Source organism: Chryseobacterium gossypii (genome assembly GCF_041361455.1).
Taxonomy (GTDB): Bacteria; Bacteroidota; Bacteroidia; order Flavobacteriales; family Weeksellaceae; genus Chryseobacterium; species Chryseobacterium gossypii.
The window spans coordinates 1-45,459 of sequence record NZ_JBGCUR010000029.1 but is presented as its reverse complement, the minus strand read 5'-3'; the positions used below and the strand labels follow the sequence as shown (position 1 = coordinate 45,459).

Annotated in this window: 37 protein-coding genes; 24 read left to right on the top strand and 13 right to left on the bottom strand. The window is 39.7% G+C overall.

The annotated features are described in order from the left end of the window. The 22 genes from ABMQ40_RS14085 to polA form a co-directional block, all read left to right on the top strand. The coding region (locus ABMQ40_RS14085; protein ID WP_370900700.1) for a hypothetical protein at nt 1–442 on the top strand (442 nt) is incomplete at its 5' end. Between the two features lie 83 nt (nt 443–525). After that, on the top strand, nt 526–1,074 hold the full coding sequence (locus tag ABMQ40_RS14080) for a hypothetical protein (protein ID WP_370900698.1): 549 nt from the start codon (nt 526–528) through the stop codon (nt 1,072–1,074). 72 nt (nt 1,075–1,146) lie between these two features. After that, complete coding sequence (locus ABMQ40_RS14075) at nt 1,147–2,115, top strand: hypothetical protein (RefSeq protein ID WP_370900696.1); 969 nt, start codon at nt 1,147–1,149, stop codon at nt 2,113–2,115. Nucleotides 2,116–2,306: 191 nt separating this feature from the next. After that, on the top strand, nt 2,307–2,711 hold the full coding sequence (tssD, locus tag ABMQ40_RS14070; RefSeq protein WP_370900695.1) for a type VI secretion system tube protein TssD: 405 nt from the start codon (nt 2,307–2,309) through the stop codon (nt 2,709–2,711). A 259-nt stretch (nt 2,712–2,970) separates the two neighbouring features. Continuing rightward, a complete protein-coding gene (locus ABMQ40_RS14065) occupies nt 2,971–5,466 on the top strand; it encodes an ATP-dependent Clp protease ATP-binding subunit (RefSeq protein WP_370900693.1) in 2,496 nt (831 codons plus the stop codon). 59 nt (nt 5,467–5,525) lie between these two features. After that, on the top strand, nt 5,526–6,389 hold the full coding sequence (locus ABMQ40_RS14060; protein ID WP_370900691.1) for a lytic transglycosylase domain-containing protein: 864 nt from the start codon (nt 5,526–5,528) through the stop codon (nt 6,387–6,389). 32 nt (nt 6,390–6,421) lie between these two features. Then, complete coding sequence (locus ABMQ40_RS14055) at nt 6,422–8,359, top strand: type VI secretion system Vgr family protein (protein ID WP_370900690.1); 1,938 nt, start codon at nt 6,422–6,424, stop codon at nt 8,357–8,359. A gap of 11 nt (nt 8,360–8,370) precedes the next feature. Beyond that, complete coding sequence (locus ABMQ40_RS14050; RefSeq protein WP_370900688.1) at nt 8,371–10,980, top strand: hypothetical protein; 2,610 nt, start codon at nt 8,371–8,373, stop codon at nt 10,978–10,980. Further along, nucleotides 10,959–11,549: a hypothetical protein gene (locus ABMQ40_RS14045; RefSeq protein ID WP_370900686.1), complete on the top strand. Its 591-nt coding sequence runs from the start codon at nt 10,959–10,961 to the stop codon at nt 11,547–11,549. Before ABMQ40_RS14050 ends, ABMQ40_RS14045 begins: the two co-directional genes overlap by 22 nt. 6 nt (nt 11,550–11,555) lie before the next feature. After that, nucleotides 11,556–12,149 carry a hypothetical protein gene (locus tag ABMQ40_RS14040; protein WP_370900684.1) on the top strand — a complete coding sequence of 198 codons (594 nt, stop codon included), beginning with the start codon at nt 11,556–11,558 and terminating at the stop codon, nt 12,147–12,149. 133 nt (nt 12,150–12,282) lie between these two features. Beyond that, the gene (locus ABMQ40_RS14035; protein WP_370900682.1) at nt 12,283–12,723 is read left to right on the top strand and encodes a hypothetical protein; all 441 of its coding nucleotides are present in this window, start codon (nt 12,283–12,285) and stop codon (nt 12,721–12,723) included. Between the two features lie 340 nt (nt 12,724–13,063). After that, nucleotides 13,064–13,474 carry a type VI secretion system tube protein TssD gene (gene tssD, locus ABMQ40_RS14030; RefSeq protein WP_370900680.1) on the top strand — a complete coding sequence of 137 codons (411 nt, stop codon included), beginning with the start codon at nt 13,064–13,066 and terminating at the stop codon, nt 13,472–13,474. 218 nt (nt 13,475–13,692) lie between these two features. Beyond that, nucleotides 13,693–15,816, top strand: a complete 2,124-nt coding sequence (locus ABMQ40_RS14025) for a type VI secretion system Vgr family protein (RefSeq protein ID WP_370900678.1) — start codon at nt 13,693–13,695, stop codon at nt 15,814–15,816. 4 nt (nt 15,817–15,820) lie between these two features. After that, nucleotides 15,821–16,873, top strand: a complete 1,053-nt coding sequence (locus ABMQ40_RS14020) for a LysM peptidoglycan-binding domain-containing protein (RefSeq protein ID WP_370900676.1) — start codon at nt 15,821–15,823, stop codon at nt 16,871–16,873. Nucleotides 16,874–16,954: 81 nt separating this feature from the next. Next, nucleotides 16,955–17,488 carry a hypothetical protein gene (locus tag ABMQ40_RS14015; RefSeq protein WP_370900674.1) on the top strand — a complete coding sequence of 178 codons (534 nt, stop codon included), beginning with the start codon at nt 16,955–16,957 and terminating at the stop codon, nt 17,486–17,488. 10 nt (nt 17,489–17,498) lie between these two features. Beyond that, complete coding sequence (locus ABMQ40_RS14010) at nt 17,499–18,788, top strand: hypothetical protein (RefSeq protein WP_370900672.1); 1,290 nt, start codon at nt 17,499–17,501, stop codon at nt 18,786–18,788. Nucleotides 18,789–18,918: 130 nt separating this feature from the next. Then, nucleotides 18,919–19,380 (top strand): SEL1-like repeat protein, encoded by a 462-nt coding sequence (locus ABMQ40_RS14005; protein WP_370900670.1) that lies wholly within the window; start codon nt 18,919–18,921, stop codon nt 19,378–19,380. 158 nt (nt 19,381–19,538) lie between these two features. Further along, a complete protein-coding gene (locus ABMQ40_RS14000; protein ID WP_370900668.1) occupies nt 19,539–19,841 on the top strand; it encodes a hypothetical protein in 303 nt (100 codons plus the stop codon). Between the two features lie 108 nt (nt 19,842–19,949). Next, the gene (locus ABMQ40_RS13995) at nt 19,950–20,474 is read left to right on the top strand and encodes a hypothetical protein (protein ID WP_370900666.1); all 525 of its coding nucleotides are present in this window, start codon (nt 19,950–19,952) and stop codon (nt 20,472–20,474) included. A 22-nt stretch (nt 20,475–20,496) separates the two neighbouring features. Continuing rightward, the gene (locus ABMQ40_RS13990; RefSeq protein WP_370900665.1) at nt 20,497–21,183 is read left to right on the top strand and encodes a hypothetical protein; all 687 of its coding nucleotides are present in this window, start codon (nt 20,497–20,499) and stop codon (nt 21,181–21,183) included. Between the two features lie 23 nt (nt 21,184–21,206). Further along, nucleotides 21,207–21,770, top strand: coding sequence for a hypothetical protein (locus ABMQ40_RS13985; RefSeq protein WP_370900663.1), 564 nt, complete (start codon nt 21,207–21,209; stop codon nt 21,768–21,770). Nucleotides 21,771–21,864: 94 nt separating this feature from the next. Beyond that, nucleotides 21,865–24,693 carry a DNA polymerase I gene (polA, locus tag ABMQ40_RS13980; RefSeq protein WP_370900661.1) on the top strand — a complete coding sequence of 943 codons (2,829 nt, stop codon included), beginning with the start codon at nt 21,865–21,867 and terminating at the stop codon, nt 24,691–24,693. Nucleotides 24,694–24,793: 100 nt separating this feature from the next. On the opposite strand, the gene ABMQ40_RS13975 is transcribed toward polA, so the two are convergent. From ABMQ40_RS13975 to ABMQ40_RS13925, 11 genes are all read right to left on the bottom strand, one after another. Continuing rightward, the gene (locus tag ABMQ40_RS13975) at nt 24,794–26,227 is read right to left on the bottom strand and encodes an amidohydrolase family protein (RefSeq protein ID WP_370900659.1); all 1,434 of its coding nucleotides are present in this window, start codon (nt 26,225–26,227) and stop codon (nt 24,794–24,796) included. A 29-nt stretch (nt 26,228–26,256) separates the two neighbouring features. Next, nucleotides 26,257–26,817, bottom strand: a complete 561-nt coding sequence (locus ABMQ40_RS13970) for a YdeI/OmpD-associated family protein (protein ID WP_370900657.1) — start codon at nt 26,815–26,817, stop codon at nt 26,257–26,259. 3 nt (nt 26,818–26,820) lie between these two features. After that, nucleotides 26,821–27,669 carry a hypothetical protein gene (locus ABMQ40_RS13965; protein WP_370900655.1) on the bottom strand — a complete coding sequence of 283 codons (849 nt, stop codon included), beginning with the start codon at nt 27,667–27,669 and terminating at the stop codon, nt 26,821–26,823. Nucleotides 27,670–27,769: 100 nt separating this feature from the next. Further along, nucleotides 27,770–28,087: a potassium transporter KefB gene (locus ABMQ40_RS13960; RefSeq protein WP_370900653.1), complete on the bottom strand. Its 318-nt coding sequence runs from the start codon at nt 28,085–28,087 to the stop codon at nt 27,770–27,772. 284 nt (nt 28,088–28,371) lie between these two features. After that, on the bottom strand, nt 28,372–30,099 hold the full coding sequence (locus ABMQ40_RS13955; RefSeq protein ID WP_370900651.1) for a sensor histidine kinase: 1,728 nt from the start codon (nt 30,097–30,099) through the stop codon (nt 28,372–28,374). A 5-nt stretch (nt 30,100–30,104) separates the two neighbouring features. Continuing rightward, a complete protein-coding gene (locus ABMQ40_RS13950; RefSeq protein WP_370900649.1) occupies nt 30,105–31,214 on the bottom strand; it encodes a sensor protein KdpD in 1,110 nt (369 codons plus the stop codon). A 74-nt stretch (nt 31,215–31,288) separates the two neighbouring features. Further along, the gene (locus tag ABMQ40_RS13945) at nt 31,289–32,374 is read right to left on the bottom strand and encodes a porin (RefSeq protein ID WP_370900647.1); all 1,086 of its coding nucleotides are present in this window, start codon (nt 32,372–32,374) and stop codon (nt 31,289–31,291) included. Nucleotides 32,375–32,440: 66 nt separating this feature from the next. Beyond that, on the bottom strand, nt 32,441–32,989 hold the full coding sequence (gene kdpC / locus ABMQ40_RS13940; protein WP_370900645.1) for a potassium-transporting ATPase subunit KdpC: 549 nt from the start codon (nt 32,987–32,989) through the stop codon (nt 32,441–32,443). Nucleotides 32,990–33,006: 17 nt separating this feature from the next. Beyond that, nucleotides 33,007–35,046: a potassium-transporting ATPase subunit KdpB gene (kdpB, locus tag ABMQ40_RS13935; RefSeq protein WP_370900643.1), complete on the bottom strand. Its 2,040-nt coding sequence runs from the start codon at nt 35,044–35,046 to the stop codon at nt 33,007–33,009. Between the two features lie 152 nt (nt 35,047–35,198). Next, entirely contained in the window at nt 35,199–36,893 is a 1,695-nt protein-coding gene (kdpA, locus tag ABMQ40_RS13930; RefSeq protein WP_370900641.1) for a potassium-transporting ATPase subunit KdpA, read from the bottom strand. A 493-nt stretch (nt 36,894–37,386) separates the two neighbouring features. After that, complete coding sequence (locus ABMQ40_RS13925) at nt 37,387–38,715, bottom strand: sigma-54-dependent transcriptional regulator (protein ID WP_370900639.1); 1,329 nt, start codon at nt 38,713–38,715, stop codon at nt 37,387–37,389. 240 nt (nt 38,716–38,955) lie between these two features. On the opposite strand from ABMQ40_RS13925, the gene ABMQ40_RS13920 reads away from it, so the two are divergent. Next, a complete protein-coding gene (locus ABMQ40_RS13920; RefSeq protein WP_370900637.1) occupies nt 38,956–41,823 on the top strand; it encodes a M16 family metallopeptidase in 2,868 nt (955 codons plus the stop codon). Between the two features lie 47 nt (nt 41,824–41,870). Here the strand turns inward: ABMQ40_RS13920 and ABMQ40_RS13915 are convergent, their stop codons facing one another. Further along, on the bottom strand, nt 41,871–44,009 hold the full coding sequence (locus ABMQ40_RS13915) for a S46 family peptidase (RefSeq protein ID WP_370900635.1): 2,139 nt from the start codon (nt 44,007–44,009) through the stop codon (nt 41,871–41,873). Nucleotides 44,010–44,157: 148 nt separating this feature from the next. Here ABMQ40_RS13915 and ABMQ40_RS13910 point away from each other — a divergent pair, with 148 nt between their 5' ends. Continuing rightward, the gene (locus ABMQ40_RS13910; RefSeq protein ID WP_370900633.1) at nt 44,158–44,637 is read left to right on the top strand and encodes a copper resistance protein NlpE; all 480 of its coding nucleotides are present in this window, start codon (nt 44,158–44,160) and stop codon (nt 44,635–44,637) included. Between the two features lie 26 nt (nt 44,638–44,663). Here ABMQ40_RS13910 and ABMQ40_RS13905 read toward each other — a convergent pair whose 3' ends face one another. Further along, nucleotides 44,664–45,308: an MgtC/SapB family protein gene (locus ABMQ40_RS13905; protein WP_370900631.1), complete on the bottom strand. Its 645-nt coding sequence runs from the start codon at nt 45,306–45,308 to the stop codon at nt 44,664–44,666. Nucleotides 45,309–45,459 lie beyond the last annotated feature (151 nt).

The window sequence follows — 45,459 nt, the reverse complement described above, 5'->3', positions numbered from 1 at the left end:
TACTCTTAAAGTTAAAGAGTATAAGAATCGTGTCCTAACAAAGTTAGCAACTCCATCCCTTATATGTTTTTTTATACTTCTTATCAATATTTTTTGCCAGTCTCATACGGATCAGGGCCAGAAAGATGAAGACTGGGTTGGTAAATATACTTTTTCTGCAAAAAACAGAGATGGATTAAAAACCAGCTTTGATATCACCATTATTAAACTTGATAATATTACGGTGAAATATATAAGTGATGGAAGCAAAGCCTCAACCTATAAAAACCTGAAAAGTGATTTTGTAGAAAAGGATAAGATCAGAATAAACTTTAATCCTCATGATCAAGAGATGGGAATAATTTATATTGAAAAACTTGATGATGAATACTATATTTCAGGAGATCCCATATACTTTATAAATCCGGGCAATAATGAAATGCCATTAAAAAAGATTAAATGATCACAGGAAGAATAATTTTATTTTGACCGATAAAAAATCAATATATATTACTTAATAAACTTTAGCTATTGATATTGAACGGAATGAAGAAAATGTTGTACTTAGGCCTGATTATTCTTTCCACTGTATTTAATGGACAAGACCGGCAAAGTACTGCTAATGTCATGAAGATCACAAATATGGATTCTTATCTTAAAAATGATGACTTTTTCAGTATATCCTTTGATATTAACGGAGATGGTAAAGACGACAAGGTTTTCAGCAATAAGCCTAATACAGGTGATAGTTTATTGGTTTTCTTTAATGATAACAACGGATATGCACTGAAACTGAAATCTACTAACTTTTCCCAGGATGGCGGGAATCAGATATCTGAAATTAAAAAGAACGGAAATGGATTTTCTGTGGAAACGGATTTCCCCAAAGGCACAAATAAGTACATTTACTTTGTAAGCTATCAGAACAATAATTTTATAGTCAGTAAAGTCATACATGAGGTAGAATCCTGGCAGGATAACAAGGCGCAGATTTGTACTTTTCACCCCGGGGTCAGTCTTCAGAGGTCCAATGATGAAATCTTCAGTGCACTGGTCGACAGTGAAAAAAAAGCTGAATGTGTAAATAAAAAATGAGAACGTTTTTTATCGGGATTATAAGAATATTAAAATTTTAGATTAAATTGCCTGATACCAAAAAACAAAACTATGATCGTTCATTTTATACTTCATGGAGAAACGCTGGAAAGTATCGCTGAGGAGATAAAATTAGAAAACCCCAAATACCTCATAGAATATCATAACCAAAAATGTGCAAGAGAGGATTACATCAATGACCGGCTGATTCCCGGGAAAAAACTACTGATCCCGGATAGCAATACCGTAAGAGAATATAACAGCAGAAATGATGCTCCTTTCAAAAGTCCGGCACTAAACCCGGAGATCCCTTTTAAACCTGAGAAGCTTGATAAAAGATATACCTTAGGGATCATAGAAAACGAGCAGAATGAAGAACGGACCTCCGAAAGCTCCGTTTTCTGTACTGTTGCCCTGAAGTGGATCGGATATGAAAATGGAGAACATGTATTTCACTTTTCCAAGCTTGATTTTTATAACAGAAATGACAGTATTGTAGGGGATCTGGCAGAAGAATGTATTAAATCCCTTAATCCTGTTGAAATCAGAACAAATAATGATGGAGAAGTCATCAGCGTACATACGGACAAGAAGATTCTGGATGATTTTGGAGCTGTCAAAGAAAAACTTATGGATCTCTATCCCGGTGAATACTCCCGCATATACATCGAGGAATTTGAATATGCGGTTCTCAATCAGGGACTGTTCAGTAAAAGAATGAAACAGGATCTGTTTATAAAAATCTATTTTGCTCCCTTGAGAAATAAATTTATAAACGGTAAATCCCATTACAGATTGTCTTTCACGGATGATAATATCCTCATGAATATAGCCCAGGAAGCGGAACAGCCTGAAGTTCCCGGTGAAACTATCTTAATTCAGCATTACAAACCGTCCGGTGAAGAGAAAGATATGGGACTTAATGGAAAATATATTCTTGAAAAAGAAACCGGACTGATAAAAAAAGCTGACATTGAATATCATATGTCACGGTACAGTGTCAAAAGTACGACGAAATTGTTGATAGAGGAATTAGATTAATATATTGAAATATAGATTGTTATTATAGTTGCTGAAGGTTGGTTTGTCGTAGAATTACGACATCCAATCGTAGAAATACGACAAATTTTTAAAATTGTTTTCAAAAATTTTCGGGAAAAAAATACCGGGTTTATATTTGTAATACAATCACTGAATCACAAAATATTATTAACGATTAAAATTTTACAATCATGGCAAACAATTCAAGAGGAATCTTAAAATTCAACGGAGGTGAGGGTCAAAAATTGTTAAAGCTGAATTACAGCGTATCCAGATCTACAGATGTATCCGGTAGAGTAGCATCAGACCCTTCAAACGCGATCATTAAACTTACAGTGGAAGCTACTGAAAAATCAGACATCCTGGAAAGCTTATTGAACGGAAAGTATAAGCCTACAACAGGGGAGATCACTTTTAACAAATCCCATGAAGAAGGTACCCTGATTACTTTGACCTGGGAAAATGGCTATGTGATCCAGCACGAAGTAGACTTTGATGCTATAGACAGCAATAATATGCTCATCAGCTTCGTAGTGAGTGCAGAAAAGATCAATTACGGTAATTCTGCCTACGATGGTATATGGCCGACTAACTAAGCAATAAACAATTAACATTCATAGAAAAGACTGTCTATACAAGGCGGTCTTTTTTTACCATTGGAATATACTGGTAAGCAATATGTTTGGGAAGACACCGGCAGATTACATTCATGAAACATATTTTATGTTGTGAAAAAAACTTAATATCTTAGTAAAGAATTAAAATTCAACAATTATGGATTAATTATTCAGTCAAATTGATCCAATAGTCCGGGAACACCGTCACCAACAGATATAATATTAATTTGAGAACAAAATGGGAGTACTAGTAACCAACGAAACAGTAAAACAGCTTTTTCATATCGCGCAATCCATAGCAAGGGAAAATTATAATGCCACCTATGGAGGCCCGCATATCCTACAGGCACTGATGCATAAAGACATCGGACTGAATGAGTTTCTGAAAAGTATTGATAAAGACCCCGGATATTTCTATGAATGGGCCGATGTGCGTATTGAAGATTATCCCAAAACCACTCATCTTCCGGATGAGGTAGGTGAGGATGAATGGGTAGACAATATTATGGAAGAAGCTGATGATATCCGCTTAAAGCTGGGACTGGACGAAATCACTCCCATATGCATTCTAACGGCTATTGTGAAACCACAAGTTGCTTTTACATTGCAGCAGCTGAAATCTTTACCCCTGAGAGAGCATGAGATCTTCAATCTGTATAGAAAAGATACTCCTTTTGCTGCGCCGGGAAATGGTGAGTTTCCATCTGTTTTTACGAACGGATCAGAATTTATGGACTCTTCTTTTCCTTCCATTAAAAATTATTGTGTAGACAGGACGGCCCAGGCCAGGAAAGGAGAGCTGGAAAATATTATCGGTAGAGATAAAGAACTCAGAATGCTGGTAGAGATCCTGTGCAGAAGAAGCAAGCCTAATGTGATCATCATCGGTGAGCCGGGAGTAGGAAAAACAGCATTGGTAGAAGGCTTCGCTATTGAGATTACCAAAGGCAATGTTCCGGAAATGCTCAAAAATGCCACCCTGCTGGAACTGGACACGGGAGCATTGCTGGCAGGAACTTCCTATAAAGGCGAAATAGAAGATCGACTGAAAAAAGTGATCAATGAATGCAAAAAAATAGAAAAAGCCATTCTTTTCATCGACGAGATCCATACCCTTTTAGATCCCAAGGGAAGCATAGGTAATGTTGCGAATCTCCTTAAACCCGAGCTGGCAAGAGGTGAGATTACGGTTATCGGCGCAACAACCCAGGAAGAATACAGAAAGATCATTGAGCCCGAACAGGCTTTCAACCGCCGTTTTGAAGTTTTAACCGTAAACGAGCCGGATGAAAAAACCTGTGTTAAAATGATTGATGTGCTTCTTGAAGGCTATAAAAAACACCACGGCATCGAAGTCGAAAAAACATCATTACCCGAATGTGTACGCCTGGCCAAAAGATATGCTAAAGGTAAAAAACTGCCTGATGCCGCAATAGATCTGCTGGACAGGACAATGGCGGCCATCAAGATGCTTGATGAGCTTTCTGAAAAAGAACTGGCAGGCTGGAAAGAAAAATATGACGCCATCTTAATAGACGAATACTTTGATGAAAAAGACAAAGCGGATGAGCTGATATGGGCATACAATTTACTCAAAGATAAGATCAGCCCGATTCTATGGGGTTCATTAAGTGAGCAGCCTGTAGTTGATAATACGATGCCTGTCGGGCACATCCGTAAAATCATAGAAGACACCTATACCGAGCTTTTACAGCACGCTTCAAAAAAAAGAGAAAAGGTAGGCCGTTTGGAGCTGGCCGCTGTAATGGCCGCTAAGACCAATATCCCGATTGGTAAGATTCAGGCTCAGGAAAAAGAAAAACTTCTGAACATGGAATCCCTATTGCTCAAAAGAGTTGTAGGGCAGGATCATGCTTTAAAAATCCTCTCAGATGCCATTGTTGAAAACCGAAGCGGCTTAAACAAGCCGGGCCAGCCGATTGGGTCGTTCTTTCTTCTGGGGCCTACAGGAACGGGAAAAACAGAATTGGCGAAATCTATGGCAGAATTGCTTTTCAATGATGAAAAAGCAATGATACGCTTTGATATGTCCGAATTTAAAGAAGAACATTCAGCGGCACTTTTATACGGAGCGCCTCCGGGATATGTGGGCTATGAAGAAGGCGGGATGCTGGTCAACAAAATAAGGCAGCAGCCTTATACGGTGGTCTTATTTGATGAGATTGAAAAGGCGCATCATTCCGTTTTTGATGTATTCCTGCAGATCATGGATGAAGGAAAGGTCCATGACAAGCTTGGAAAAGAAGGAGATTTCAGCAATGCCTTGATCTTATTTACCTCCAATATAGGAAGCGAGGAAATTGTAAAGCAGTTTGAAGAAGGAAAAATACCGGAATCGTCCTCGCTGATGCAGATCATGTCAAATTCAGGGCGATTCAGGCCTGAATTTTTAGCCAGGATCACCGAAATTATTCCATTTGCACCTATTACAGAATCTATTGCCGAAAGGATTTTCAATATCCAGCTGAAATCACTCCATACCTCATTGTCCAGATTAGGAATGAGCCTTAAGATCAGTGATGAAGCCGTAAAGAATCTGGCGTTAGGAGGATTCAGCAGCAAGTATGGAGCAAGACAGATCTCGGGGGTGATCAGGGCGCAATTGGCCAGGCCTATTTCAAAGATGATTGTAAGGGAAGAAGTGAGATCCGGCCAGACCATTCATGCAGACTGGAATAAAGAAGGGGAAAAGCTGAGCTGGAAAGTTAGTTAACCGGATAACAATCGGTATACAAACCGTAATATGGGTTCTTTCACTATAATAAATTGAAAATGAAAAATCTCAAGACTATTTTTGCAGGAATATTACTGCTGGCATTTTCTCATATGGTGAGCGGGCAGTTTCTGTCCGCAACGGATACTTCCGAAAACAGCGTGAAAAAATATAGGAGCATCATTAATGCCAATAAAGAAATTGTGGAATTCATTGAATACTCCCTTGCCCAGAAAGGTTTGCCAAAACATTTGAGAAATCTGGCGCTCATTGAATCTCATTTCGACAGAAATATTACTTCCGGAGCCGGGGCGGTAGGAGTGTGGCAGTTCATGACCTCACATGCCAACCAATATGGGCTTTCGGAACAAAACCGTAATGACCTGTATAAAAGTACGAAAACAGCAGTTATCTCGCTGACCAACCTCTATAAAAAATACAACAATTGGGTAACGGTAGTGGCTGCCTATAACTGTGGTGAAGGAAATATTGCCAAGGCCATGCAGGCAGCGGGCTCATCCCAATACCATATTTTTTGCAAATATCTTCCGTCAGAAACCGTGAACCACGTGAAAAAATACCTGAATGCCTGCTATGCAACAGGAGAATTGCAAAGCGTTCTAAGCAATTATAATTCCTCCCGGATGAATACCGTTTTTTTTGTGGAGGGTGGCAGTAAAATTGATAATTCAAAACTGGCGGAAACAGATATCAATGCAGGTTTTAATTTAAATATTATTGCAGATGAGCTGAATGTGGATATGGACAGGCTCCTTTCCTGGAATCCGGGTATTACCGAGACACTTCAGGATAAAGGAGAAGGCACTTTATATCTGCCAACGGATCTGATGCCTGATTTTTTATTGAGAAAAAACAAAATACTTTCCCGGTCTATAAAAGAAGGAAACACCAAACAACACTAAGGGATAATGTTTAATCACCAAATACAGGTAATATGAAAACAGAATCACAAAATATACTAAAGAACCCTTCATTCCGCCCTTCACAGAATGCCGACGGAATATCAGATCATCATCACACCGGAATCAACAGGCTGGTAAAACTATCGTTGATAGTAGAAGGCAAAGTAATAAAGTATTATAAGCACTTTAAACTAAAACAAAGTTCAAAACGCCATCATGAGTTCAGCCTTATCCTGGCCCATGATGCTTTAGGTGAACGCCAGACCCATACTTTGGAGGAAGCCAATAAATTTCTCGGAAAACGCCTGACGGCTGTTATTTCTTACAAGGATATTGAAGACAGTCCTGAAAGAACTTTCGTAGGCGTGATTACGGGTGTAGGCTTCAGTCAGGAAAAAATGAGTCTGGGTAACATTGTTTTATCAGGCTACAGCCCCACAATTTTATTGGACGGTGCCCCTCATATCCAGAGTTTTGGAGGCGCTCAGCCGGTAAATATGGGGATCATCGCCAATGAAGTAATCAAGCAGGGAATAGATACCAGCCGTTTCGATATAAGAGTGGATACCCATGACTATTCTCAGATCATATACAGCAGCCAGTATAATGAAACCCATTATAACTATCTGGCAAGAATGGCTGAAGCTTACGGCGAACAATTCTATTATGACGGCGAAGTGCTGCATTTCGGGAAGCTTCCTCCTCAGAACAAACCCATAAAGCTTACCTACGGAAGCAGCGCGAATGATATAAAAGTTGAATTGAAGGCCACTCACATCAGGCCACAGTTTTACGGCTACAACAGCAGCAAAAATGAAAAGCTTACCTCTGGTGAAACGCCGATACAGCACGTAAGTGATCTGGCTAAGACCGCTTATCAGCATAATGAGAAGATTTATAGGACACCCGCATTACAGGTCGCTCCAATTAAAGCCTCAACACACCTGGATGTGGAATATTCCCAAAAAAGCGCGGCAGGAAGTGAAGCCGTAAACGTATTTTCATTATCGGGAAATACCACAGTTCCATTTTTGCATCCCGGATGTGTAGCAGATGTTCAGATGAGAAAGCCCGATTCTAATGAGACTTCTTACTTTACAAGAATTATGGTGACGGAGGTAACTCATGAAATAGACACCATAGGGCATTATAAAGGCAGTTTTGAAGGAATTGCCTCAGATACAGGTTTTCTGCCCAAACCTGAGTTTAACATTCCTAAAGCGGAGCCACAGCTTGCCACTGTAATTTCAAATGCGGACCCTGAAGGACAAGGAAGGGTGCAGGTGAGATTTGACTGGCAGACCAATGACACAACCCATTTTATCCGCATGATGAGCCCGGATGCGGGAGGAACGGACCAGGTTACCCAAAACAGAGGTTATGTAGCAATACCCGAAGTGGGAGACCAGGTCATGGTAAACTTCGTACACAGCCATCCGGACAGGCCTTTTGTGATGGGTGGAATGTTCCATGGCGGTGTAGCCCTTGGTGGTGGTACTGACAACAGGGTGAAATCCATCCAGACCAGGAGTGGACACAGGATCATATTTACGGAAGACGAGAGCATCATTATCACAGATAAATCCGGCAATGAAATCCATCTGGACACCACCGGAAGCAATATTACCATTACAGCCCCTGAAACCATGACCCTGAACTGCAGAAACATGAACATCAATGTGGGTGAAAATATGAATACTATTGTAGGCATGAATAAATCTGACAGTATCGGAATGAATAATACGGAGACCGTTGGGGCCATGAAGCTCACTTCAGTTGTGGGAGATGCAAGCATGCTTATTACCGGTAAACTGACAGAGATTATTGAAGGGGATGTGCACAGTGAAACTAAAAAGGAAAGAAATGAGGTAAGTGAAGGTAAGATTATTACCCAAAGTGCCGGCACTAATGAGCAACATTCCGATAAAGTAGTGAAAAACAACAGTTCTGAGAAAAGTAATAATTTCTAAATCACTTTACCATGAGCAGGACCAGAATTGTCAAAGGAAATATCACTAAAATAGTCGGTAAGGACTATAGAAGATATTCCAGGGATAATATTGAGAATATCGGAAGCAAAGTTATCCAGATCGGAAAAGAAGAAGGAGTGATTTACGGTATGGCCGAAGAACCACCAAAGCCTCCTATGCTGAATTACCCTGAGCCGGTTTTAAACGGCGATATCATTTTCTGTAATGGCTATCTGAGCAGCCCCAAAAAAAATCCGGGATCCTATCTTAACGTGATTATGGACAAGGTTCCAGATGATCCGGAGCAGCATCCGTTCAGAGGAGCCAATATGAGTGAGAAGCAAATTATAGATGGAGGGGATATTATGACCAATGACGAGCTGGAATTCATTGACCGCCAGGGAGGAGGAACATTATATAGTGATAAAAACTATAAGTCCACTGAATATTTCCGGTGGTTTTTTGCTGCCAAAGAGCAGTTTGAGGGATATTGGGAAGGATATGACAATGTTTCTAAAAAGCGATATTCCCAGATTTTTAAAGAATATTTTCACGCCCAGGGAAATGCCCATTTTATCAATGGGTCCCATGGCTTACAGTCTTCCGGCGCACACCGTGTGGAACACGGGATAGCCCAGGGATATGCTTGGGCAAGGCAAAAATGGAATATAAAAGAAAAAAAGGAGGTTGAAAAAGCGAAAGAAAAAAATCCCGGGGCATTAAGTTATTCTCCGCAATACAAGCCTGTAACTGTGGTTGGACATAGCCAGGGAGCTGCCATTGCAGCAGGCGTAGCATTAGGGGTTATCTATTATGCCTATGAAATGGGATGGGAAGAGATCCCTATCAATATTCTTTTTCTGGGAACCCATCAGCCACAAGGTTTATATGGCAAAGATTATGAAGCCTTTCAGAAATATTATTTTGAAGATTTTATCAATGAATGGGTTTTAGAATGGGTTGCCGATATTTTCACAAAAGAAAAACTGTATCAGAATCAGGGGATCTATGAAAAAATGAACGAGCTGTTAGGCAATAGCTCCTGGGGTGGACTGATCAACAGGGCAGTTCAGTTTACTTTTCCTAATGACAGGGCCTTGTTTGTAACCAGAATGGGTGATATCCCTAATGTGAAAAATGCCTGTAATGAAAAAGACAATTTACATATTGAAAGCTGGGGATATCATTCTAACGGAAGCCCCGAAGGCTTTTTTCCGGAAGAGGGCTATCATTTTCCAAAAAGATTACTGGATAAAGCGTTTAACCCTGATGGAAGTTTGAATGAGAAAGCTCCCACTTTCCGGCAATGCGTAAAAAGCTATTGGAAAGCTTATCACCATTATAAAGAATACCGTGATACAGTAAAGGCAAACCCTGCAAAAAAATATGCTCCGGCCACCCTTCCGATCCCTCAGATTAATAATATTCTGCCTTCCTGGTTCAAAGATATTATGATGAATGCTATTTCTAAAGCAGAAGGTGTAAAAAAGGCAGCCTATATGAAAAGCGAACTGTACCGAAGAAAACTTAATGCCTTGCTAGCTTTTGCAAAAGTACATGAAATGGAGTTGCAGGCACACTTTGCGCCGGTTGGTCTGATGTTCAATAAAGGTGTTTTATCAGATTGGGACCAGTATCAGGATCAAACTATCTGGGACAGGATACAGGATACCGGAAAAGATATTTTTTATAAAGTGCATTATTCTGAAAAAGCAACGCAGGAAGAAAAAAGAAAACAGGAAAAAACCTATGTGGAAGGAGAAGGGAAAGGCAAAATGATAAAAACCAATGTTGCAAATACTCCGGGAATAAAAAAATGGGTAGATAAGGCCAAAGAAGAACTGAAAATAGAAAAACACTGGTACACCGATATATTGGATTGGTGGAAAGGGGATAAAACATACGACGGATCCGGCTGGGGACACGGGGCAAGACAAAGCTTTGCCAAAACGATTGGATTCGATGATGGAAACATTAACAGTCTTTTTGAAGCTGGTATTTACTCTATGCTGCAAGCTGGCGAAGTAGATATTAGCCAAAGTAAAAGGCTTATTCAGAAAATTAATGAGGACCCGGCTTTTGTAAAACATGAAAAAGAAATTGCAAGCTTAGTCGCAAATGATAACAGATTTGGTAAAGAATATTTTGAGGTTGAGCTTCCTTTAAAAGCAATTCAACTTGGTGGAAAAAGAGCAAATGGTGCTATGTGGGACCAGTTTAAGAATCCTTTTAGTGCAAAATACAGAGATACTTGGAAGGTTGCCGCTAATGAATTGACCTGGTTACTTAGAAGCATCGGTGTAAAATCAAAAGTGATCGTTAACCCCAACGGAAGTGTAGCAATTACACATAAATTTAGTGATGTGTTTGATCTACGTCCATCAGATGATGGCTCAAGGAGCATTGAATATGATGTAGTGAGTATCATAACCGGATTCTTATATCATGATATAGCAGGAGGAAATGATTTGATGAAAATAAAAGGGCACTGGACGAACCAATATTCACAAAAAGATATAGACTGGAAGGCCAATGGAGATAAAAGAATTGAAGAGATGATAAAAAAACTGAATAACCAAATGGAAGAAAACAGATTAAGATGGATAAGGGAAACCAGGTAATACGAAAAATATTATATTATACAATAATTGTAATTGTTTCCATATCATGTAACAAAATAAAGAATAAAGTAAAAGAAAAGATACCCACACCAGATTATTCATATAAAGGTGCCAAAATTGATGAATTTTATTATATCAGGGAGACAGTTGGTAATAGCAAAATAATTCCACTGATAAAACCTTATGATATGATGAAATCTGGCTCACCGCAAGAATGGAGTTTGGCAACATATGAATTACAAAATGAATTAGGTAACGTAATCTCACCTGTTCATTTATTTAATGTCCAGGATGTTTATATTTATGGTAAGAAAACATTTGAAAAAGATGATATAGATTCGAAGTTTGATTCACCAGAAAAATGGTTTATTATTAATACTCAAGAAAAAAAGCTTATTTTTTTTAACAAAGAGTCGGACTTCAAAACAGAATTAAAAAAAATCGGTCTTCCCGAAAAATTTTTAGATCCTGATGAAGTATATGAGCAATACAAATATGATCCTGTCTTGCCATGGTTTCCCGAGGATATAAAAAAACAGCTGGAAGGAGTAAAAGCTAAAAAAGAGTAAATAAAAATGAGAAATTTCATTTTGTTTTTGTTAGGTGCTATTTGCCTGTTTAACTGCAATAAAGTTGAGAAAATGAAAAATAAAATATTGCCGGATCGTTCTTATGAGGAAGCTAAGATAGATAACTTTTATTGGGCCGATAGTGGCTGGGATTACACATTAATCCCTTTAATTAAACCATATAAAATACAACAATTGCAAGGTTCTGAAATCTGGATGCTTGATGCTAATAATCCCTCACCGAAAATTGAGATATTTCATGGTAAAAATACAGTATTAAGTAGTTTTGATCCAGTGGAAAGCTTTAATGTTAAAGATGGATTTATTTATGGAAGTCAGGGAGAAAAATTAGATTTTGATGAGAAAGAAACGTTTCCTAAAATTTGGTTTATTATTAATACCAAAACAAAAGAAGTTCATGGGTTTGAAACCGAAAAGGACTTTAAAGCAGAATTAAAAAAACTCAATCTTCCCGAAGAGTTTTTATCTCCAGATGCTGTATATGAGCAATATAAAAAAGACCCTGCCTTGCCATGGTTTCCTGAGGATATAAAAAAACAGCTGGAAGAAGTAAAGCAAAAGACAACCAATAATAGATAAAAATTTCTTTTCAGCTGTAACAAACAGAAAACAGAAATAAAATATATCCTGATCAGTCCAGAAATATGGGACAGCATAAAATGATTGTCTGGTTTTGATATAGATATTAAAGGAATTAGATATTTTAAGTATTATGCAATATTTTATTATAGATTCGTTCAACAATGATGACAACTTCCTTATAGTACTCCTCCTCATGGGAGCATTGTTTTTCGGACTGGCAGTTATTATAGGGGCTGTTATTTGCATTCTCTGTCTTTTATTGCTGATCGCTCTCATAAGTGCAGGGTTAATTTCAGCTTCAGTATTGGTAGGGTATCAACAGAAATCTGTAAATAAAGGATTTAAAACCTTTTTTATATCGGCTTCCACATTAGGAACTACAATTATCTCCGTAATTTTTTTCCGGGTGTTAAACTCAATTTATGATTGGTGGGCTACCGATACCTCTGTTATTGCCGGAATTGCGTTTGGATTATTATCAGGATTGTTACTCGGGTGGTTAATATTTACTGCCTTTAAAAAGATTTTAGATTTCCTGATCACAAAATATCAGTCATTCAACAAAAAATGATTTAAGCTAAGTTCCAAATCAAATAAACGATGTAACCGGTTATTCAATTACCGGAATACTTAAATTACCATAATTTTTTGTTAATTTCTTCTTAATATTTCCCTGTTTTGTGTAAAAATAAGGCCGGTTTTAATATTTTAAAATTGGTTTAATATATTGATATTTAATCGATTGTGTGTTATGTTATTTCTAATGTCGTAGAATTACTACACCGAATCGTAGAATTACTACAAAAAATGAGATTTATGCTGAAAAGTTTTTATGGCGGGAATATCGGGTATATCTTTGTTACAATAAATATCACCAGATCACAAAATATTAACGATTAAATTTACCAATTATGGCAGCAAATTCAAGAGGAATCTTAAAATTCAACGGCGGAGAAGAGCAGAAATTATTAAAGCTTAACTACAGTGTATCAAGATCTACGGACGTATCCGGTAGAGTAGCTTCAGACCCTTCAAACGCGATCATCAAACTTACAGTGGAAGCCACTGAAAAATCCGATATTTTAGAAAGCTTATTAAACGGAAAGTATAAACCTACTTCCGGAGAGATCACTTTCAATAAATCTCATGAAGAAGGGACACTGATCACCCTGAACTGGGAGAATGGATATGTGATCCAGCACGAGGTGGATTTCGACGCTATAGACAGCAATAATATGCTCATCAGCTTCGTAGTGAGTGCAGAAAGAATCAATTATGGTAATTCTGCTTACGAAGGTTTATGGCCGGGAAACAGTAACTAAAATTACAATCATCTTAGTAAAAATAAAATTGGTAAACAGAATAGTGCACTCAGAAAGGGTAAGCTATTCTGTTTTTTCTTTAAAATAATTTATCTTAGATTTAGAATGAATTATTTAAATTCAATTATTCATAGAATTTGATGAAGAATTTATTTGATGTCCGTCAAATAAATTTTGGTATTTAAACAAATATTAATCAATTTAAAAACACCAAGGCTATGTTTCAGGATGACAATTCGCCAAAAATGCCCGCTCCAAATGGCCTGAAGAAACAATTAGGAGAAACGGTAAAAACACAGGTAATAGATAAAGCTGACCGAAAAATTCAGACCCAGGCCTATACAGGGTTTGGCCAGAATACTTCCGGAATGTTTATGAATGAGGCAATACAGCCGAATATTCCCACTTTGGTAGAAGAAAAAGTTTGGGCTAAACAGCCGACTTCCAGGATACATAACGCCAAAGCAATTCCTGAAAATCAGATATTGGGGATTAACCGTGTTGTTAAACTTGATATTGTGATTGAAGGAAAGGTCGTTAAACATTTCAAGCATTTCAGATTAAAGCAAAGTGCCGTAAAGCATCATGAATTCAGTCTGGTGCTGGCTCATGATACATTGGGAAATGCAGAGAACCACAATCTGGCCGAAGCTCAAAACTTTCTGGGAAAACGCATTACCGTAGTATTCAAATATAAGGATGTGGAAAACGGCCCGGAAAGAAGCTTTGTAGGGGTAATTACAGAAGTAGGCTTCAGTCAGGAGAAAGGAAGTCTGGGGAATATTGTGCTCACGGGATTCAGCCCTACTATTCTGTTGGATGCCGCTCCACATATCCAGAGCTTTGGCGGCGCACAGGAAATAAGCTTGAATACTATTGCAGATCAGGTAATCAAAGAAGGCTTAGGACAGGGTAGGTTTGATTTCAGGGTGGATGCTCAGCATGGAAATGTTCCTTACAGTTCTCAATATGAAGAAACCCACTACAATTACCTGGCAAGAATAGCAGAAGCTTATGGGGAGCAGTTTTATTATGACGGTGAGGTGCTTCATTTCGGAAAACTTCCTCCTCAGGAAAAGCCTGTTAAATTGACGTACGGAAGCAGTGTGAATGATGTTAAGGTCAGGATGAAGGCCCAACATGTCAATCCAAGCTTTTATGGCTACAACAGCAGTAAAAATGAAAAGTTGACAGCGGGAAGCTCGAAGATATCACATACCTCCGATATTGCGAAACGGGCTTACGAAATTTCCGAAAAAGTCTTTACAACCCCTTCCTTAAGAGTAGCTCCGATAAAGGCAACTTCCTTTATGGATATTGATGCATCTCAAAAAGGAACGGCGGGAAGTAAGGCTTCGGACGTATTCGTAACTTCAGGAACAACCACGGTACCGTTCCTGTATCCCGGTTGTGTTGCCGATATTGAAATGCGTAAAACAGGCAGTAACCAGACCGCCTATTTCACAAAGCTGATGATCACAGAAGTGAATCATGAGGTGGATGCGAGAGGATATTATACAGGAAATTTTGATGCGATAGCATCAGATACAGGGTTCATACCGCGTCCGGAATTTCAGGTACCCAAAGCGGAACCTCAGTTTGCGAAAGTGATTTCCAATACGGATCCTTTGAATCAGGGAAGGGTGCAGGTCCAGTTCGACTGGCAAAACGGCTCTGCTACTACAGAATTTATCCGTGTAATGACACCGGATGCAGGTAGCAGTGATAAAGTAAATAAAAACCGGGGCTTTATGGCAGTGCCCGAGGTAGGAGACCAGGTGATCGTTAATTTTGTGCATCAGCATCCGGACCGTCCGTTTGTAATGGGAGGAATGTTCCATGGAGGAATCGGTGCCGGTGGAGGGGCTGGCAACAATATCAAGAGTTTAAGCAGCCGAAGCGGCAATAAACTGGAATTGAATGATGGTGAAGGTTCTGTTTTTCTTACTGATCAGGGAGGTGCCAATATGAAATTTGACGGCGCAGGAAATGTAATTCATAATGCCAATAATGATAGTACCAAAACCGTTGGTAACAACAAAACGGACAAAATTGGTAATAACAAGAAATTAGAAGTTGGATGTGATCACATTGCAGATGTGGGAAATAAGCATAAAGTAGAAGTAGGTAAAGGGAAAAGTGTGCTTATAATGGATAATACGGGTACCATTGATCTGACCGGAGTTAAACAAATAAAACTTAAAGTGGGCAGCAGTGAGATCATCATTACGGAAAATAAGATCTCAATTACAAGTACAGAGGTGGATATCAAGGCTGGGAGTGCAACAGCTAATTTTAAAGGTGATACCAAAATAACAGGAGGACAGGTAGATATTAATTGATAGAATGGAGTTTATAAAATACGAAATAAAAAAAGGAGATACCCTGGAATCTATTGCAGAAAAACAAGGGGTGTCAATTAAAGAACTCATTAATTTCCATAATTTATATTGTGGGACAACAAATTTTATTATTGGAGAAAAATTGCCTATTCATCTGCAGAATTTGTTCCTGGAAAAAAAGACAAAGGAAGAAATAAGTGAGGCAATAAAAGACAGAGAATTCCCCCGAAAGGCCAGATACAGGTGTGAACAGTTCAACACAACAAAATTGGAAGATAGAATATCGTTCCATTGTAATACAAAGAAAGAATATACTGTTGAAAAAGATCTCACCAATACAAGAGCTAAAGTTAAACTTAAGGAATATCTGTATAAAATAAATCCTGAAAATATGTCTTTGGCTATTGAAGCTGTAAAGGAACTTGAATTTGACAAAGAAAATGTTGTACTGGATTTAGATGAGAACAATACTATAAAAAAAGTTGTCAATTTTACTCAGATTAAAGAAAAGTGGGAGAACTTTAAACCAAAGCTGGCAGCTTCAGAATTTTATAAACAGGTTGAAAAAATCAATTCTAAAGCAGCAGAAGATATCATTAAAGGAGGAGGATTAGAGTTTGAGAGTGAGGCCAATTTGAGAAAAACTTATGACAAATCACTTCTATACCATGTATTGTTTAATGATTATGATGCTCATAAAAAAAGAGAGCAAAATGATACTTTAAAATTCATTTCACAGATTTTTGTTAATATTCCTATTGAGCTTGAACTACAGCACACTATTATCAATGAAGATGATTATTTTGTAGAGTACAGAACAGTTGGAACTCTTTTAAGAAACAAAATTGATAATTCTGTTTTAGAAGATCAGTACAATAAATTCTATAAACCCATTATAGAATATGGCTTTACAGAATATAACTATGATTATAGGATCAGAAGAATGGTGGACAAAAAAACAGGGATGATTGTAAATGCGTCTGCAATGATGAAAGAAGAAGTGAAAAATAATTATCAATTTATTACTCAATTTGATCTGAAAAAAATTGAATATTAAAATCTGAATTCAACAATCGTAAAGAATAATTTTCAAAATATTTATCAGCATTCAAACAATAATTAATTTACGAAATAGGCTATGCATGATAACGAGAAAATAATATTAGAAAAAATTTTTCCATACCCTTCTGCCATTGGTGTGCTTGTAGCGATTCCCTGTTTTGTTTTGTGGGGCGGTCTTTATTACTTTATATTCGGGAGTATTTTTAGACTGGGTTTCATAATGATTTTCACAACTTTGTGCATAGGTACAGGGATACTGATTATTAAAAGTATTTCAAAAAATGTAATGATCTGGTTTAATGAAGAATATATGTTTATTAAAGTAGGAAATGAAAAGCCGAATGAATACTTAAAAAAAAATATAACAGGTTTTTACAGTTATGATTATGAAACGGAAACTCCACTGATGAAAACATCAATTGTGAAGTTTAAATTTATTCTTAACGATGGAAAAAAAGTCTATTTGAATGACTCAGAATATAGGAGTAAATATGATCAAAAAAAAGGAGAAAATCTAAAGAGAATTTTGAGATTAGCCCAAAAAGAATTGCACTTTTCAAAACTAAGAAAAGAAAGCTTTCGAAACATTTATTGGTATTCCACAAAATAAAATATAAGTTATGAGTGCCTCATATATACCTAAAGACGTGTATGCTATTTGTACATTCCAGACAGATGCAGAACCTAAGCAGCTTATACCTACACGGGAAACTATTACGGTTTTTTATGGAACAGATATGACAAGACCCTTATTAACGATCGAAGATAGAAATATCAACAAAGAATTCCCATGCAAAAGCCCGAAAAATGCGATGTGGAGCTTTTTATGCTTTGGTGCAGGTCTTATTGTGGGAGCAGCTTTGGTTCTATCAGGACCTGTTGGCTGGCTAGTCATTGGTATTGGTGTCGGAATGATGGCTATAGGAGCATATCAGGCGACAAAAATAGACCATATGTGTTCTGGTTCTTTAGAAAAAGGGTCTTGGAAGATAGAACATCAGACCGTGAAATTTGACAAAAAAAATGCGATTACACAAAATTCAATGCTATCTTGCGATGCCGGAGGAATACTTACTCCAATATTCAGTTATGCAGTAGCAAAAAAATATGCTGAACAAATTAATTCCAATAATAATACAGAAATTGGATTGAATGCTTTTGCTTCTTTTTTTGGTGGGGCAGGAATTGTTATCGCCGGAGTAGAAATGGGAGTTGCTAAAACTTTATTATGGATGGGAGGAACCATGGCGGCCATGAATGAGGGAACTTATTGGGAAAGAGAAGTGATAAGAAATAATTCTCTCGAAGACAATAGTCACTACCAGGATATGAATAAAGAAGTGGATGAAAATAGCAGAATACCAGGTTATGTTAAAGATCCTTTAAACATGACTCCTGGTGATCTTGCCAGTCCCGATATTTTAGAGCTTAATGACAAAGGAGGACTGGCTAATAGAGATGGAAAGACGCCTATATTTTTTAATGGGAAATGGTATGTTCAGGATTGGAAAAAAAATCTTATTGAAATAAAACAAGGAACAGCGTTATCCCGGGATTTGTCCGCGTTGGAAGGTGTAAATTCACGAGAAGTCTGGAAAACACCAGAAGGAAAAGCAATAGTGGAGAATATTAGGAATGGAAAATATTCCGAATCGCTTATACAAACCGCAAAAGATGGATTGGGAAGAGTGCGTCCTCGAAACCTTCCCAGTTTGGCAAAAGAATTACCGGCTCTCAAACTGCAGAATATTAAAAATATTGGGAAACTTGGAGTGAAAGGAGGTGGGTTTATTGGCTTCTTTTTTCCGTTTATTGCAACCGGCTTCTCAGAAGATTCCAGAAAAGCATTAGCCAGTGCAATGGCTGAAGAGGCAGGTAAGGGAATAAATGTCGTAGCAAACGATGCTTAAATTGTCGATATAAACATATAGAAATAAGTAGTTGAAACTTAAAAAAAACAAAACTAGATAGAATCAATGATTATATCTTTTGGATATTATTAGTTATCAATATTATAAATCTTTTCATATAATATAAGAAATGAAAAAAATAGTACAAATATTTATTGGTACTGTAGCGTTAGGCTTAATTGTTGTGATTGCGAAAAATTCACTTTTTACAGATGCTAATACTCAGTTTTATGATGATGGTTGGGATGCACATGGGAAAAAGCAATACGAATTGGCAATATTCTATTTTGATCGTGTTGACAAAAATAAATATCCAGAGGCTTTTATGGCCCTGGGTTCGTCATATTTGGAGTTGAAGGATTATAATAATGCAATATTAAACTTTGAGAAGGCATCTGAAAATAAAGATAAGTATAGTACCGAAGACAACAGTAAAATACAGAATTCTTTGGGATACTGCTATCTTCAAACAAAAAATTTAAGTAAAGCAAAATATCATTTGCTGGAAGCAGATAAATTGGGAAATCCAAATAGCAAAAGAAATCTTCGGATTTTAGACTCTCTGGAAACAGTCCAAATAAATAGGCCCTAAAGGGGCCTTTTTAGTTAAATTGGAACAATAAAAAAGTAACCATATTGAAAGGTTGTATGAATAAAATAAACACGGCAAAATTTCATATAATCACCTTATATTTTTGTTTAATTTATTTCTTATACTCAATAGGACTAACTGCTTATGATTTTTTTCATTTGAAACATAAATATTGGACACAGGCTGAAAACCAGACACAAGTATATTCTAGCAGAAGGAGCACTACAGTTACTTATAATTTTGTAAAAGATGGAGTAAGAATAAGTAGGAAATATCCAGGTATCTTTGAAGGATTGAATACTTGGTTCTGGGGTATTGATAAGAAGAAAGAGAAAATAGATATATCATTTTATATCCGTAAAAAAGACGATGATAAAATCAAAAAAAATGAGATAAAATTCCGAAAGGATATTTTGGAGGGAAACTCAAAGAGATTGAGCCTATCCCCTATTTTGGTTTGAGAGGAATGGATTCAGAGTCTAATAAATTCCTTTTAATATCAGATATTTGGAAATATAATTACTCTATTCTGACTGCTTTTATCTTGGTGATATTAAAATTAATGATTTATGAGACAAAATAATTTTAAAGAATTTGTTTTGGAAAATGTGACTATTGGACAATACTATTATGTATATGTTATTGGGCTTCCTTTATTTTTGATTGTTTTTTTTCTATATGGAGAATATGGGATGGGTTATTTTGGTATATTGGGTTTAATACTTGCATTTGCAATTACATTTGGAGGAGTCTATTTTGTATTGAAGAAATTATCAAAAAGAGTTACCATTAGGATTGATGATAAATATTTAATCATCAATGACAAAAAGTATACAAAAGAAGAAGTAAAAGGTATTTATAGTTATGACTATATCAATACAAAGAAATCTATAATTTCCATACAAATTCAATTTACTGATGGGAAAAAAATAGAAATCACAGATACAGAATATCGAAATAAGTACGATGAAAATAAAGCATCTGTTTTAAGAAGCTTTTTGAAAAATATTATTGAAAAATTTGATTTTGCAAAAAAGAAAAAAAATAAGTTACGAGCAGTTCAAAATTTAGGAGCTTATTGGTACAGTAAATAATACAATAATTAATAATATAAAGATGAGTGCTTCATATATACCCAAAGACGTATATACTATCTGTACTTTTCAAACAGACTTAGAACCACGTCAACTGATCCCAACTCGGGAGATCATAACTGTATTCTACGGAACAGATAAAACGAGACCTTTATTAACAGTAGAGGATCGAAATATTAATAAAGAATTTCCTTGCAAAAGCCCGAAAAATGCGATGTGGAGTTTTTTATGCTTTGGTGCTGGATTAATAGTTGGTGCACTTCTTATAGCTAGTGGACCTGTTGGCTGGTTAATTGTTGCAGGAGTAGCAAGTATGGCTATTGGTGCTTACTATGCGACAAAGATAGAGCATAAGTGTTCCGGAGCATTAGGAGATAGCAGCAGTTCATGGAAAATAGAGCATATGACCGTAAAATTTGATCAAAAGCATGCGATTACTCATAATTCTATGTTATCATGTAGTGCAGGTGGTATACTTACTCCAGTTTTTAGTTATGCAGTAGCAAAAAGATATGCGGAGGAAATTAATAAAAATAACGGTAAAGAAGCAACTTTTAATGCAATAGCTTCATTTTTTGGTGGTGCAGGTGCTGCGCTTTCTATTGCAGAAATGGGATTAGCTCTTACGGTAAAATGGGCGTTGGGTACTATGGCTTTCGTACATGTAGGAACAACCGTTCAAAGGGAAGTTATCAGAAAAATTCCTTAGAGGATAATCAGCATTATCAAGATATGAATAATGAAGTAGACCCTAACAGTTTATTACCGGGCTACGTAAAAGATCCTTTAAATTCGACACCGGGAGACCTAGGTAGTCCGGATATTTTAAATGTTGGAAAAGAAGGAGTTTCTGCTCCATATTTTGTTAATCCTTTCTGGTATATAAGGGATATAAAAGGAAATATAGCACAAATTAAACAAGGAACACAATTGGCAAAAGATCTGGAGGTTCTAAAAAATATAGATTCCAGAGAAATTTGGAAAACTCCTGAAGGAAAGCAGATTGTAGAGAATATTCGTTCCGGGAAATATCCTAATTCGATGATAGTAAAATCCAAAGACGGGCTAGGTACAGTAAGACCAAGAAATCTACCTGCTTTAGCTGAAGATTTGCCTAAAGTAAGACCTCAGAATATCAGGAATATCGGAACTGCAGGAGTAAAAGGAGGTGGTTTCATTGCATTTGCATTTCCATTTATTGCTACTTACTTCTCAGAAGATTCCAGAAAAGCATTAGCCAGTGCAATGGCTGAAGAGGCAGGTAAGGGAATCAATATTATAGCCAACGAAGCCTGAATTAAGTACGGTTCCGGAACCTTAAGACCGTATTATTAAAGTTAAAAGCTATATAAATCTTCCTATTTTCTTATATTTGTTCTTTATAGAAAATATGGACGCGACACAAGATAAAAGGCTGTTTCTCATCGATGCCTATGCAATGATTTTTAGAGGCTACTATGCATTGATCAGAAATCCGAGACTTACCAGCAAAGGATTTGATACCTCTGCGATCTTCGGCTTTACCAACTCCCTGATAGAACTGATCAGAAGGGAAAAACCTACCCATCTGGCAGTGGTTTTTGATGTGGGAGTAGCCAGTGTAAGAACCGGAGATTTCTCAGATTATAAGGCCAACAGAAGTGAAACCCCGGAAGCTATAAAAAATGCGATTCCTTATATCCACAAGATACTGGAAGCCATGCATATCCCGATCTTAGGAGTGGAAGGGTATGAAGCCGATGACGTTATCGGAACCATTGCCTGCAAGGCGGAAAAAGAAGGCTATACCACTTTTATGGTAACACCGGATAAAGACTTCGCCCAGCTCGTTACTGATAAAATAAAAATCTATAAACCGGGTTTAAAAGGAGGTGATGTGGAAATCCTGGGTGTGGAAGAAGTGAAGGCTAAATACGAGATAGATGACCCTAAGCAGGTAATTGACTTCCTGGCCATGATGGGGGATTCCGTAGATAATATCCCTGGACTTGAAGGAGTGGGAGAGAAAACCGCCATGAAGTTTCTTAAAGAATACGGAAGCATTGAAAATCTGCTGGCCAATACCCATCAGCTGAAAGGTAAGTTGAAGGAAAAAGTGGAAGCATCTGCGGAAAGAGGCATTCTGTCCAAAAAGCTGGCTACCATTATCTGTGATGCGCCTATTGAATTCCATCAGGAACAGTACGATCTCGAAACTCCGGATTTTGAAAAAGTAAAAGAAGTTTTTGATGAAATTGAGTTCAGAAGACTCTATGAAAACCTTTACAGGGCTTTTGCCACACCTACTGAAACCATTGTCGTAAGTGAGATGGAAGTTACCCAGACATCAGCGGGTACCCAGGTGAAAGGCCAGGTTACACAGCTTGACCTGTTTGCCAATTTTGAAGAGCTGGAGCAGGCAACATCTACAAAATCTACAATTGATCATAATGACCACTTATATCAGTTCATAGACAACCCCAAAGCTCAGAAAATTTTAGTTGATAACCTTTTAAAGCAAAAGGTAGTCTGTTTTGATACGGAAACGACCTCTCTTAATGAGCTGGAAGCAGAACTGGTAGGGATGAGCTTTTCCTATAAAGCAGGGCTGGCTTACTATATCCCTTTATCCGAAGATCAGGGTGAAGTATTGCAAACCCTGGAGATTTTCAGACCCTTTTTTGAAAAAGAAGATCTGCTGAAGGTTGCCCACAATCTCAAATTCGATTATAAGATCCTGAAGCAGTATGGTATTACCGTAAAAGGAGCCATGTTTGATACGATGATAGCCCATTACCTGCTGAACCCGGACGGAAGACACGGGATGGATTACCTTTCGGAAGTCTATTTGAACTATAAGCCGGTATCCATTGAAACGATAATCGGTAAAAAAGGTAAAAAGCAAGGCAATTTCAGAGATGCAGATTTAAGGACACAAACTGATTACGCCGCTGAAGATGCCGATATAACCTTTCAGTTGTATGAGCTGTTTGCTCCTCAATTGAAAAAAGAGAACCTTGAAGACCTGTTCTTTAAAATAGAAATGCCTTTAATGGAAGTTTTGGCTAAAATGGAGTTGGCTGGGATCTCACTGGATGAGAAGTGGCTGGCTCAGGAAAGCATCGATCTGGAGAACGATCTGAAACAGCTGGAAGTAAAAATATTTGAGCTTTCAGGAGAAGAATTTAACGTGAATTCCCCAAGACAGCTTGGGGAGATTCTGTTTGAAAAAATGCAGCTTGACCCGAAAGCCAAAAAAACCAAAACAGGACAGTATGCAACCTCGGAAGATGTGCTTCAGAAATTAGCATCAAAACATGAAATTATCCAGCATATTCTTGAATACAGAACCTATCAGAAGTTAAAATCCACTTATGTGGATGCTCTGCCGTCGCAGATTGATAAAGATGACAGGGTCCATACCAACTTTTCACAGACCACAGCCGCTACAGGACGTCTGGCAAGTGTAAACCCGAATTTGCAGAATATTCCGATCAGAACATTAAGAGGACAGCAGATCCGTGGAGCATTCGTTGCAGGGGAAAGGAAAAAAATCATTTCTGCCGATTACTCGCAGATAGAGCTTCGGCTGATCGCTGAGATTTCCGGAGAAGAAAATATGATCAGGGCCTTCCAGAATGGGGAGGATATTCACGCTTCTACAGCGGCAAAACTATTCAGGGTCCCATTGGAAGAAGTTTCCAAAACCCAGAGGAGCCAGGCGAAAACGGTAAACTTCGGTATCATCTACGGGCAGGGGGCCTTCGCTTTGGCGGAACAGACGGGATTATCAAGAACTGAAGCCAAACAAATGATCGAGGCATACTTTGAAACTTACCCGAAGCTGAAGGAGTATATGGCGGAGCAGGTGAATAAGGCCCGTCAGCTGGGGTATGTGGAAACTATCTTAGGTAGGAAGCGCCATTTAAAAGATATCAACTCCAATAACTTTGTGGTAAGAGGGCATGCGGAAAGAAACGCCGTGAATGCGCCGGTACAGGGAAGTGCTGCGGATGTCGTGAAAATGGCAATGATCAAAATAGACCAGCAGCTGAACGAACAAAAGCTTGAAACAAAAATGCTCCTTCAGGTTCATGACGAATTGATTTTTGAGTCACCGCTCGAAGAAGTAGAGTCTGCTTCAAAACTCATTAAAACAGAGATGGAAAGTGCCATAGAGACACAGGTGCCATTGTTGGTGGAGGTAGGAGTAGGAGACAACTGGCTGGAGGCACATTAAAATATACGCTCTTCGTAAAAGATCAGCCTCCCGCTACGGCGGGAGGCTTTTATTGGGGCTTTACGGGAAATAAATTCCTGTACAGTTATTGAATGATATCTTAATACTCCTTTCTTTTGCTCCAGTCGTAGTTTGGTTTCATCGCGTTATTTCGTCGGGACAGGTCGGAAAGCATGGCTTCGATTTTTGATTTGTCAATCCACCGGCCATTGATACAAACACCGGCGATTTTGCGGGTGTTTTTTATATCAGTAAGAGGATTATCGCTCAGTAAAACCAAATCCGCGGATTTTCCGGCCTCTATCGTTCCGATTTCTTTGTCAATCCCGAGCCATATGGCCGGCAGGCGGGTGGCGGAAGTCAGGGCTTCTTCCGGGGTTAATCCGGCATTCACCAGAAGCCCCAGCTCATCATGAAGGGAAAACCCTGCTACAACTCCGGAAACTCCCGTATCTGTACCGGCAACAATGGGTACGCCGGCTTCTTTAAACGCCCTTACAAGACGGTTATGGAACTTTACCATGCTTTCAAAATAATTTACACGGCGAGGAGTGGTATTTTTATTATAATTATTGGCAGTAAGCCATTTGCTTTGCAGAAGAGGATGCACATACTGAAGAGTAGGTGATGCACGCAGCTCATCGAGGGACCGGGCCTGGCTGGCAATCCAGACCATAGTTGTCAGGGTAGGTGTCAGCCATGTCCCGTTTTGTTTTGAAAGCCGGGCAAAACGTCTGGCTTCCTCATCGCTGAAATCATGTGCCTGCTTAGAGAACTCCTCGGCATGGGCTACCATTCCGAAATTAGGTACAAACGCCTGCTCCAGTTTACCCTTAAAAGCATCAGGGATATGGCCTATAACTTTCAGTCCCTGCTTACGGGCTTCATCTGTGATGGCCTGAAAAGTTTCAATATTGAGCCCTGAATATACTTTGACAAATTCATATCCTTCCGCTTTGATGATACGAACCGTCTGTCGCCCTTCAGATGGAGTATTGGCCACTCTTCCGGATTCCTCTCCGCCGTTGATCAATGCAGCCAGGGCCATGCGTGGGCCAATGACATTTCCTTTGGCAATCTCATTTCTTTGGCCGAAATGCTCGGCCTTTGAGTTCAGGTCGAATACTGTAGTAACGCCATTGGCAATGAAAGGAGTCATAATGTCCTGGGTATCAAAAAAAAGTGTAGCTCCTTTTGTAGGGGATGCCGGACGGAAGCTTATATCAGTAGGTATATGAACGTGCATATCTATAAGACCCGGGATCAGCCATTTTCCCCGGCCATTGATAGTCTTGGCATTACCGGGAACAGGTCCGTTGATGGATATGATTTTCCCCTTTTCAATAATGACTGTTGAATTAAAGAGTATTCCTCCGGTGGCAGTCATAGGGATGATATTGACATGCCTGATCGCCAGAACTTCCTGTTTAAAGTTCTTTCTCCGGTGATCATTCTGGGTTAATGTTCTGCCTGCACAGCCCGAAATCATCATCAAAAGAACCCATAAAATAAAATAATGAGAATATTTGTGCATTACGATCTGTTTTATCTGTTGACTACTAACTATTGTATGATCCTTCTCTGCTGTTCACTTGCCTGTATTATTTTTTCCAGTCTGGAGAGTCTTGTTTTTTCCTGCTTGGCGCTCATGACCCAGTGGGTCATTACTTTTTTATAGGATGGTGCCTGGCTGGTGAAAAATTCCCATGCTTTTTTGTGGGTTTTGAATTGTTTTTCATATTGCGGATCCAGCTTCGCTGTTTCTTTTTCGTGGGAATAAATTCCCGATTTTTCCTCTTTTCTCAATTCAAAGGCTTTCAGGCCTGCGGGTTTCATAAGTCCGGCCTTAGTGAGCTCTTCAACCTTTCTGATATTAATGGTACTCCAGGTGCTTGTCGGCTTTCTGGGAGTAAAACGGATGCTATAGCTTTCTTCATCGATAGACTTCCTCACCCCGTCGATCCAGCCGAAACACAGGGCCTGATCTACAGATTCTGACCAGCTCATTGAAGGCTTTAGGGTACCCACCTTATAAAAGCCTACCAACAACTCTTTTTCTGTTAAATGATTTTTTTCCAGCCAGTTTCTGAATTCTTCAGGATTATTAAAAAATACGGGCTTCATCTTTTAGTTCTTTAAAGCGGTTTTCAGTTCTTTGAAAACCATCTTTTTATAATTATTGCGGACTTTATTGAAGAGTTTTAAAGGGTGGAGCTTTTTTGAGGTCTGCATTCCGTTAAAATAAAATTTGGTTCTTTTTTCACCGATACTCCTCATGGCGAAATCTACATTTCTCAGGGTATCCTTATCAATCACAAATTCATCGATCCGGTAGAAATGGATATCGTTTTTTCTGAATTCGGGATATCGCTGGTAGGTGCGTTCAGACATGGGATAGATCGTGTCAAAGACAATATTGTTCTGCTTTAGCTTTTCAACAATTTCTTTTTGGGTGAGAGCAACGGTAATATGGCACTTGGTACAACTTAGATTTCCCTTTGTATGGGTATACTGAAAGCTCGGAGGAGGTGAAGTGGCCATAAGTACAAAAGTTGTAGGAAACAGAATGAAAAATGGCTGAACAGTGCGGATCTTTAAAAGGTTGAGTTCATTTATCCTTTTGATGAGAAAATAAGGAACAGGTAACATGAACAGAACCAGCAGATCAGAATAATCAACTATTCTCGTTATCTGTATCAGGGCAAAGCGGTTATAAAGATCAATCAATCCTTCAGAGTATTGCGATTTCCAGAATGAAAACAATAAAGCACTTATCCATATGGAATGCGATTTAAGCTTTGGGAAAATATAGCTTAGAAGTAAAGGTAAAATGATAATCCCGGCCATATCCGAGAGCTTTCCTGTGAAACCATTTGAAAATTGGTATTTAAAAAAGTGGTCATTTAGAAATAAGATAACAAGGGAAATGACGAAAATATAATTGAGCACTAAGTATTTATTTCGCTCCGGTTTCATACTGTTTAATATTTTCCCGAATTTAATCATTTTATCAGAAAAAAATGAAGCGGATGAAATTTATTTCATCCGCCTGGCTGTCAATATAATTTAGCTATGGTTAATTCCATAAAGTTCCGTCCAGCCCCAGGACAATCCCTAACCATAGGGTAATGATAAATGCTATAAAGCTCAGAATGGATGCTGTGATCCTTTTCCACCGGCTGTCAGGGTTCAGTAAGGCAGGGGAATAAATTAACAGTCCGCCAAATGCTCCGGCCAGAGGAGTTATAACCAAAGGTCTGATCATCCATAATTTTCCCCATTCCGGTTTGGGATGTTCAACAGTGAATATAAAAAAGGAAATGATAAGGAGGCCCGTGATGGCACCCAGCAACACTTTCCTGATCAAAGATGAAGTCTTAACGGTTTGTGTCATGATATTGCGTTTTTAAAGTTGTGTTTAAAAGTACTTTGAATTGCAAAGTAAATATAAATTTTGAAAATATGCAATATCTTTTTAAAAAAATGAAGCATGAGAGAATAGCGGTGCAAGCAGTCGCTAAGCGGAAAGAATGGCTTCCGGTTTATAACATATCATCAGTTTCCTGTAAATTCAATAGATGGATCCTTCAATTCCTAAAAGACGTTCCGGATTATCGGTGACTTAATACTTTTCATTAGACGTATATAGATCGTGAAATATAAATCGTGGCCGAAAAATTAAGGAACTGTTTTCTGAACCAACGGCAGTTTAAAATAAAAAGTGCTTCCCTGGTTTGGTGAGCTTATCACCCCGATTTCGCCGTGCTGTTTTTCAATGAAGTTTTTGGAAATGGCCAGGCCTAAGCCCGTGCCGTTCTGATGATCACCGGGCACCTGGAAATAACGGTCGAAGATCTGCCGATGGTATTTTTCCTCTATCCCTTTTCCGGTATCCGTGATGCTGAACTTCATATGGGAATCTGATCTTTCTGCTGTGACATCTATATTTTCATCCTGAAAAGAATACTTTATCGCATTGCTCAGGAAATTGTTCATCACCCAGACCGTTTTATCAAAATCGGCCCAAACAAGATCATCATCTGACAGATACCGGGCAGTAATGGAAATATTCTTCTGCTCTGCCAGTTTTTCAATGTTCTTTATCGCTGTCCTTACTATTTCTTTAGGTGAGCATTGCTCAATATGCAGACGGATATTCCCGGTTTCCACCTGGGAAAGATTAAGCAGTTCCGCAGTAATATCCAAAAGGCGCTGGCCGTCTTCGTTAATGCTTTTCAGAAGCTCCTTCTGCTGTTCATTCAGTTCCCCGAACTTCTGGTTCCCCAACAGCTGGACGCCCATCTTTATCGCCGAAATCGGTGTTTTCAGCTCATGAGAAATTGTTGCAATAAAATTCGTCTTTGCAAAATCCAGCTCCTTGAAAGGGGTAATGTTACGCAAAAGAATGACTTTTCCGATGTTTTTCCTTTCTTTTTCTCCCGTCTTCACAATATTGATAGGGATGATTTCCTGCTCAAAATAATTTTCTTTATTATCTGAAACTATTTTGATCGGTTCTTTGGCAGGAAAGTCGATATTTTTAAGGAGCTCCCTCATCAGATCATTATTTACAGCCACTTCATGGGCGGTTTTCCCTATAATTTCTTCTTTGTGTAGATTGGTGATCTTCAGGGCTTCATCATTGATCATGTAGATGAAGTAATTTTCATCGAGGCCAATAACGGCATCATGCATGTTATTTACGAGCGTCTCAATCCGCTTTTTGTCCATCAGCTGTTTAGACAGGGTGCTGCTTTCATATTCCTGAAGCTTTTCAGCCATGATATTGAAAGACTCTGCTAGATCACTGAACTCTTCGCTCCCTTTGAAATGTACCCTTTCATTGTAATTCTTATTGGCGATCTGCTTGATGCTGAACGTGAGCTGGCTGATGGGCTCTGCAATGGTCTGGGGAAGGTTGAACAATAAAACAAAAGCGATCAGGAAACAAACCGTTCCCAGGCTTACTATCCAAAAAGTGGCATTTTCGGCAGTAATGATGGCAATATCGCTTTTCCTTTCAATGCCTTTCATGTTCAGGGTCATGATTCTTACCAGATCTTCACGAATAAGCTTTTCCTTTTCCGGACCGGGATTTTTCAGGTAGTCGTTGAAGTGCAGGCTGAGGTTCTGCGTAGCTTCCTTTTCGCCAAACTCGGTGAGGTTTTTTTCCTGAAGGGCATTGTTTTTTCTGAAGTCCTGTATGGCAATGGCCCTGTCTGTACTGATCCTGTCTAAAGCCAGCAGCATATTCTTGGAAAACTCTATACTGTTGTAGTTGGCGGTGAGTATTTTTTCGGTATCGGTTTTCAGTTTGTTGATGTATACGGAGCCCATCACCGAAAGCAAAACGATCAGCAGGAATAAAAGACCTACGCCTAGTGTGAGTTTAGTTTTAAGCTTCATTGTCCTTAAGATAAAATAATGATGTCGGTCTGTTGTTCGTTCAGCCGGTTCATTAAGGTATAAACCCAGCTGTATCCCGAGAGCCTTTGCCAGAATTTAGGGTGAGGTTTCCCAATGCATACTGTCGTTATATTATGTTCGGTCACATAATCCAGAATGCCTTGATGGATACTGTTACCTTTTATCCTTACCACTCTCGCGCCCAATTCCTGTGCTAAGTTAAAATTATTAATCAAATACCGTTGCTTGTCCAGGGCAATTTTTTCAAGGCTTTCCGATGGTCTCTGAATATACAGAACCGTCCAGGGGCTGTTGTAATAGCTGGCAAGCCTGGCCGTTTTCCTGATGATATTTTTGGCAACCTTCTCATTGCTGCTGATACAGGCCAGAAATTTGACCGGCTTGAAGTTTTCGGTTTTGATTTCGGTTTCTACCTTTCTTTCGACATGGGTGGCTACCTCTTTTAAAGCCAGTTCGCGGAGTTGCAGTATATGGCCGCTCTGAAAAAAATTATTCAAAGCGGTCTGAATTTTTTCCCTTTTGTAGATCTTTCCCTCCTTAAGCCTTGTAAGAAGCTCATCAGCCGTTAGATCAATATTGACCACTTCATCCGCCAGGGCAAGGATCTTATCGGGCACCCGTTCCGAGACCTCAACCCCCGTGATTTTTTTTACCTCCTCGTTCAGGCTTTCTATATGCTGGATATTCATGGCACTGATCACATTGATGCCGTTATCAAGAATCTCCAGTACATCCTGCCATCTTTTTTTATTTTTAGAACCTTCTACATTGGTGTGGGCCAGCTCATCCACCAGCACCACTTCCGGATGCTCTTGGATGATCGCGTGAAGGTCCATTTCCTCAAGGCCTTTCCCCTTATAAAAGACAGACCTTCTTGTAATCTCCGGGATCCCTTCTGCCAAAGCCTGGGTTTCCTCTCGCCCGTGGGTCTCAATATAGCCGATTTTCACATCAATGCCGTTCCGTAAGAGCGAATGGGCTTCCTGAAGCATACGGAAAGTTTTTCCGACACCCGCGCTCATACCGATGTAGATTTTAAACTTGCCCTTCCGGGATTTCTGAATCAGTTCTAAAAAGTCTTTTGCCGATGACATTGATTTTATTCTTTAATTTTTAATCACAATATGGCAGTCTGAAGGATACTGCAGGCATTCATTCCGCTTCACCATCAAAACCAGGCTGAAAGACTCGATGTGATAAAAAAGTTACCTTTTTTAAACTCATCATTTCTCATAAAAATGGCATCTTTGGAAGCAAATCCTCTTGCCTCGGTACGAAAGACCACGTTCTTTAAAATAGCATAGTCTATATTTAAGGAGTACCCGAAAGTCCGGAAGCCATTTTCCGTCCCGGTATTGATGATCACTCCGTTCTTATCGTTATAATATTCCAGTCTTCCTGCCAGAGCCCACTTGTCATTCCATTGATATTTCATCAGGATATTGGGGGAATACCATATATTATAGCTTTCACTTCCTTTTTCCCTTTGCTGCGTTCCGATATCGAAGCCAAGCAATGCTGAAAACCTTTCCGTCAGCTGAAAACTTCCGTATAGATCATGAAAATAGCGCATTTTTTTCTCGTCTTTGGCATTATCGTTCCCGATGAATGAGCTGCTGTTCAGGGTCACCTTATCATTCGGCTTATAAGTTATCTGATGTCCGAAGGATATGGTTTGATTTCCTTCTGTTTTGGCGATTCTTTGCCACCCGTTTAGAATCAGCCCGCTTAAGAACCATTTTCCGTTATCAGAAGTGTAGGAGATCCTGGCTCCGGTCTCGAAATAAGGTGAATTTTCCGCAGCGAGGCTTCTTGTAAGGTTAATGTTATCCTTTCCGATGGCACTTTCCCAACCGATATGAGAAGGCATGATCCCGGCATCGATCCATACATTTTTTGTTTTTGAAATTCTTATTCCAATATTGGCTTCATTGATATACCGCAGGGCGTCCTGTTCTGCAGCCAGGTTATCCTGGGCATAAGTTCCTGCCATTAGTGCCAGGTTAGCTCTGAAACGATCATTCTGATAGGCTGCTTTCAGAAACCCGAGATTTAAGTTAAGTTCGTTATGCCGGTTGTAGGAATATAAAAAGTTCTGCCTGATGTGGTTGGGCGGTTCATTGAGGTCATAGGTATAAAACAGGTCCGCGTACGCTGAAAAGGTGATTTTGTTATCCGCTTTCAACGAATCGGATGATTGTGCTTTAGGGAAAAATATTCCCACCAACAGGCTTGTTATGATATATTTTTTCATTGGATGATGTAAAGGTCGGTTAAACTTATTTAAAGGCTGCCTAGTCAAAGATTAAAGCTGAAATATTTATTTTAATTCATCAAGTGCAATATTCAGTTTTAAAACATTCACTCTGGCTGGCCCGAAAAGTGGTCTTTCCGTTTGGTTTTCAATAAGATTTTCAATTTTTTCTAAAGAAAGCTTTCTTGCTTTAGCTACTCTTTTGGCCTGGTATAAAGCTCCTTCCGGTGAAATGTCAGGATCCAGGCCGCTTCCGCTTGCCGTTATCAGCTCTGCAGGGATCTTTTTATTTTGCATTTCAGGATTTTGCCTTCTTAGAGTATCAATCCTTTTCCTCACAGTTTTCAGATATTCTTCGTTGCTTGGCCCTTTGTTGCTTCCGGCGCTCCCGGATGCATTATAATCTACTGCGGACGGACGGCCATGAAAATATTCCGGAGATTTGAAATCCTGCCCGATATTGGCGTAAAATTTCTTTCCTTGATAGTTGATGATCCCCCCATTTCCCTGTGTGGGTAAAATTTTAGAACCTGTGTAGACGATCCCAAGATAGATCCCTACTATGGCAAGCATGACAAGACTAAGCTTCAATGCCGGTAAAATATGTTTTCTCATTTTGATTATTTATTTTTTTAAAGGAATAAACTGATGACCAGATCGATTGCTTTGATCCCGATAAATGGTGCGATAATGCCGCCCAACCCATAGATCAAAAGATTTCTTCTCAATAAGGCGCTGGCACCGATCGGCTTGTAGGCTACACCTTTGAGAGCCAGTGGGATGAGGATAGGAATAATGATGGCATTAAAGATAATGGCGGATAAAATTGCAGATTCCGGGCTATGGAGATGCATAATATTCAGTTTTTGAAGGGCCGGGATGAAAGTGATGAACAGGGCGGGAATAATCGCGAAATATTTGGCTACATCATTTGCTATGCTGAAAGTGGTGAGTGTTCCCCGGGTCATCAGCAGCTGTTTTCCGATTTCTACGATCTCTATAAGTTTGGTGGGATCATTATCCAGGTCCACCATATTTCCGGCCTCTTTTGCTGCCTGGGTTCCGCTGTTCATGGCAACACCTACATCAGCCTGGGCGAGGGCGGGAGCATCATTGGTTCCATCCCCCATCATGGCCACCAGCTTTCCCTCCTGCTGTTCTTTTTTGATGTAATTCATTTTGTCTTCAGGTCTGGCTTCAGCGATAAAATCATCTACCCCCGCTTTTTCAGCAATAAATTTTGCTGTTAAAGGATTATCTCCTGTTACCATCACGGTTTTTACACCCATTTTTCTCAGCCTTTGGAAACGTTCCTGGATTCCGGTTTTAATGATATCCTGAAGCTCGATCACTCCCCATACCTTTTCATTCACGGAAACTACCAGTGGAGTTCCGCCGTTTTCAGCGATCTTCGTTACGGTATTCTGAGTCTCCTGAGGAAAAGTATTCCCGGCCTTTTCGATTATTTTTTTTATCGTATCATAGGCACCTTTCCTGATTCTTGTGTTTTCAAAATCAATGCCCGAAGTTCTTGTTTCAGCTGTAAACCCGATATAAACAGGGTTGGTCACAAGCAAATCATCATGCTTCAATCCGCTCAGTTCTATAATTGATCTTCCCTCCGGGGTTTCATCAGCTACAGAGCTCAGTGCCGCAGCTCTGATAAAATCATCGGGCCGGATATTATCAGCAGGATGAAACTGAGTTGCCTTACGGTTTCCTATGGTGATGGTTCCTGTTTTGTCAAGAAGCAGAACATCAATATCTCCCGCAGTTTCTACTGCTTTGCCGCTTTTGGTAATTACATTGGCCCTCAGAGCCCTGTCCATTCCCGCGATACCGATTGCAGAGAGCAGACCACCGATGGTTGTAGGGATCAAGCAAACGAAAAGTGAGATCAATGCGGCGATAGTGATCGGGGTCTGCGCATAATCTGCAAAAGGTTTTAAAGTGACCGTAACGATTATGAATGTAAGTGTAAACCCTGCCAAAAGTATGGTCAGTGCAATCTCGTTCGGTGTTTTTTGCCTTGATGCCCCTTCTACCAGGGCAATCATCTTATCCAGAAATGATTCTCCCGGCTTTGTGGTTACCCGTACTTTTATCCTGTCGGAAAGAACCTTTGTACCACCGGTCACAGAGCTTTTATCACCTCCTGCCTCTCTGATCACAGGTGCGCTCTCACCGGTAATGGCAGATTCATCGATGGTGGCCAATCCTTCGATGATCTCACCGTCCATCGGAATCTGGTCGCCTGCTTCGCAAAGGAAAACATCTCCAAGCTTCATATCAGCAGACCTTTTTAAGGTGGTTTCCACCTGGAATCCCGGCCTGTTCTCTATGACCAGCCTGGCCGGAGTCTCCTCGCGGGTTCTTCTTAAAGTATCCGCCTGGGCTTTTCCCCGGGCTTCGGCAATAGCCTCGGCAAAGTTGGCAAACAGGACCGTGAAGAATAATATGATGAATACCAGGAAATTGTAAGTGAAGCCGCCTTGCGACCGGTCACCTGTGAGGCTGAACAAGCTTACGGCTAACATGACTATAGTTCCGATTTCCACCAGGAACATGACAGGATTTCTAAACATGATTTTCGGATTCAGCTTGACGAAAGACTGTCTGATGGCTTCGCCGACGAGATCTTTCTGAAACAATGTTGGTGATTGATTTTTCATTTTTTGAAGAATTATATCATTGTAAACCAATGTTAACCATTAAGCCTGATCAAACCTGAAGAAGTTGAAAATGGATGACTATGAGTATGAAAGGTAAGACGGTTATCCTGGTTTAATTGCTTAATGGTCTATTCCTGGTTCTTAATTATTGATTATTTTGAAAAATATTGAAGCTGTTCTGCGATCGGTCCTAAGGTAAGGGCAGGGAAGAAAGATAATGCAGCAATCAAAAGGATCACGGCGAATGTCATGAATCCGAAAGTTGCCGTATCCGTTTTCAATGTTCCGGCGCTTTCAGGGATATACTTTTTCCGGGCCAATAATCCCGCAATTGCTACCGGCCCGATGATCGGAATGAATCTTGATAGCAGCAGAACGATTCCCGTGGAAATATTCCACCACGGGGTATTATCGCCCAATCCTTCAAATCCCGAACCGTTGTTGGCAGAAGAGGACGTAAATTCATATAACATTTCGCTGAAACCATGAAAACCGGGATTATTCAGCGTTTTTGTTCCAAATTCCGGCAGATAAGCCGTTAAAGCGGTTCCTACAAGAATTAAGAATGGATGGAATAATGCCACGATCATGGCGATTTTCATTTCTCTGGCCTCAATTTTTTTGCCCAAGAACTCAGGTGTTCTTCCCACCATCAGACCGCTGATGAATACGGCAAGAATGATGAAGATGAAGTAATTCAGGATCCCGACACCGCAGCCGCCGTAAAAACAGTTGATCATCATGGCGAGAAGCTCGTTCATTCCCGAAAGTGGCATTGTGCTGTCATGCATGGCATTTACGGAACCTGTTGAGATCACGGTTGTTGCAATGCTCCAATAAGCTGAGGCAGCACTGCCCAGGCGGACCTCTTTTCCCTCCATGGCTCCGGAATGCGGATCGGCTCCCATTTGTGTGATCAATGGATTTCCGCCGGTTTCGTTAATGATATTGGGAATCGTTAAAGCCAGGAAACCGACTGTCATAACGGTAAAAATTGTCCATGAAAGCTTTCTTTTGTTCAAATAAAACCCAAGCGCAAAAACCAGGGCAAAAGGAATTATCATCTGAGCGATCATCTCGGTCATATTGGTCATGTAATTGGGGTTCTCAAGCGGATGCGCTGAATTTGCCCCGAAAAATCCACCTCCGTTGGTTCCTAGGTGTTTAATGGCAATGAATGCCGCTGCCGGCCCCCTGGAAACATCGGTTTTTTGTCCTTCCAGAGTGATGATATGATCCTTGCCTTCAAAGGTCATCGGGCTTCCGTTCGCGGAAAGGATCCATGCGATGGCAATACTCAACGGCACCAGAATTCTGATTACGGATCGGGTAAAGAAATCGTAGAAGTTGCCCAGTTCCGTGGTGGTCTTATCTTTAAAGGCCTTAAAAAGGACAGCCATTGCAGCCATTCCGGTAGCCGCGGTTACAAACTGCAAAAACATCAGATAAAGCTGACTCAGATAGCTGACTCCGGTTTCGCCTGAGTAATGTTGCAGATTGCAATTTACCAGGAAGGATATTGCCGTATTAAAGGCAAGGTCAGGAGACATATCCGGGTTCCCGTCAGGGTTGAGAGGAAGCCATGATTGATTCAATAAGACAAAAAAGCCGATGATAAGCCAGACCAGGTTGATGGTTAACATGGCCAGCATATTCTGCTTCCAGGTCATCTGCCTATTCGGATTGATGCCTGAAATTTTATGGATCAAATTTTCAACGGGCTGGAAGACCTTATCTAAGAAAGTCTTTTTATAGCCATAGACACCGGCAATATATTTTCCAAGGAAAATACCAATAACCAATGTGATCGCAAACATTATTATTATACCTAAGATCTCTGTATTCATGTTTTTTGTTAAAATTTTTCAGGTTTCATTAAAACATAACAGATGTACACAAAGGCCAATATCGAAAGGAAAAATAAACTCCACATAATTTATATTTTATCAAAGAAATCAACGGATTTATATAATATCCAAAACATCACTGCGCATAATAAGATTAAAGCAACGAGCATCATATCGATATAATTAAGGTTAATAGGGTAAAAATTACACAGGCTACTATCAGCGAGCTCCATGCTGAGTGCTTCCGTTTTCTGAATGTTTTTCTTGAAATTGTCATTTTTAAAGTATTTTATTATGAATGTAGAATGCCAAAAGAAGTTCCGTTTTACCTGGATATGGTGTAAGTGGTTTTTATACAATGGATTATGTTTTTTTTACAATGTTTATAAACCAAAAAAGCCTATCATTTTGATAGGCTTTTTTATTAAAATGATAGGCTCTAATTAAGCTAAGGCAATAATGGCTGCTTATAGCTTATGCCCCGGCTTACAATTCATCTCAGCTCATATTCTTCCAGTTTGCGGTAGAGTGTGGCAATACCGATCTCCAAAAGTCTTGCTGCTTCAGCTTTATTACCCCTGGTGTATTTCAGAACTTTCTGGATATGCTCTTTTTCTAAGGATTTTATGCTTAAAGAATCTTCTTTTTCAGCGGTGTCTCTTTCGGAATAACAGGGAAGGCTTTCTGCATTCAGGGTGTTGTTGTCCATCAGGATAAGACTTCTTTCAACCGTATTTCTGAGCTCGCGGATATTACCTTTCCAGTCGTTTTTCTCCAATGCTTTATAGTATTCCGGGCTTACCTGAACGGAGGTCAGATGCAGCTTCCGGCAAAAAGTATCGATAAAGTTTTTAGCCAGGGCTTTGAGGTCTTCTTTCCTTTCCCGAAGCGGAGGCAGGGTGATCTCAAAGACATTGAGCCTGAAGTACAGGTCTTCCCGGAAGCTTCCCTGCTTTATTTCATCCCCCAGGTTTCTGTTGGTGGCGGCAATCAGTCTGAAATCTGATCTGGATGCTTTCGTCTCGCCCATTTTGATATATTCTTTGGTTTCCAGAACCCTCAGGAGCTTTGCCTGGAGTTCAAGAGGCATTTCCCCGATCTCATCCAGGAATAAAGTTCCGCCGTTGGCTTCTTCCACCAGGCCTTTTTTATCTTTTACAGCTCCGGTAAAGGCTCCTTGCTTATGTCCGAAAAGCTCACTTTCCAGGATGTCTTTGCTAAAGGCAGAACAGTTGATTGCAACAAAGTTGTTTTTCTTCCTTTCGCTTCCCTCATGGATGGCATTGGCAAAAACTTCCTTTCCGGTTCCGGTTTCCCCTGTAAGGAGAACGGTAGCATCTGTCAACGCAACCTTTTCGGCCAGCTTTTTTGCCTGCAAAATAGCCGGGGATGTTCCTATGATCTGGCTGAATCCTTTCAGAACCTCACTTTTTTTGAGGATGCCGGATTTATTATCCTTTACTTTCTCTAATGCTTTATATACCAGCGGAATAATCTTTTCATTGTCGTCACCTTTTACCAGGTAATCATAGGCGCCGTTTTTCATCGCCTGGACCGCATCTGTAATATTTCCGAAGGCGGTCATTAAAATTATTTCCAGGTAAGGGTATTTGGATTTAACGGACTTTACCAGATCAATTCCAAAGGCATCAGGGAGCCGCACATCACTTAGCACGACATCAAAATCATACTGCTCAAGCATCGTCATGGCTGAGCGTGCGGTTGAAGCTTCTTTTACTTTAAAATCTTCCTGGGAAAGGATCATTCCCAGCAATTTCAGGAGTTTGATCTCATCATCAATGATCAGAATGTTTCCGGGCATAGCGTCAATTTTTGGAAAACTGGTACAAACTTAAGTAAACTTGGTATAAAAAAGTAATAACAAACGTTTTTTATTTTTTGCCGTGTATTTCATTGGGATGTATTCATCATTAGTATCGGGGAATTTAATTCATTCTATCTGCATTATAGATCTAATGATAACAAAAATATGAGACTCTTCCCGTTCGATTCACTACTTTTGTAAAGCATTCTGAATGATAAGAATGAAAATGAGCTTAATATGACTGAAAAAAAATATAAGGAAACGATTCATACAGACAAAAACAATTACGAATATATCACCATTACCAATGACGAAAACAAAGTCAGGATCTATACTCTTAAAAACGGACTGAAGGTTTTTCTCGCCCAGAATTTTGATGCGCCGAGGATACAGACCTATATTCCGGTAAGGACAGGCAGCAACAATGACCCGGCCGACAACACCGGCCTGGCCCATTACCTGGAGCATATGATGTTCAAAGGAACATCAAAGATAGGAACCCGGAACTGGGAGAAAGAGAAGGTTTTACTGGATCAGATCTCAGAATTATATGAGCAGCATAAGGCAGAGACGGACCCCGGAAAGAAGAAGGAGATCTATAAGAAAATAGATGAGATATCCCAGGAAGCAAGCCAATATGCCATTGCCAATGAGTATGATAAGATCATCTCTTCACTTGGGGCTACCGGAACCAATGCGCACACATGGTTTGATGAAACGGTCTATAAGAACAATATTCCGAACAATGAGCTTGAAAAATGGCTGAAAACGGAAAAAGAAAGATTTTCTGAAATTGTTTTACGTCTGTTCCATACAGAGCTGGAATCCGTATATGAAGAGTTCAACAGGGCGCAGGACAATGATACGAGGCTGGTAAGCTATGAGCTGATGGATGCTCTTTTTCCGAATCACCCCAATGGCCAGCAGACCACCCTGGGAAAACCGGAACATCTGAAGAACCCTTCAATGAAAGCAATCCATAAATATTTTGATGAATATTATGTTCCCAATAATTACGCCATGGTCTTGGTAGGAGACCTTGATTTTGAAGAAACCATTCAGCTGGTGGATGCTTATTTCGGAACGATTCCCTATAAGGAACTTCCTGTAAAAACGCCGGTTATAGAACCTCCGATTACTGAGATTGTAAAAAGAACGGTAAAAAGTCCTACAACTCCAAGAGTACAGCTGGCATGGAGAACGGACAGCTACGGAACCCGCGAAGCCATGCTGGCTGATATTGTGGCTAATATCATGAGCAACAGGGGAGAGGCCGGATTACTGGACCTCAATATCAATCAAACCCAGAAGTTGCTTTGGGCACAAGCCTTTTCAGTGGGCCTGAAGCAATATGGCTACTTCTCCATTGTGGCTATTCCCAAGGAAAACCAGACCCTGGACGAGGCGAAGGATATGGTTCTGGAGCAGATCAGGCTTCTAAAAAACGGAGATTTTCCGGATTGGATGCTTCCTGCCATTATCAATGATTTCAGGCTTCAGAGAATGAAAACGCTTGAAACAGCTGACGGATTGGCTACCAATCTTTATGATACTTATATCAAAGGCAGGACATGGGAGGAGGAACTGAATGAAATGGATGTATATGCCCGGTTTACAAAAGAAGAGGTAACAGAGTTTGCAAAAGAATTTTTTAAGGATAACTATGTCATCGTCTATAAGGAAAAGGGCGTTAACGATAAATTGATAAGGGTTGAAAACCCGGGAATTACCCCTGTAAAAATCAACCGTGAGGCCCAATCTGATTTTTTACAGCAGATATTGTCTGAGAAAACCACAGAAATTCAGCCTCAATTCATTGATTATAACAAAGAAATAATAAAAGATTCCGTTAAGGATAAAAAGCTGAGTTTTGTTAAAAATAAGTACAATGACATTGCCCAGGCTCATTTTGTTTTTCCGTTTGGAAGTGATCATGACAGGGATCTGGGGATAGCTACTCAGGTTCTTCAGTACCTCGGTACGGAAAGATTTTCCCCTGAAGACCTGAAAAAAGAATTTTTCAAGATCGGAGTGAGCAATGATTTTAAAACCACCAATGATCAGCTCCTGATCTCGTTAAGCGGGCTTGAAGAAAATATCGAAAGGGGGATAGAGCTGCTTCAGCACTGGATGTATCATGTAAAGCCCGATCAGGAGATCTACAATCAGTTTGTAAGCACCGTACTGGAAAACCGCGCGGCCATGAAGAGGGATAAAAACCGTATCATGACGGCTCTTACCAATTATACCAAACTGGGTGCATTTTCCCGTTTTACAGACATTATTTCAAAAGAAGAGCTTGAAAGCAGCAGGGTAGAAGTGTTTACCGAAAGGATGAAGAGCCTGTTCAGATATCCTTATCAGATATTTTTCTATGGAAAGGATTTTGAAAGTTTCAAAGGATATATTGGAAAATATGTTGAAGCCGAAAGTCTCAGCATTCCGGAACCTAAGCAATATCCGGAACCGGAAACCAATGGGAATGTATATTTTACGGATTATGATATGGTGCAGATGGAGATGAGTAAAATAGCAAGAGGAAACCGTGTAAATACGGCCAATTTCGGAAAGATCAATGTTTTTAATGAGTATTTCGGAAGAGGCTTGTCTTCTATCGTTTTTCAGGAAATCCGTGAAAGCAAGAGCCTGGCTTATTCGGCATATGTTTCTTATGCAGCCAATTCGGAATCCGGGCATCCGGACTATATTACTACGTATATCGGAACACAGCCGGACAAGCTACAGATCGCCGTAGATACGATGATGGAGCTGATGAATGAGCTGCAGGAAATCCCGATTCAGTTTGAAAATGCCAGGAATGCTGCCCTAAAGCAGATCGCATCCACCAGGATCAACAGGACCAATATATTTTTCAATACATTAAGACTGAAAAAATTAGGTATAGAGCATGATTTCAGGAAGGATATCTATGAGCAGATCCGGAGCCTGAAATTTGAAGATTTGAAGCGGTTTTATAATACTGAGATCAAGCCGTTACGCTTTAATACGGCAATTATCGGAAAGAAAGAGAACCTGAATATGAATGCCGTTAAGCAGATGGGAACTTTCAGGGAAGTAAGCTTAAAAGAAATTTTTGGACATTAGAAGAGAGGCTGCCTAAAAGGCAGCCTCTTATATTTTTGTTCTGTACGTTATTTTACGATTTTCATTTCGTCGATCAGCCATTTGGAATCTGCATATTTATCAATGATGAAGAGGATATACTTAGTATCCACCATGATGTTCCGGCTGAAGCGCGGATCATAATTAATATCGCTCATGGTACCTTCCCATTGCCTGTCGAAATTGAGTCCTATCAGATTTCCATAAGCATCCAGGGCCGGGCTTCCTGAATTTCCTCCGGTGGTATGGTTGGTCGCTGTAAATCCTACCGGAACATCACCGGTTTTATCTTTATAAATTCCGAAATCTTTTTTGTTGTAAAGGTCGATCAGTTTTTTAGGCACATCAAATTCATAGTCTCCCGGAATGTATTTTTCCATGACGCCGGCCAGGTGGGTCTGGTAATGATAGGAAACAGCATCTCTTGGAGAGGAACCTTTCACTTTTCCGTAGGTCACACGAAGTGTGGAATTGGCATCCGGAAAGAACTTCCTGTCTTTATCCGTAGCCATTTGCTGGGCCATGTAAGTTTTCTGCAGAGCATCAATCTTAGCCTGAAGGGATGTGAATTGAGGATCTGCCGTTTTCATATATGTATCCCTCATAGAAGTATAAAGCTGATAAACAGGGTCTTTTTTTAATGTTTTGATCAGCTTGTCCTGGTTGGAGAACGCTTTGTCAATATCTTTGGAGAGGGAGGCGCCGTTCACTTCAGATCTGCCGGTAATAATGGAATTTTTAGACATTTCTTCTATAGTCTGAAGATTTTGGGTCTCGTTCTTATATTTGTCAAATCCTGCAGGTAAAAACTGCGGAGCTGTTTTATTGGCATACAGAGCCAGCAATTTCCCGGTTACCCTGGCATCCAGTTCCGGACTGTAATCTTTGTAGAAAGAAGCCAGTTTGTTTTTAAAAGCTGTAATGCCTTTCTCGTCCATTCTGCCTGCTTCCACTGAGGTGATATAGTTGTAAAACAGATTAGCCAGGGTCAGAGTTTCGGCATTTCTGATCACTTCTGTATAATAAGCATTATTTAATGCATAAGGTGCCTGGTCATTATAAAGTTTGTTTAGCTGATCCAATGTTGTCTTTATCTCAGGATTTTTAGCTACCAGCGAGCCTTCGTACATTATTTTCTTCTCTACGGCATTAGACTTTTTCAGACCCTCTACCTCACCGATCCATTTCTTCCAGTAGTTGGCAACAGAAGCGTATTTTGATGCGTATTTGATACGGGTGGCATCATCGGTACGCATCTTTTCATCCAGTGTCTTTAAGGCGACATCCCTTACGGCAATTCTTGCAGGATCAGTATCTTTCATGATCTTCTCCACTGCAACTGCCGGAAGGTACTCCGTAGTCCTGCCCGGAAACCCGAATACAAAAGTGAAGTCGTTTTCATTTTTGTCCTTGATGGAAACCGGAAGATAGTGTTTAGGAACATAAGGAACATTATCCTTGGAATATTCCGCAGGCTTGTTGTTTTTATCGGCATAAATTCTGAACATGGAGAAATCTCCCGTATGTCTTGGCCATACCCAGTTATCTGTATCAGAACCGAACTTTCCGATACTTTGCGGAGGTGCACCTACCAGACGAATGTCTTTGTATGTTTCAATGGTATAGGCATAATATTTATTTCCGTAATACATCGGTTTAACGGAAATGGTCTGATAGGGCTCTGTTTTTTGGGAGTTTTTATAAATCTCAATATTGTTGCTGATTTTTTTTGAAAGTTCAGGCTCGGTAAGATGATCTGTTCCTTCCAAAATTTGGCTGGTCACTTCTTTGATGTCTACAATGAAATCCACCGTTACTCCCAGGTTGGGCAGTTCTTCCCCGGTATTTTTTGCCCAGAATCCATTGGTAAGCAGATCATTCTGAACGGTTGAATGTGCCTGGATCTGGCCATACCCGCAATGGTGGTTGGTTAGCAAAAGCCCTTTGGGTGAGATGATTTCTGCGGTGCACCCACCGTTGAACTGTACTACGGCATCTTTTATACTTGGCTTCTGAGGGTTGAAGATATCTTTCGCAGAGATCTTCATGCCGAGATCTTTCATTTCCTTTTCATTGAGTTCTGTCGGGATCCACATTCCCCCATACTGCTGTGCAAAAGCCATTGCAGCCGGCAAAAGGAATACAGATAGAAGTACCTTTTTTATCATAATCAAAATTTTGCCCCAATTTACGAAGAAAAATTAAAATTAACATTCCGGGAATTTACGGAAAGTAAGCTGAATAAAGGAACAAGATAAGTCACATTAGATTGGTTTAATTCTTGTATTTAAATTTCCAGTTAAAAAATAAAATGGTATGAAAAATAAAATGTGTATTTCGGGTATCGCGGCGGTTCTTTTTTTAGCTGCATGCTCCCCTAAAGAAAAGCCGGGAGACGTCAGTCCTAATCCTAAAACCGATCCGATGGCGATCCAGACCCCTATGGATACATCCAAGGTGAATACGGATGCCGCGCACACCACAGAAAATTCATTAGACTGGTACGGAACTTATGAAGCTGTAGTTCCATGCGCGGATTGTCCCGGTATAAAAACCATATTGGTATTGAATAAAGACAGAACTTTTACCATTACGGAAGAATATCTGGAAAGGAACGTAAAGAATGAAGATCAGGGGACTTTTGAATGGGATGCTGCCGGAAGCGTAATAACACTGAAAGGTAAAGACACAAAGCGTATGTATAAAGTGGGAGAAAATACAGTTACACAGTTAGACCTAAGCGGTCAGCCTATCGACGGACCCAATAAGGACCTGTACATTTTCAAAAAGAAATAAAAAGAGGCTGTTATCAGTCTCTTTTTTTAAAATTGATACGCAGTTATTCTGCTGTCTTCCTGCAGCTCACGCACCATAGAATGATGATTTTCCTTTTTACCTGTTAAGATCCAGGTTGTGGTCATGTTTCCCTGTACATATTGTTGTTTTGAAACGGTATATTTCAGATGATGCTTCCTGAAGATCTCCTCACAATGGGCCATATCATCAGCACTCGCCAAACCGATCTTATATTCTATGATTTTATGATTCTTGTCGATCAGCATTTCCAGATAGGTAAGAAAACTTAAAACCATCAGCACCAGAACGGTTCCCAAAAAAGAAAGGTAAACGTATCCTCCACCTACGGCCATTCCGATGGAAGCCGTTGCCCAAATGGTGGTAGCTGTGGTGATACCGTCAATCTTATTGTCACCCTTAAAAATAACCCCGGCCCCAAGAAAGCCTATTCCGGTAATGATATTGGCTGCTATACGGTCTGAATCATCGATCCCGATCTTGATGGAAAGAATGGTAAACAAACAGGCTCCAAAACATACCAGGATAAACGTGCGAAGTCCGGCCGATTTGTTCCGGTATTCACGCTCTGCCCCGATCAGAAGACCTAAAAGTACGGAAATAAATATCAGCAACAGCTCATTTTGAATAGAGTGATCTTTAAGAAAATCCATTTTGTAAGATTTTTAAAACTTGCCAGAATAAATGTACAACAAAATCCAATACAACAATATGATTGGAATGCGATGAAATAAAAAAGGCTGTCTGTGGAGTAGTCGTGGTCGGAAGATTTTTTCTTCCGACTTTTTTATTAAAAACTTGAGA

Excerpts from the sequence above, each read along its gene's own strand:
- ABMQ40_RS14065 (WP_370900693.1), top strand. The coding sequence starts at position 2,971 with ATGGGAGTACTAGTAACCAACGAAACAGTAAAACAGCTTTTTCATATC.
- ABMQ40_RS14075 (WP_370900696.1), top strand. The coding sequence starts at position 1,147 with ATGATCGTTCATTTTATACTTCATGGAGAAACGCTGGAAAGTATCGCT.
- kdpC (WP_370900645.1), bottom strand. The coding sequence starts at position 32,989 with ATGAGAAAACATATTTTACCGGCATTGAAGCTTAGTCTTGTCATGCTT.
- ABMQ40_RS13950 (WP_370900649.1), bottom strand. The coding sequence starts at position 31,214 with ATGTCATCGGCAAAAGACTTTTTAGAACTGATTCAGAAATCCCGGAAG.
- ABMQ40_RS13910 (WP_370900633.1), top strand. The coding sequence starts at position 44,158 with ATGAAAAATAAAATGTGTATTTCGGGTATCGCGGCGGTTCTTTTTTTA.
- ABMQ40_RS13970 (WP_370900657.1), bottom strand. The coding sequence starts at position 26,817 with ATGAAGCCCGTATTTTTTAATAATCCTGAAGAATTCAGAAACTGGCTG.
- ABMQ40_RS14010 (WP_370900672.1), top strand. The coding sequence starts at position 17,499 with ATGAGTGCCTCATATATACCTAAAGACGTGTATGCTATTTGTACATTC.
- ABMQ40_RS14005 (WP_370900670.1), top strand. The coding sequence starts at position 18,919 with ATGAAAAAAATAGTACAAATATTTATTGGTACTGTAGCGTTAGGCTTA.
- ABMQ40_RS14015 (WP_370900674.1), top strand. The coding sequence starts at position 16,955 with ATGCATGATAACGAGAAAATAATATTAGAAAAAATTTTTCCATACCCT.
- ABMQ40_RS14050 (WP_370900688.1), top strand. The coding sequence starts at position 8,371 with ATGAGCAGGACCAGAATTGTCAAAGGAAATATCACTAAAATAGTCGGT.
- ABMQ40_RS14045 (WP_370900686.1), top strand. The coding sequence starts at position 10,959 with ATGGATAAGGGAAACCAGGTAATACGAAAAATATTATATTATACAATA.
- ABMQ40_RS13960 (WP_370900653.1), bottom strand. The coding sequence starts at position 28,087 with ATGACACAAACCGTTAAGACTTCATCTTTGATCAGGAAAGTGTTGCTG.
- kdpB (WP_370900643.1), bottom strand. The coding sequence starts at position 35,046 with ATGAAAAATCAATCACCAACATTGTTTCAGAAAGATCTCGTCGGCGAA.
- ABMQ40_RS14025 (WP_370900678.1), top strand. The coding sequence starts at position 13,693 with ATGTTTCAGGATGACAATTCGCCAAAAATGCCCGCTCCAAATGGCCTG.
- ABMQ40_RS14060 (WP_370900691.1), top strand. The coding sequence starts at position 5,526 with ATGAAAAATCTCAAGACTATTTTTGCAGGAATATTACTGCTGGCATTT.
- ABMQ40_RS13965 (WP_370900655.1), bottom strand. The coding sequence starts at position 27,669 with ATGAAACCGGAGCGAAATAAATACTTAGTGCTCAATTATATTTTCGTC.
- ABMQ40_RS13920 (WP_370900637.1), top strand. The coding sequence starts at position 38,956 with ATGACTGAAAAAAAATATAAGGAAACGATTCATACAGACAAAAACAAT.
- kdpA (WP_370900641.1), bottom strand. The coding sequence starts at position 36,893 with ATGAATACAGAGATCTTAGGTATAATAATAATGTTTGCGATCACATTG.
- ABMQ40_RS14080 (WP_370900698.1), top strand. The coding sequence starts at position 526 with ATGAAGAAAATGTTGTACTTAGGCCTGATTATTCTTTCCACTGTATTT.
- ABMQ40_RS13955 (WP_370900651.1), bottom strand. The coding sequence starts at position 30,099 with ATGAAGCTTAAAACTAAACTCACACTAGGCGTAGGTCTTTTATTCCTG.
- ABMQ40_RS13945 (WP_370900647.1), bottom strand. The coding sequence starts at position 32,374 with ATGAAAAAATATATCATAACAAGCCTGTTGGTGGGAATATTTTTCCCT.
- ABMQ40_RS13985 (WP_370900663.1), top strand. The coding sequence starts at position 21,207 with ATGAATAATGAAGTAGACCCTAACAGTTTATTACCGGGCTACGTAAAA.
- ABMQ40_RS13990 (WP_370900665.1), top strand. The coding sequence starts at position 20,497 with ATGAGTGCTTCATATATACCCAAAGACGTATATACTATCTGTACTTTT.
- ABMQ40_RS13995 (WP_370900666.1), top strand. The coding sequence starts at position 19,950 with ATGAGACAAAATAATTTTAAAGAATTTGTTTTGGAAAATGTGACTATT.
- ABMQ40_RS13905 (WP_370900631.1), bottom strand. The coding sequence starts at position 45,308 with ATGGATTTTCTTAAAGATCACTCTATTCAAAATGAGCTGTTGCTGATA.
- ABMQ40_RS14035 (WP_370900682.1), top strand. The coding sequence starts at position 12,283 with ATGCAATATTTTATTATAGATTCGTTCAACAATGATGACAACTTCCTT.
- polA (WP_370900661.1), top strand. The coding sequence starts at position 21,865 with ATGGACGCGACACAAGATAAAAGGCTGTTTCTCATCGATGCCTATGCA.
- ABMQ40_RS14020 (WP_370900676.1), top strand. The coding sequence starts at position 15,821 with ATGGAGTTTATAAAATACGAAATAAAAAAAGGAGATACCCTGGAATCT.
- ABMQ40_RS13925 (WP_370900639.1), bottom strand. The coding sequence starts at position 38,715 with ATGCCCGGAAACATTCTGATCATTGATGATGAGATCAAACTCCTGAAA.
- tssD (WP_370900695.1), top strand. The coding sequence starts at position 2,307 with ATGGCAAACAATTCAAGAGGAATCTTAAAATTCAACGGAGGTGAGGGT.
- tssD (WP_370900680.1), top strand. The coding sequence starts at position 13,064 with ATGGCAGCAAATTCAAGAGGAATCTTAAAATTCAACGGCGGAGAAGAG.
- ABMQ40_RS13975 (WP_370900659.1), bottom strand. The coding sequence starts at position 26,227 with ATGCACAAATATTCTCATTATTTTATTTTATGGGTTCTTTTGATGATG.
- ABMQ40_RS14040 (WP_370900684.1), top strand. The coding sequence starts at position 11,556 with ATGAGAAATTTCATTTTGTTTTTGTTAGGTGCTATTTGCCTGTTTAAC.
- ABMQ40_RS14055 (WP_370900690.1), top strand. The coding sequence starts at position 6,422 with ATGAAAACAGAATCACAAAATATACTAAAGAACCCTTCATTCCGCCCT.
- ABMQ40_RS13915 (WP_370900635.1), bottom strand. The coding sequence starts at position 44,009 with ATGATAAAAAAGGTACTTCTATCTGTATTCCTTTTGCCGGCTGCAATG.